Origin of the sequence: Streptomyces sp. NPDC056835, assembly GCF_042789485.1 — a bacterium.
GTDB lineage: Bacteria > Actinomycetota > Actinomycetes > Streptomycetales > Streptomycetaceae > Streptomyces.
Window position 1 is genome coordinate 1 of the sequence record NZ_JBHUBB010000017.1, and the last position, 57,671, is coordinate 57,671.

At 67.6% G+C, this 57,671-nt stretch carries 47 protein-coding genes and 1 riboswitch (1 of these 48 running past the window's edge); of the genes, 27 read left to right on the forward strand and 20 right to left on the reverse strand.

Annotated features, from left to right (window positions below):
* Window positions 1-1,524: 1,524 nt before the first annotated feature.
* From ACFRMN_RS20440 to ACFRMN_RS20450, 3 genes are all read right to left on the reverse strand, one after another.
* Window positions 1,525-2,286, reverse strand: coding sequence for a hypothetical protein (locus tag ACFRMN_RS20440; protein WP_382664793.1), 762 nt, complete (start codon window positions 2,284-2,286; stop codon window positions 1,525-1,527).
* Window positions 2,287-2,383: 97 nt separating this feature from the next.
* Window positions 2,384-2,947: a hypothetical protein gene (locus tag ACFRMN_RS20445; protein ID WP_383021443.1), complete on the reverse strand. Its 564-nt coding sequence runs from the start codon at window positions 2,945-2,947 to the stop codon at window positions 2,384-2,386.
* 130 nt (window positions 2,948-3,077) lie between these two features.
* Entirely contained in the window at window positions 3,078-3,773 is a 696-nt protein-coding gene (locus ACFRMN_RS20450) for a hypothetical protein (RefSeq protein WP_383021445.1), read from the reverse strand.
* Window positions 3,774-3,976: 203 nt separating this feature from the next.
* Here ACFRMN_RS20450 and ACFRMN_RS20455 point away from each other — a divergent pair, with 203 nt between their 5' ends.
* The 3 genes from ACFRMN_RS20455 to ACFRMN_RS20465 are packed head-to-tail and all read left to right on the forward strand — an operon-like array spanning window position 3,977 to window position 7,099.
* On the forward strand, window positions 3,977-5,053 hold the full coding sequence (locus ACFRMN_RS20455; RefSeq protein WP_383021447.1) for a tyrosine-type recombinase/integrase: 1,077 nt from the start codon (window positions 3,977-3,979) through the stop codon (window positions 5,051-5,053).
* A gap of 4 nt (window positions 5,054-5,057) precedes the next feature.
* A complete protein-coding gene (locus tag ACFRMN_RS20460) occupies window positions 5,058-5,384 on the forward strand; it encodes a helix-turn-helix domain-containing protein (protein ID WP_383021449.1) in 327 nt (108 codons plus the stop codon).
* Window positions 5,381-7,099: a hypothetical protein gene (locus ACFRMN_RS20465; RefSeq protein ID WP_383021451.1), complete on the forward strand. Its 1,719-nt coding sequence runs from the start codon at window positions 5,381-5,383 to the stop codon at window positions 7,097-7,099. Before ACFRMN_RS20460 ends, ACFRMN_RS20465 begins: the two co-directional genes overlap by 4 nt.
* A gap of 32 nt (window positions 7,100-7,131) precedes the next feature.
* Here ACFRMN_RS20465 and ACFRMN_RS20470 read toward each other — a convergent pair whose 3' ends face one another.
* The 7 genes from ACFRMN_RS20470 to ACFRMN_RS20500 all read right to left on the reverse strand — a co-directional run bounded on the left by ACFRMN_RS20470 (window position 7,132) and on the right by ACFRMN_RS20500 (window position 14,460).
* Complete coding sequence (locus ACFRMN_RS20470) at window positions 7,132-8,700, reverse strand: ATP-binding protein (protein WP_383021453.1); 1,569 nt, start codon at window positions 8,698-8,700, stop codon at window positions 7,132-7,134.
* Window positions 8,701-8,726: 26 nt separating this feature from the next.
* Window positions 8,727-9,179, reverse strand: coding sequence for a DUF6238 family protein (locus tag ACFRMN_RS20475; protein WP_383021455.1), 453 nt, complete (start codon window positions 9,177-9,179; stop codon window positions 8,727-8,729).
* A 25-nt stretch (window positions 9,180-9,204) separates the two neighbouring features.
* Window positions 9,205-10,671: an SCO6880 family protein gene (locus ACFRMN_RS20480; protein WP_096624772.1), complete on the reverse strand. Its 1,467-nt coding sequence runs from the start codon at window positions 10,669-10,671 to the stop codon at window positions 9,205-9,207.
* Between the two features lie 130 nt (window positions 10,672-10,801).
* Window positions 10,802-12,211, reverse strand: a complete 1,410-nt coding sequence (locus ACFRMN_RS20485) for an ATP-binding protein (RefSeq protein WP_383021457.1) — start codon at window positions 12,209-12,211, stop codon at window positions 10,802-10,804.
* Between the two features lie 28 nt (window positions 12,212-12,239).
* Window positions 12,240-12,920: a hypothetical protein gene (locus ACFRMN_RS20490; protein WP_383021459.1), complete on the reverse strand. Its 681-nt coding sequence runs from the start codon at window positions 12,918-12,920 to the stop codon at window positions 12,240-12,242.
* Window positions 12,920-13,228 (reverse strand): DUF6112 family protein, encoded by a 309-nt coding sequence (locus tag ACFRMN_RS20495; RefSeq protein WP_011029048.1) that lies wholly within the window; start codon window positions 13,226-13,228, stop codon window positions 12,920-12,922. Before ACFRMN_RS20495 ends, ACFRMN_RS20490 begins: the two co-directional genes overlap by 1 nt.
* Before the next feature lie 86 nt (window positions 13,229-13,314).
* A complete protein-coding gene (locus ACFRMN_RS20500) occupies window positions 13,315-14,460 on the reverse strand; it encodes a C40 family peptidase (protein WP_383021461.1) in 1,146 nt (381 codons plus the stop codon).
* A gap of 579 nt (window positions 14,461-15,039) precedes the next feature.
* Between ACFRMN_RS20500 and ACFRMN_RS20505 the strand changes: the two genes are divergently transcribed.
* On the forward strand, window positions 15,040-15,786 hold the full coding sequence (locus ACFRMN_RS20505; protein ID WP_383021463.1) for a DNA-methyltransferase: 747 nt from the start codon (window positions 15,040-15,042) through the stop codon (window positions 15,784-15,786).
* A 97-nt stretch (window positions 15,787-15,883) separates the two neighbouring features.
* Here the strand turns inward: ACFRMN_RS20505 and ACFRMN_RS20510 are convergent, their stop codons facing one another.
* Window positions 15,884-16,819: a DUF5655 domain-containing protein gene (locus ACFRMN_RS20510; protein WP_383021729.1), complete on the reverse strand. Its 936-nt coding sequence runs from the start codon at window positions 16,817-16,819 to the stop codon at window positions 15,884-15,886.
* A 533-nt stretch (window positions 16,820-17,352) separates the two neighbouring features.
* Window positions 17,353-17,676 carry a hotdog domain-containing protein gene (locus ACFRMN_RS20515; protein ID WP_383021465.1) on the reverse strand — a complete coding sequence of 108 codons (324 nt, stop codon included), beginning with the start codon at window positions 17,674-17,676 and terminating at the stop codon, window positions 17,353-17,355.
* 34 nt (window positions 17,677-17,710) lie between these two features.
* On the opposite strand from ACFRMN_RS20515, the gene ACFRMN_RS20520 reads away from it, so the two are divergent.
* The 10 genes from ACFRMN_RS20520 (at window position 17,711) to ACFRMN_RS20565 (ending at window position 33,560) form a co-directional block, all read left to right on the forward strand.
* Window positions 17,711-18,709, forward strand: a complete 999-nt coding sequence (locus ACFRMN_RS20520; RefSeq protein ID WP_383021467.1) for a hypothetical protein — start codon at window positions 17,711-17,713, stop codon at window positions 18,707-18,709.
* 129 nt (window positions 18,710-18,838) lie between these two features.
* Entirely contained in the window at window positions 18,839-22,435 is a 3,597-nt protein-coding gene (locus ACFRMN_RS20525) for a DEAD/DEAH box helicase family protein (RefSeq protein WP_383021469.1), read from the forward strand.
* Complete coding sequence (locus ACFRMN_RS20530) at window positions 22,432-23,877, forward strand: restriction endonuclease subunit S (protein WP_383021471.1); 1,446 nt, start codon at window positions 22,432-22,434, stop codon at window positions 23,875-23,877. The genes ACFRMN_RS20525 and ACFRMN_RS20530 overlap by 4 nt, the downstream gene beginning before the upstream one ends.
* On the forward strand, window positions 23,874-25,406 hold the full coding sequence (locus ACFRMN_RS20535; RefSeq protein ID WP_383021473.1) for an N-6 DNA methylase: 1,533 nt from the start codon (window positions 23,874-23,876) through the stop codon (window positions 25,404-25,406). Before ACFRMN_RS20530 ends, ACFRMN_RS20535 begins: the two co-directional genes overlap by 4 nt.
* Before the next feature lie 312 nt (window positions 25,407-25,718).
* The gene (locus ACFRMN_RS20540) at window positions 25,719-27,008 is read left to right on the forward strand and encodes an AAA family ATPase (protein WP_383021475.1); all 1,290 of its coding nucleotides are present in this window, start codon (window positions 25,719-25,721) and stop codon (window positions 27,006-27,008) included.
* Window positions 27,009-27,012: 4 nt separating this feature from the next.
* Window positions 27,013-28,146 carry a hypothetical protein gene (locus ACFRMN_RS20545; RefSeq protein WP_383021477.1) on the forward strand — a complete coding sequence of 378 codons (1,134 nt, stop codon included), beginning with the start codon at window positions 27,013-27,015 and terminating at the stop codon, window positions 28,144-28,146.
* 627 nt (window positions 28,147-28,773) lie between these two features.
* Window positions 28,774-30,777: a P-loop NTPase fold protein gene (locus ACFRMN_RS20550; protein WP_383021479.1), complete on the forward strand. Its 2,004-nt coding sequence runs from the start codon at window positions 28,774-28,776 to the stop codon at window positions 30,775-30,777.
* Between the two features lies 1 nt (window position 30,778).
* On the forward strand, window positions 30,779-31,492 hold the full coding sequence (locus ACFRMN_RS20555) for a hypothetical protein (protein WP_329325257.1): 714 nt from the start codon (window positions 30,779-30,781) through the stop codon (window positions 31,490-31,492).
* Between the two features lie 2 nt (window positions 31,493-31,494).
* Window positions 31,495-32,826: a Qat anti-phage system QueC-like protein QatC gene (gene qatC, locus ACFRMN_RS20560; protein WP_383021482.1), complete on the forward strand. Its 1,332-nt coding sequence runs from the start codon at window positions 31,495-31,497 to the stop codon at window positions 32,824-32,826.
* Window positions 32,823-33,560: a TatD family hydrolase gene (locus ACFRMN_RS20565; protein ID WP_383021484.1), complete on the forward strand. Its 738-nt coding sequence runs from the start codon at window positions 32,823-32,825 to the stop codon at window positions 33,558-33,560. Before qatC ends, ACFRMN_RS20565 begins: the two co-directional genes overlap by 4 nt.
* 332 nt (window positions 33,561-33,892) lie before the next feature.
* On the opposite strand, the gene ACFRMN_RS20570 is transcribed toward ACFRMN_RS20565, so the two are convergent.
* From ACFRMN_RS20570 to gcvT, 4 genes are all read right to left on the reverse strand, one after another.
* Window positions 33,893-35,275: an L-serine ammonia-lyase gene (locus tag ACFRMN_RS20570; protein ID WP_383021486.1), complete on the reverse strand. Its 1,383-nt coding sequence runs from the start codon at window positions 35,273-35,275 to the stop codon at window positions 33,893-33,895.
* A gap of 144 nt (window positions 35,276-35,419) precedes the next feature.
* Window positions 35,420-36,688, reverse strand: coding sequence for a serine hydroxymethyltransferase (glyA, locus tag ACFRMN_RS20575; RefSeq protein WP_383021488.1), 1,269 nt, complete (start codon window positions 36,686-36,688; stop codon window positions 35,420-35,422).
* A gap of 16 nt (window positions 36,689-36,704) precedes the next feature.
* Complete coding sequence (gene gcvH / locus ACFRMN_RS20580; RefSeq protein ID WP_383021490.1) at window positions 36,705-37,082, reverse strand: glycine cleavage system protein GcvH; 378 nt, start codon at window positions 37,080-37,082, stop codon at window positions 36,705-36,707.
* A 106-nt stretch (window positions 37,083-37,188) separates the two neighbouring features.
* Window positions 37,189-38,367, reverse strand: coding sequence for a glycine cleavage system aminomethyltransferase GcvT (gene gcvT / locus ACFRMN_RS20585; RefSeq protein WP_383021492.1), 1,179 nt, complete (start codon window positions 38,365-38,367; stop codon window positions 37,189-37,191).
* Between the two features lie 149 nt (window positions 38,368-38,516).
* Window positions 38,517-38,614: riboswitch (glycine riboswitch) on the reverse strand.
* 171 nt (window positions 38,615-38,785) lie between these two features.
* Here gcvT and ACFRMN_RS20590 point away from each other — a divergent pair.
* The 11 genes from ACFRMN_RS20590 (at window position 38,786) to ACFRMN_RS20640 (ending at window position 50,948) form a co-directional block, all read left to right on the forward strand.
* Window positions 38,786-39,532 carry an AAA family ATPase gene (locus ACFRMN_RS20590; protein ID WP_383021494.1) on the forward strand — a complete coding sequence of 249 codons (747 nt, stop codon included), beginning with the start codon at window positions 38,786-38,788 and terminating at the stop codon, window positions 39,530-39,532.
* Between the two features lie 79 nt (window positions 39,533-39,611).
* Window positions 39,612-40,352, forward strand: a complete 741-nt coding sequence (locus tag ACFRMN_RS20595; RefSeq protein WP_383021496.1) for an enhanced serine sensitivity protein SseB — start codon at window positions 39,612-39,614, stop codon at window positions 40,350-40,352.
* A 264-nt stretch (window positions 40,353-40,616) separates the two neighbouring features.
* A complete protein-coding gene (locus ACFRMN_RS20600; RefSeq protein WP_383021498.1) occupies window positions 40,617-41,402 on the forward strand; it encodes an enhanced serine sensitivity protein SseB C-terminal domain-containing protein in 786 nt (261 codons plus the stop codon).
* Window positions 41,403-41,793: 391 nt separating this feature from the next.
* Complete coding sequence (locus ACFRMN_RS20605) at window positions 41,794-42,792, forward strand: ABC transporter permease (protein WP_383021500.1); 999 nt, start codon at window positions 41,794-41,796, stop codon at window positions 42,790-42,792.
* A gap of 42 nt (window positions 42,793-42,834) precedes the next feature.
* Window positions 42,835-44,595, forward strand: a complete 1,761-nt coding sequence (locus ACFRMN_RS20610) for an ABC transporter substrate-binding protein (RefSeq protein ID WP_383021502.1) — start codon at window positions 42,835-42,837, stop codon at window positions 44,593-44,595.
* Between the two features lie 153 nt (window positions 44,596-44,748).
* A complete protein-coding gene (locus ACFRMN_RS20615; RefSeq protein WP_383021504.1) occupies window positions 44,749-45,759 on the forward strand; it encodes an ABC transporter permease in 1,011 nt (336 codons plus the stop codon).
* A complete protein-coding gene (locus tag ACFRMN_RS20620) occupies window positions 45,756-46,841 on the forward strand; it encodes an ABC transporter ATP-binding protein (protein WP_383021505.1) in 1,086 nt (361 codons plus the stop codon). The genes ACFRMN_RS20615 and ACFRMN_RS20620 overlap by 4 nt, the downstream gene beginning before the upstream one ends.
* Window positions 46,838-48,055, forward strand: coding sequence for an ABC transporter ATP-binding protein (locus ACFRMN_RS20625; protein ID WP_383021507.1), 1,218 nt, complete (start codon window positions 46,838-46,840; stop codon window positions 48,053-48,055). Before ACFRMN_RS20620 ends, ACFRMN_RS20625 begins: the two co-directional genes overlap by 4 nt.
* Before the next feature lie 76 nt (window positions 48,056-48,131).
* On the forward strand, window positions 48,132-48,800 hold the full coding sequence (locus ACFRMN_RS20630) for a trimeric intracellular cation channel family protein (protein WP_383021509.1): 669 nt from the start codon (window positions 48,132-48,134) through the stop codon (window positions 48,798-48,800).
* A 39-nt stretch (window positions 48,801-48,839) separates the two neighbouring features.
* Window positions 48,840-49,673, forward strand: a complete 834-nt coding sequence (locus ACFRMN_RS20635) for a thioesterase family protein (protein WP_383021511.1) — start codon at window positions 48,840-48,842, stop codon at window positions 49,671-49,673.
* 111 nt (window positions 49,674-49,784) lie between these two features.
* A complete protein-coding gene (locus ACFRMN_RS20640) occupies window positions 49,785-50,948 on the forward strand; it encodes a cysteine desulfurase family protein (protein WP_383021513.1) in 1,164 nt (387 codons plus the stop codon).
* 17 nt (window positions 50,949-50,965) lie between these two features.
* Here ACFRMN_RS20640 and ACFRMN_RS20645 read toward each other — a convergent pair whose 3' ends face one another.
* The 3 genes from ACFRMN_RS20645 to ACFRMN_RS20655 all read right to left on the reverse strand — a co-directional run bounded on the left by ACFRMN_RS20645 (window position 50,966) and on the right by ACFRMN_RS20655 (window position 54,039).
* Entirely contained in the window at window positions 50,966-52,303 is a 1,338-nt protein-coding gene (locus ACFRMN_RS20645; RefSeq protein WP_383021515.1) for an FtsX-like permease family protein, read from the reverse strand.
* Window positions 52,304-52,306: 3 nt separating this feature from the next.
* Window positions 52,307-53,140 (reverse strand): ABC transporter ATP-binding protein, encoded by an 834-nt coding sequence (locus tag ACFRMN_RS20650; protein WP_383021517.1) that lies wholly within the window; start codon window positions 53,138-53,140, stop codon window positions 52,307-52,309.
* Between the two features lie 194 nt (window positions 53,141-53,334).
* Window positions 53,335-54,039, reverse strand: coding sequence for an N-acetylmuramoyl-L-alanine amidase (locus tag ACFRMN_RS20655; protein WP_383021519.1), 705 nt, complete (start codon window positions 54,037-54,039; stop codon window positions 53,335-53,337).
* A 60-nt stretch (window positions 54,040-54,099) separates the two neighbouring features.
* Between ACFRMN_RS20655 and mnmA the strand changes: the two genes are divergently transcribed.
* Window positions 54,100-55,233 carry a tRNA 2-thiouridine(34) synthase MnmA gene (gene mnmA / locus ACFRMN_RS20660; protein WP_383021521.1) on the forward strand — a complete coding sequence of 378 codons (1,134 nt, stop codon included), beginning with the start codon at window positions 54,100-54,102 and terminating at the stop codon, window positions 55,231-55,233.
* A gap of 21 nt (window positions 55,234-55,254) precedes the next feature.
* Here the strand turns inward: mnmA and ACFRMN_RS20665 are convergent, their stop codons facing one another.
* Entirely contained in the window at window positions 55,255-56,910 is a 1,656-nt protein-coding gene (locus ACFRMN_RS20665; protein ID WP_383021523.1) for an alpha-amylase family glycosyl hydrolase, read from the reverse strand.
* A gap of 228 nt (window positions 56,911-57,138) precedes the next feature.
* Here ACFRMN_RS20665 and ACFRMN_RS20670 point away from each other — a divergent pair, with 228 nt between their 5' ends.
* Window positions 57,139-57,671: the 5' end (the start) of a beta-galactosidase gene (locus tag ACFRMN_RS20670; RefSeq protein ID WP_383021525.1), read on the forward strand. Its footprint extends 2,065 nt past the window's final position; 533 of the gene's 2,598 nt are visible here — the first part of the coding sequence; the start codon lies at window positions 57,139-57,141; its stop codon lies off the right edge, out of view.

Sequence of the window (57,671 nt, forward strand, 5' to 3'; positions counted from 1 at the left end):
GAGATCCTCACCAAGGTCCGACTCGTCCAGACCAGCGTGAAGAAACTCGTCAATAACAACTCGAAGTAACACGATCAGAATCACAAGACACTAGGCAGTCGTTCTCCAGCTCGCGCACCTTAGGATTTCCTTCGATCAAACGAACAATCTGGCCAAGTCCGTGACGCTTATGGTGAGACAGGCGTAGACGTGGATCTCCGGAAGTGATGCCGAACTTGACGATCTCGCTTACGTCATCCGTGACGACGTAGAAGACGTCCCATAGCTTCCCTGAGCAGATGCGGCATATGCCACATCCTGCTCGCACGTTGGACGGGGTAGGCGTTCCCAAATGCCCATTGATGCACCGCACGCGATGCGGCGCATGATTGCCGAGCCACTTCGGCTCAAGGACCGCGCCTCCAAGCTTGGCAACCCTTGTATGGAAGGCCATCTCGGCGGTCTTTGGGTCCTTTCCGGCGCAGACTCGGCAGATTCCCTGGCCCCGCTGGACAGCCGACGGGTACGGAAAGCTCACATGGCCCTGGACGCATCGGATTCGATGCGGCTTGCCTGCTCCTAGCCACCGTGGCTCGAGAACGACGCCTCCCAACTCCATGATGCGTGCCCTAAACCTCGCTTCGACAACCTTTGGGTCCCTGCCAGTGCAGGTTTGGCAGATTTCTGCGCCAAGTCGCAACAGGCCCGGTCTGGGGCGGCATTCGTGTCCGTTGGAGCAGCGAACTCGGTGCGGCTCGCCTGATCCTAGGTAAATCGACTCAAGGAGGGTTGCGCCTAACCGTGCAAGAGCGTCCCGGAATGTTTCTTCGGCCACTTGTTTATTGTTTCTGGCGCATATAGAGCAGATGCCGTCACCTTGCTGTACATGGGACGGTCGCGGTGCGCATTCGTGCCCCTCGACACAACGAGCTCGGTGAGCCTCGTGGTTGCCAAGCCAACTCTCCTCAAGCACGATCCCGCCAAGTTCAGCCACCCTTGCCCGAAAGGCTTTCTCGGCCGCCTGGGAACGCGCCTGGTTGCCGCAAGTGCGACAGATGCCCTTGCCGGCCAGGACATTGGTCGGATAGGTCGAGCTCTCGTGTCCCGCCCTGCATCTCACTCGGTGAGGTTTCCGAGTTCCGAGCCACTCGGTTTCAATAACCTCGCCCCCCAGGTCGGCCACGCGCGCTCGGAAGAGGGCATTGGCTCGCATGGAGCTCGCCCTCGACGCGCTCATGATCCAATTTCCCGGTGAGAAGCCAGGATGCAGCCCGCCGAGGAGGAGGGGCCTGTCGTCTGATGTTCGGCAAGGTGATGCTGGCCCGCTGGAAGGGCAGCTGGTGTCACGTGGCCGGTCGCATCTATACACCTACATTGCTCCATGACGGGCGATGGTTCCAGATGCCACTGACATCCGAGAGTCAGCCTGAACCCTCGTCAACCCTGTAGCGCCGGACAGCAACTGCGTAGGCAGGGGCATTCCGCAGGTTGGAACAGCCCGCTGTACCAGCAACGGCCATGGAAGGGCCTCCTTGAGGAGTTGGATCAGCGGTCGCGGGAGTACGCGACGCGGGGGTCAACCGGCCGGACCGCCGGTGTGGTGACGGCGGCGGGGACCGGCGCCCTGCCCGGGATACCGGCACGGGCCGGGCTGGCGGCGAGCGCGGCGGCGCTCAACGGAGACGCGCGAGCGGGACCACGGCCGCGCTCACGGCCGACGGCCGGCGCGGCAGCAGGGCGGGGCCGAGCCGTCACCTCTTGAGCGAGGCGGGGCTGCACTGCGACCTGGAGCCCCGAACGCTGCAGGGCCACCGTGGCGTCGGCGACTTTCCCCAGCGCCTCGACACGATCGGTGGTCGCGGGGAGCGTGTAGATGTCCAGGCTCGAGTTGTGCCGCCAGCCGTCCTCCACCAGCGCGAGCCCGCTGAGGCCGGAGACACGGTCGTCGAGGGCTGCGACGATGCCGAGCTGCGGGTGATCGGCGAAGGCGACGTCCGGTTCACCGAGCGGACCGCGGTCGCGTACCTGTACCGTCTCGGGCGCCAGTGCAGGGTCAAGTGCGACGTCCACATCGACCTGGTAGCCGGCCTTGCGCAGCAGCTCGATGGCCCGGCTCGTACGGCCGTGTCCGTCACGGTTCTGGTCGGCCAGCGCGTACAACGTCGGCTGGTCTGGGACGGGATGGAAGTCGAATCCCTTGAGCATCCAGGTGCTGGCCGCGAGGTTCTTCGGGTTCGCGGCGACGATGCCGTGGACGGGGTGGTGGCCGAAGGCCAGGTCGGGCAGCACGTCGTAGTGGCTGGGCATGGCAGATCCATCCGAGGCGGGTGCGGTTACAGGTGCGGGCGACGGGCGGATCAGTTCTGAAGGTGCCGTGCACGGAGGACTCCTGGATCGCGGTCGGTCAGAGCCGGGGAGCGGATGAGGAACTGGCCGACGGCGGCGCGGCCCGCGCGGAAGACTCCGGCGGCGGACCGGTCGGGAGCACGCGCTGGCCGACCGACGGCGAAGAGGCGAGAGCGACACTCGCCCGGGATGGAGCGGAGTCGGGCGGGAGCACGGGGGCGGCGCGCGCCTTGCCGGAACGTTCCTGCTCCTGGCGTGTCGGTACGCCAAGCTGGTCCAGGCGGGCGTCGACAGCGGAGAGGAGATCCGGCACGCTGCCGCCGTGGCGCGCATGCGGACCGTCCGGCTCGGAGTCGTAGATCACCTCGTAGACGGCAGGTTCGACGGACCGGTGGCGGGTGACCATCCAGCTTTCCGGGGACTCGGGGTGCTCGGAGGGCGGCTCCTGCGGCGGCGAGATGATCAGCGAACTGCCGTCGGGAAGCTCGGCGTGGACGATGTAGTCGCTCAGGCCGTACTCGACGGTGCCCTCCAGGCCGCGCTGCCCGAGCGCGGAACAGAGGGCAGCCTGAAGGCGACGCGGATCGGACCTGGCGGCCGGGGGCGAGGTTTTGTGGTGCATGGAGTTCTCCGTTGCGAACGCCCCGCCGCACGGCGGGAGCCGACGGGGGCGTGGAGCTTGAAGGAGTGCGGTGGTCCATGAGGATCCGGTGATCGGGCAGTTTGGCGCTGCCGTGACTGCGTGCTAGGGATCACCGCGAGCGACCGGGAGCCGGCGGATGCGATGCCGGCGGGACCTGGGGCAAAGCAGGTGATACCCCAGGGGTGTTGTGCATCGAGCGGGTCAGGGCGACGCGAGCCCGCTCAGTCTGCGCCGGCCGTTCGGTGTCCGCCCGGTGAGCTAGGTATTCACCGACACGCACCAACGCCGTTCCCTTGGAACCGAGTTCATGTGAGTAGTGCCAGCCCTCGGTGTTGCGGTGCTCCTCGGCACGCTCCTTGTAGAGGTGGAGCACGCTCGGCTGCGAACCGTCCATAAGCGCCATGACGCCGTCCCATTCGTGCCGCAGCTCCTCCGCCCGGAACAGGATGGTGTCGATCCCGCGTATCCGACGGAGGTCGTCACTGATCGGCCCCTCGACGTAGTCGGGGCCGGCGGCGGCGGCGCGGACCCCGGCCAGCACCTCGGGTCCGTGGTCGAGGAACACCTCGGCGTGCTTCCACGCTTCGGCGTCCCGCTTGACCTTCCCGTCCCCGTAGACCTTGTCGTCCAGCGGCCAGCCGTCCGCGTCGCAGAGCGAGTCCGAAACCGCGTCCCAGGCGTCGCACGCCTCGTTGATCCCGGCGGCGGCCGAGGCCAGTGCCGGGAGGTGCTGTCGCCACGCCAAAGGGTCGGTGGCCTGCGACGGCTGGTTGTCACCGGAGGAAGGAGTGGAAGAAGCAGACATGATCGATTCCCGTTGCTGTGCCGGTCGTTGGGCTATGTCTGTAGGCCGCTGAGTTCGTTCAGGGCTGGGGCAGTGGGACTGGGCTGCAGGCCAGGTGGCATGGGATGCACGGCCTGGATGGGCAAGTTTGAAGATTCGTCGGAAATCCTGAAGCTCTGCCAGTAATCTCGACTCAGTCGTTGTCTCGCTGAACTGAGTGGCCCATGGCACTGGCAGTCATCCGGAACATCTCCTCGGCTCGCGCGTTGCGGACGCAGCGCGACATCGAGGACTTCGAGCAAGAGATCGTTGATCAGTTCGCGCTGTCCATGGCCGCGGCCAACCTGACCGACAGCCACATCAGCAACGCACGGGCGGCCATCTTCGAGTTCGCACGCGATCTCGGCGGCCCGCTGTGGACTGCGTCGTGCGACGACGCCGACCGCTTCCTGACCGGTCAGCGGCTGGAGGGCCGGGCCCACAGCACGCGGGCAGGCAAGGCCGGAATGCTCGCCCACTTCTACGACTTCGTGATCAGCCGCTATCAGGGCGACATCTACGCCTTGACCGGCTGCGTGGTCCAGCAGCCGATCGACGAGTACAACCGCCCCAGCAGCCCGGTCTTCGCCAACCTGCGGATCCCGCCCTCTGACGCGGAGGTTGACCAGCTCTTCGGGCAGTGGCGGACGTCGGTCGCCGAGGCCCGCAAGTACCTGCCGGCCGCAAGGAACTACTTCGCTGCCTCGCTGTGGCGTCGCCTGGGGCTGCGAATCAACGAGGCGCGCATGCTCGACATCCGCGACTGGCGCCCTGACCTGGGAACCTTCGGCAAGCTCCACGTCCGTCACGGCAAGGGCAGCCGTGGCCGTGGGCCCAAGCCCCGGCTGGTCCCGGCGATCAACGGAGCTGACCGCCTGATCGACTGGTGGCTCACCGACGTCCGCCACCAGTTCGGAACCGACTGGGCCCATCCCGACGCCCCGCTGCTGCCCAGCGAACGCCGCGACGAGCTCACCGGCAACTGCACGCGAATCCAACACAGTTCCCTGCGGGCCGGCCTGGCTGGCGCGACCGAGCTGTGGCTGCCGGCCTGGGCGGGAAGGCTCACGCCCCATGTCCTGCGGCACTACTGTGCGTCCTCTCTGTACGGGGAAGGGATGGATCTGAAGGCTCTGCAAGAACTCCTCGGCCACGAGTGGTTGTCGACGACGACGCGCTACATCCACGTCCACAGCGAGCACGTCGAGAGAGCGTGGAAGAGTGCGAACGAGCGGCTCGAAGCGCGTCTGGGAGAGGTGTGAACCCGTGCAGTGGAACCTGCGGCTGAAGGCCGCCGAGCGTGGCATCTGGAAGTCCACCGAGATGCGCCGGCTCCTGGCGGAGGCCGGGCTCGAGATCAGCGCGGGCAAGATGTCGGCGCTCTGGACCGGAACACCGACCTCGATCCGCCTGGACGACCTGGACGTGATCTGCACCGTCCTGGACTGCGAGCCGACCGCGCTGCTGATCCGCGAACCGGAGAAGGTAGCGGCCCGCCGCCGGCCGCCGCAACAGGACACCGCCGCCCCTTCCGACTCGGGCCCGGTCGTCGCCCCGCGGTTCGGCTGTCCGCGCTCGCAGCCACCGCTATGAGCACCCCACCGCCCCCGAAGTGCGCGGTGTGCCAGGTCAACCGCGTCGCCTGGACCAAGCCGCGGATGGACTTCTGCTATGAGTGCTTGCCCGGCGGACCGATCACACCGCCGCCGTGCCGGGCCTGCAGCAGCTCGGACTACTTCAGCCAGGGACTGTGCACTCGCTGCCACCCTGGAGCCCCGCTCCACGTCGGCGCCTGCCGGGGATGTCTGGCCTGGGGCGTCTACCGCTCCCACAGCTGGCAGTGCTGGAGCTGCCGCTGGTGGTTCACCCACTACCCCGTCGACATCTGCGAGTTCTGCGGCCGCGAGAGCCGGATCAACGGTCAGGGTGCCTGCCGACTGTGCTGGGAGAACGCCCGCCTGCACCAGCAACCCGGCCGGGCCCCCAACTTGGAGACCTCCAACCAGCACGGGCAGCAGCTCTTCTTCGCCAACCTCCAGTACGACAAGACAGGAGCCGCCCGGCGGCGGGCCGCCCGAGCTCGCCAACTGCACCAGCAGCGACCACCGGCACCTCCCCGGACCATCACCGACGTCCGCCAACTGCTGCTGTTCCGCATGCCTCCCGGCCACGGCGCCATCAAGGACCGTGCGCTGACCGGCGACTCGCAGCTGCTGCGTTACTGCGAGTCTGTCCTGCGCGAGCATGCCGAGCGGCACTCGTGGACGCGCCGCCAGACCAACAGCGTCGTTCACACGCTCAAACTGCTGGATGCCCTGCAAGACTGGCCAGGCGCGAAGATCCTCGCCAGCGACGTCGCCGCCAGCCTCCGATACGGCGGCACCCAGACCTCGACACTCGAGATCCTCGCCGCAGCCGGCCTCCTTGTTGACGACCGCACCACCGCCGTCGAGCGGTACTTCGCGAAGAAGACCACCGGCCTGCCCGACGAGATGACGGGGCAACTGCGGCTGTGGTTCGACGTCATGCTCACCGGCAGCGCCACCGCCCCACGACGGCGTCCCCGCCATGAGCAGACCATCCACCTTCACATCCAGGGCATGGCCCCGATCTGGCGTCGATGGGCCGATCAGGGACACACCTCCCTCGCCGAGATCAGCAGGCAGGACTTCGTCGAGGCACTCCCGGCCGAAGGGGCCAGTCGGCTCTTCGCTGACCAGGGCCTGCGCTCGGTCTTCACCGTCCTCAAGTCGCGCAAGAAGGTCTTCACCAACCCCACCAGAGGCGTCCCCGTCGCCCGGAGCAACACCACCGTCCCCGTGCCTCTCGACACGGCGAAGATCCGCAAGGCGCTCAACTCGCCGGATCCCGCTGTGGCCTTGGCTGTCGCGTTGGTCGCCTTCCACGGGCTTACCGGCCCGCAGCTTGCAGCGGTCCAGCTCACGGACATCAGCGACGGCAAGCTCACCCTCGATGAGAAGACCATTCCGCTCGCGGGGCCGGTCCGCAGCCGCCTGACCGCCTACCTCGACCACCGGGCACGGAACTGGCCCAGCACCCTCAACCCCCACCTCTTCGTCAACCGCAAGACCGCCCCACGCACGACACCGACCAGCAAGCTCTACGCGTGGCGGAACCTCGGCGTGACGCCCCAGGCACTGAGAGAAGACCGCATCCTCCAGGAGATCTTCGAGACCGGCGGCGACGTACGCCGCATCTGCGACTTCTTCGGCATCGGAATCGACGCGGCCATGCGCTACACCCTGGCTCTTGCGAAGACCGATCCCGAAACCGACTCCGAGCGGTAGCCGACGAGAACCCAGGACCTCACCTACACTCATCACTGCACCTCACGGAGCCGGAGAGGCAGCAAAGGCGCTTCAGTTTTCGTGAACTCAGCGCTTTTGGCGGCCATGCGGGCGTCTGTGTCGAACAGCTCCCGCTCGGCCGGGTGGAGGATGTGCTGGGTGATGAACGAGCGGCCGGCGACCTTCCACAGACCTCGGCCCTTGGTCAGAGCGGACACCGCCTGGGTCTCGACGCCGGTCAGGCCGAGCAGAGATGCAGCGGCGGCGAGCTGGTCGGGCTCCTGGCGGTAGATGATGCGCGTGCTGCAGTCCGCGAGGAGCCCCTCGGCAAGGACCCGGCCGCGTGAACCGGCGTCGCCCGCCGAGAGCAAGTCGCTGAGCCGGTGGATCACCATGAGGTTCGCGATGCCCAACCCCCGGGAGAGCTTCCACTGGCTCTGCATCCGCTCCAGCAGCCCCACGTGCCGCATCAGCCGCCACGCCTCGTCGTAGATCACCCAGCGCCGACCGCCATCGGGATCACTGAGGGCTGACTCCATCCACGCGCTCGCGCACGTCATCGCGAGCACCAGTGCCGTGTCGTCACCGGAGCCGCCGAGACGGGAGAGGTCGATGGACAGCATCGGTGTGGTCGGGTCGAACGACACGGTGCTCGGCGCGTCGAACATGCCGCTCAAGTCGCCGTGCACAAGACGCCGCAGGGCGTGGGCGAGGTCCTGGGCGGCTGAACCGAGGTGCCCCGCCTGGTGGCCGAGGGCGTGGTCGAGGCGTTCGGGGGAGCCGAGTACGTGCGCGATCTCGCCGAGCAGCGGCACCGTGCCCCGGGCGGCGGCGTCAGCGACGACCAGATCCAGGGCCAGGTCGAGGGCGGTGTGCTCCATCGGCAGCAGGTCGCGCTTCAGCACGGTGCGGGCGAGGCTGGCCAGCAGCAGCAGACGGCGCTTGCGAACCTCCGTGAACCAGTCCTCCTCGCTCACGGAGGCGGGGCGGGCCGGGGCGTCCAGCGGGTTCAACCGTCCAGGGAGCCCCGGGCCCAGGGCGATGCTGTAGCCGCCGAGGGCCTGCGAGACACCGGTCCACTCTCCCTTGGGATCGCAGGGGATGTAGATCCGGTAGCCGTGGGCGATCGACCGGGTGGCGATCGACTTCGCCAGCGCCGACTTGCCCATGCCGATGATCCCGGCCAGGACCGCGTTGGGGTTGGTGAAGCCCTCCACCCTGCCGCTGTTGTAGAGCGAGAACGGGTCGAAGCAGAAGGCCGCCTCCGCGTGCACATCGCGGCCGATGAACACCCCTTCGGCGCCCAGGCCGCCCTCGGCCACGAACGGGTAGGCGCCGCTGGCTGTGGCGGTGGTCATCCGGTGGGCGGGCAGGGCGAGCTTGCCGCCGCGGGCGGAGGCCGGACCGGGGCGACCGGCGGGCGGGTAGGTGGGCCGCAGATCCGGGTCGAGGGTCTGCTCGGCGCGGTGCTTGGGCGGGTTTCCGGCGAGGCGTGCCTGGCGGCGGGCTTCGGTGAAACCGGCTCGGGCGGCCCGCTGCTCGGCGCGTGTCGTCTTACGGGGCACGAACAGAGGGGAGGCGCTGGCGCGGGTACGAGGCATGAGCGTTTCTCCAGGTGAGGGGTGGGTCAGCGGCGGACGAGGCCGGTGAACGGAGCGTGCAGGTCGGCCGGGGTGGTGCGCCGCCGCACGAGATAAGCGGTGCGCTGGTGGCGCTGGCAGATGGTCAGTTCCGGTGCTCCCTCCGGAAGGCCGGCCTGGCACGCCTCCGGTGCGGGGATCTCGCCGGACTCCGGCCGGGGCGCCGCGTGGTAGGCGGCGTGGAGGTGCTCGGCGGCCTGCCAGATGCGGGTGCGGGCGGTACGGAGCTGGTCGCCCTCGACCGCGACGAGCTGCCCGGTGCGACCGGCGTGGGCGTCGAGCAGCCCGTACAGCGAGACGAGGTGGGCGTGCAGGGTGTCCAGCTCGGCCGGGGTGGTGACCAGCGGGCCGCCCGGGATGTTGAGTGCCCGATGGAAGTCGAGCGCGGCGGTGGCGAAGGGCACGAAGTCCTGCGCGGTCGGGCTGGCGGTGCGGGACATGAGGGTGCTCTTTCGAAGGGAAGGGTCAGGCAGCGAGCGCGAGCGGCAGGGCGGCGGCGGTGAACGCCTCGGCCTGCTGCCAGGTCAGCGGCCGGAGATCGAGCTGGGCGCCGACAGCGGCGGTCTCCACGACGGCGCAGGCGGTGCGCAGCTCGTCCTCGGTGTCGGCCGAGACGGTCAGCAGACCGGTCAGGGCGACGTCGGCGTGCCCGGCGATGAGCTGGCGTTCGCGGGACTTGATGTCCTGGTACTCGATCGAGTCCGCCTCGGAGTCGACCTGGCCGCGCCGGGCCCGTTCGGCGGCGTCGGCGATCACGCTGGACTTCTTGCGCTGCACGTCGCGCAGGGCCGCGTCGAGGTTCTTCGGCTCGTAGGAGAGCGACAGCGTGCGCCGGACGCCGCCGGTGAACAGGAGCTGGTGCAGGAAGCCGGCGCTGGTCTCGGTGCGCGGCCAGTTCTCCACCCAGTAGGTGGCGTGCACGGCGGAGTCGGTTGCGATGTGGTCCGCCTTCTCGACGACCACGACAGGGCCGGCGGCGGCGGGCTCGGCCTCGGGGCGACCGGCCGTGGACCAGCGGTCGAGTGTCGCCAGCGCCTTCGGGTCGTAGGAGGTGCGCACCACGGCGGCGATCTCGCGGGCGGTGAGCCAGCCCGTCGGGGTGAGACCGGCGGTCCGCGCCGCCTGGTCGAACGTGGAGGTGAGCTGGGCGAGGACGCTGAAGGCACCGGTGAGACCGCCGCCAGCCTGGTTGATCAGCCGGCGGGCCGCCTTGGTGTCCAGGGACACCGCGACGTACGCCTCGTGCGGGGCGGCTGCGGGGCCGGCGCTCTGGATCAGCTCGTTGTAGATCGCGCCGGCCATCGGGGTATCGGGGCGGCCGTGCTCTTCCCAGTAGCGGCGCAGCGCGTCACCGGAGTCGGGGATGGTGCGCTCGATCACCTGGATGCGGGCGATCTGCCCGGTACGGGCGAGGGCCGCCAGCGCGCGTCCCCAGCCGCCGACGTTGGCCTGCTGGGTGCCGGGGTCGAGCAGGGCGTAGGCGCGGGAGGAGACCTTGACCACCGCGGTCAGCGTCCCGGTGTGCGGGTTGTGGACGGCGCCGTATTTGCCATCGGGAGCAGTGGTCACGCGCAGGCTGGCAGCGGTGCCGGGAAGGTGGAGCAGTCCCTCGCGGGTCGGCCGGCGGGAGGGCCGGGTGAGCCAGACGAGCTGGCCTCGCATCCGGCGCAGCGCGTACCGGACGACGATCGGGGCCCAGTCCGCCAGAGCACGGCCTCGGTGGCGGACGAAGACGAGCAGGGCGATCACGGCCCACAGCGGGATGAGCTGGAGGGCGCCGACCACACCGCGGGCGAGGATCACGGCGAGAAGGAGAAGGCCGGTGAGTCCGGCGACGACCAACTGCGGGACGGACAGGCCGAGCAGGACGCCGCGCCTGCTGCGGTGCGGGAACTTCACGGTGGGAGTGGAGGACTGGTGCTTGCCGGACATGGTGGTTCCAGACGGTGGGAGCGGGCGGAGGACGGGGCGCGCGGCGCTCTTCTGGACGTCATGGCGGAACCTTCCTGCTGGTGGGGGCGGGGGCGGGCCGTGGAGTGCGACCCGCCCCCGGGGATGTGGGTCAGGAACCCGACGGCGGCTGGGTGGGATACACCCAGTTCGTCGGCGTCGCGGAGCCGGTGGCCGACGGCCCGGACGCGGACGCCGGAGTGCCCGAGGCCGAAGGTCCGGGGTCGGCTGGCGGCATGGAGGTCATGTCGCCGCCCGGAGCCGATGCGGCTGCGAGGTGACCGGAGCCGCCCGCAACGCCTTGGGCAGTCGATTCGGACCCGTCCGGTTCGTCCTCGCCAGGACGTGTGATCAGCGGCGGGATCCCGGGGCGCTGGATCAGAGCCCGGCCCTTGTCGCCGCTCGCGTCCGGGTCTTCGCCGTACCGGAAGCGGGTCTGCTGCTTGGGCGGCCCGGCGTCGATGCCCTCCTTGCTGAGGTTGCCGCCGGAGGGGTTGATGCCGGAGGCGACGCCATCGGTGCCCGCGCCCGGGACCTGGTTCGGACCCTGCGGAGCGGGGGCGCCGGTACCGGCCCGCACCGCGAGGCTGCCTGCGGTCTTCGCGGCTCCTGCGGCGACCGCCATGCCGGCGACACCGGTGCGGTGCATGTCGTCGTGGCCGCCGCCGTCGCTGGCCCAGTGGACGAACTTGTACGTCGCGTAGGGGCAGAGCAACACCAGGACCATCACGACGATGCCGGCCATCGCGTCGGACAGGGCCGCCATTCCGTCGCTGGCGTCGGTCTTGCCCATGGCGGAGACGCCGATCAAGAAGACCACGGTCATCAACAGCTTGGAGACGATCAGGGTGCCAGTGGCCTCGATCCAGCCGCGCCGCCACCGTTTGGCGACTTCCCAGCCGCCGCCCGCCCCGGCGAACACCGCGAGCGCGACCATGATCAGGACGCCGACCTTGCGGGCCACCATCACGCCCCAGTAGAGGAAGGCACCGATCGCGCACCCGAAGGCCACCAGCGCGGGCACACCCCAGCCGAGGCCGTACATGGCCCCCATCTGATCAACCTTGATCACACGACGGATCGCGTCGTCGATCGAGGTGTTGGCGGCTTTGAAGAGGCCGTCGGACAGCGCGTCCACCACGGTGATGGCGACGGTCGTGAAAGCGATGGCGGAGAAGCTGAACAGGACTCCGGTCATGGTGCCGAACGCCGCCTTGGCGAGGGCACGTTCGTCTCGGCGCCAGGCCGCGGTCATGAGCTGGATGCAGAAGATGCCGACGGTCAGGGCGAGGCCGATGGGCAGCAGCAGCTCGTAGTTGTCGCGGAACCACCCGGCGTTGAGGTCGATGGCCGTCGTCTTGTTGACGGCCTTGGCGGCCAGGTCGGCCGCGCTGGACGCCAGCTCGCCCGCCGACTTCGCGATCCACGCGCCGAGACCGTCGGTGACGGTGCCGGCGGGGTTGGTGGCGAAGTCGACAGCGCCGCACACCTTGTCCATCAGCGGGAAGTCGCAGACTCCCATGGGTCGTACCTCCGTTCTGGGGCGAGGGTCAGGGCGCAACGGACGGCATGACGCAGACCAGGGCGCAGGAGTGGTTGGGCCGGCACTGGACCGCGAGGGTGGTGGACCGGCTCTCCGCGCCGCCGGCAGCCGAGCCCTTCCAGCGAATCGACTGCTTGCCGGAGACCGTGACGGCGTAGACGTACGCCTGGGTGATCGCCCCGGGGTCGTCCTGAAGCGCCTGGGTAAAGGCATGCGGGAAGTGCCCCTCGTTGATCTTGGCGGTGGCGACCTGCTTGTTGGCCGCCATCTCCTTCCACAGCAAGGCCGAGGGGACCGCCTGGTCGACGGAGGCCGCATCGGCGTACTTCGATTCCGTGGTCAGCCATCCGCGCAGCGCCTTGCGCAGCTCGGGCTGCGAGTACGCGCGGGTGTCGTACGACCACAGCGCTGCGGCGGCGGCCTTCCCGTACGTGATCGGGTCGTGGGTTTTCGGCGGAACGGGCAGAGCGCTGGGCCGGGTGTGCGGCCCGGACGGTGCCGCGGGCGACGAGGACGCCGTGGGCGAACTCGGCGGTGGGGAAGGAGTATCGGATGGGCTTCGGCTCTCGCGGGTGAGGTAGGCGGCCAGGCCGGCGAGGGCGACGAGCACCGCCAGGACGGCAGTGCCGAGCAGCGCCCGGCGGCGCACGCGAGATGCGCCGCCGGGGTGGGTGGAGTGCTGAGCCATCAGTGGACCTGCGTCCCGAGCGTCGAGAAGAACGCCACTACACCGTTGGCCGCACCGAGAAGAAGGGCCGCGCCCGCGCTGACCAGCACGCCCTTCTTCCCGTTCGCCTCGGCCTGGTGACCGCCCGAGTGGTGACCCCAGGCCCACACGCCCGCACTGACGGCGAGGGCTCCGACCACGGCGATGAGTCCGAACAAGTTGATCGAGCCCATCACCTGCTTGAGGACGTTGAGGCCAGGGAGCCCGCCCTCGTTGGGCTTGATTCCGGGGTCGTAGGCGAGCTGTATGACCTGTTCAGCGAGATACACGGGAACTCCAGTTCGAATGCGCGCGCCAGGGCCCGGTGGGGCGAACCAGCGGTGCGAGGGGAGGTGAGGAGGGGGAGGAGCGCCGGTCAGACGACTCGGCGGGCCGCGAGAATCCGCGATTTCCAGGACGCGACGGTGGTGATCCGTACGACGTCACCGGTGTGCGGGGCGTGGACGATCAGGCCCTGCCCGATCGCCATCCCGACGTGTTCCGGTACGGCGGCCGTCCCCTCGGTGAAGAGGAGGTCGCCCGGCTTGAGGGCATCGACCGAGACGGCCTTGCCGTCCTTGACCTGCGTGTACGTGGTCCGCGTCAGGGTGACCCCGGCGGCCTTGTACGCGCCCTGCATCAGGGAGGAGCAGTCGCAGCGGCCCATCGGGTTTTTGCCGTGGGAGTCGGTGCACGTGCCGCCCCACTGATACGGGGTGCCGAGCTGGCCGAGCGCCCACCGGATCGCCGTCTGTACCTTCGGCGGCGCGGAGGCGGGAATCTTGTACTCGTCCGGCAGTGCGCCCGCCGGGATGGTGCCGAAGTCCGTCCCGTCGCCGTCCGCCGAACAACCTCCCGCGGAATCGGGAGAGGGGCTGCCGGTGTCGGCAGAGCCGGACGGCGACGGGCTCGGCGCCGCGCCGCCGGCCTTCTGCAGCAGGGGCTCGATGGCCTTCTGCAGGGCGGTGGCCAGCGGCTCCCATTTGGCGTACGCCTCCGGGAAGCCCGACTTCTGTACCGCCTGGGCGGCCTGGGTGACAGAGAGGGACTGCCAGCCGGAGACCTTCTTGAGCCCCTCGTAGAACTTCGTCGAGGCGTGCACCGGGTCGAGGATCTGGCTGGCCGTGCCCCAGCCCATAGACGGCCGCTGCTGGAAGAGACCCAGCGAATCGCGGTCGCCGTAGGTCAGGTTCCGCAGGCCGCTCTCCTGCAGCGCGGTCGCCAGGGCGACGACCTGCCCTCGGGCAGGGATGTTCATCGCGACGCCCGTGGCCTGGATCGTCTTGGCGTTGGGCACTTGGTCGGCAGGCGCGTCCAGACCCGGCACGGAGACCGAGCCCTTGTCGCCGCCGTTCAGGATGGCCTTCACCTGCTTGGCGACGGCGGAGGCGTCCACACCCTGTGCACCGTCGGTCGAGCACGAAGCCGAGGCGGTCCCGGCACCGATGCCAAGGATCGGCAGTGCCAGCAGGAGTGGTCCGGTGGCGCACAGACCGACGAGGGTTCCCGTCGTCTTCTTCACGGCCGCCGCCGTTCAGCGCGACGGCGGTGCGGACCGGACGACGGAGGTGGGTCGGGGCGGGGGTGTGTCAGGGCATGCTGCATCGCAGCGGCTCCTCGGTGTTCGAAGGAGGCGCGGTGCCGACTTCTCGTGCAAAGCCGTCGGCACCGCGCCGATGTGCTCCGCCTCTCGGCGGGCCCGGGTCAGAGGAGTTGGTAGCTCCAGGACGCCGGTTTCAGGTCACGCGCGGCAGCCAGCCGCGCTCGTAATCTCAGGCGGTGCACAGGGGCCTCCTCACGGCGCTCGCGGGCAGATGGTCAACATGCCTCCGACGCTGCTCGATTGGACGAGACGGCACGGATCAGCACAGCTCAACGGGGGTGGAGCAACGCTCCTTCCCGGTGGCACGGCGAGACAGTAGACCGGGATTCCGGCCGCGCCAAACGACTGCCATCCAGGGGCCCGAAGCAGGGAGCCACCTCGTTAGGCGCGGCCGGAATTCGCCGTTAACCTCCGCTGCAACCTCGCACCGGATGCACGCCGTTGAGCGCTGTCCGGAGCAGGTCCAGACTCCGCCACGCCCGAAATGAGGCCCTCTCCATGAGCTACACGCTGCACCGAGGCGACGCCCTGACCGTCCTGAAGTCCCTCCCGGACGAGAGCGTCCAGGCGGTGATCACCGATCCGCCGTACAACTCCGGGGGCCGCACCAGCTCCGACCGAACCGGCCGTACCGCACGTGCCAAGTACGTCACGAGCAACTCGGCGCACGACCTCGCCAACTTCCCGGGCGAGAACCGCGACCAGCGCTCCTACCGCTCCTGGCTCACCGAACTTCTCACCGAGGCGTACCGGGCCTCCACCGAGCACGCGGTCGCCATGGTCTTCACCGACTGGCGACAGGAGCCGACCACCTCCGACGCCCTGCAGATGGCGGGATGGACCTGGAGCGGCACGATTCCGTGGATCAAGCCGTCCAGCCGGCCCCGCAAGGGCGGGCCGAAGCAGGACTCGGAGTTCATCATCTGGGGCGTCAAGCGCTCCCTCGACAACACCCGCGACCTCTACCTGCCGGGGCACTACATCGCCTCCCAGCCCCGCAAGGGCCGGGTTCACATCACCCAGAAGCCGGTCGAGGTCATGCAGCAGCTCGTTCAGGTCTGCCCCGAGGGTGGCACCGTCCTTGACCCGTTCACCGGCAGCGGCTCCACCGGGGTCGCGGCCCTGCGCGAGGGACGCCACTTCGTGGGCGTCGAGCTGTCCGCGCACTACGCCGACGTCGCCGAGGAGCGGCTGCGGGCCGAACTGACGAAGGACGACTTCGAGCTGGCCGGACCGGAGGCATGAGCGTGAGAGCGGAGAGGCCAGGGCCGACGGCCCACAGACGCCAAAGGGGCGGCTGGTGCATCGGCTAACCGTTGCACCAGCCGCCCCTCCTGTTACGTCAGGCCGCCTCGAACGCCCGCCGGATCAGCGGCGCCGCCTTCTCCAAGTCGGCTGCCGAGACGACGCGGACCTCCAGGTCGCCGGTCCCGAGGTGTCCGATACCGCGCATGTCCCGGGTGAAGCCCTCCTCCAACTCGACCGTGTCCGGGTCGAGTCTGAGGTACACCAGGATCGCCTCGTGCTTCGGACGGAAGATCACCGACGCCACGTTCACCAACCGCCGGTAGGCGATGTAGTGCCGCAGCGACGCCACCTCCACCTCGCCCCACGCCGTGAGCGCCTCGTCCAGTTCCGCGTACAGGTCCCGCAGGCACTCCGGCACCGCTCCTCCACCCGCAGGCGGAGAGACCGCCGAAGCCGTCGGCACGCTGTCCGCCACGGGCGCCCGCTCCCGACCCCGGCGAGACGAGGCAGCGCTCGGGAAGCCGGTCGCGGAGTCCACGAGCAGCAGCCCCAGCAGGCCACCGTCGAAGATCCGGTAGCGCACCAGGTCGATCCGCTCGGGCAACCTCTGCACCGCCACCCGGTCGTGGTGCGAGAAGCCCGCCGCGATGCAGATCATCCGCGGACGACGCCAGTCGACGGACTCGGCGGCCTCCGCCCCCAGCACCTTCCGCACGAGCGCCTCGAACTCGTGGTGCGCCGACTCCAGCCAGGACAGGTAGGAGACCGCCTGGGACATCACCCCGCTGTCCGAGCCCTTCTTGAACTCGATCACCACCGGGCTGCCGTTCTCATCGAGCCCCAGGGTGTCGATCCGCCCCCGGTGCCAGGGGCCGGTCTGGTACTCCGATGCCAGGAAACGGACGCCCAGCATCTGCTCCAGGCCGGCCTCGACCCGCCGCTGCAGCTCCACCTCTAGCGCCACCGTCGAGCCGGCCAGCTCGACGTCCCGTCCGTTCGCGTCCTGCCGGAACATCATCAGCTCGGCCACCAGCGCCCCCTCCCGCGATATCTGCAAGGAGGCCAATCGAACGAACGCCCTGGTTATTCCACTTCCAGCCCGCCGGACCGTCTGGTGGGCAGGTTCACGCCGAGGAGAAGCGGAAGGCGCTTAACCTACGGACGTGTCCTTCGACAGCGAAGATAGTCGTGCGCAGGATGCTGACCTGTGGCGACTAAGTTGAGTGTCAACGAGTCAGCTTGTGGCTACTGCTGCGACGGCGAAGGTTCGGCTCTTCAGGCGGTGTGGGCCGCTGCCAGGCCGGGTGCGTCGGGTTGGTGCCGGCCGGGGTGTGAAGGTGGGCGACGACCCAGTGCAGGCCACCACCGAGTTCTCCCGGAAGGATCCGTGATAGGCCCGGCGCGACACCGGGATCCGCCGGCGGGGCATCGACGCGCCGCTGCACGCCACGGAAGTGGGGTGGCCTTGCCTCGTCCCGCCCAGCGTCCCGGGCGGAACGAACAGAGCATCACGGGTGCAAGACCGACCGGTGGCTGCGGTGAAGGGTCAAGAGCGGTGCCGGGTCAAGCAGCTGAAAGAGGCACCAGGACCGTGTTGCCCGTGGCGACGACCGCCGAACTGTCGGCGGGTTCGGCCATTAGTTGGGCGTCGACGAAGACTTGCCTTCGGCCGGCTTTCACCACGCGAGCCCGGGCGACGAAGAGATTCCCCTGTGCTGGAGCCAGGAAGTTCACCGCGCAGTGTGAGGCGGTGACGTTGCCGCCGGTGGCGGTGGCAGCGAAACCCCAGGACTCACTCGCCGTGACCTGGGGTTTTGTATTTTTCAAGATCAATCCGTAGCGGTAAGGCAACCTTTCCGAGGCGCCATGATTGCCTCCGGTGGACAACCGGTGGACAGGCGGTCGGCGAGCGTGCAGACCGGTGGACAAGCGGGTGGCGGCCGAGAGGGAAGGAAGGGCGATTCCGGGAACGCATCCGCAGCCGCCGGGCAACCCTCGGTTGCGAGCGGTACTGGGGGGTTCCTGTAAAACAGGCGGTGTCACGCCGCCGCTTGTTGGAGAATCGGTCGGTCAGAAGATCACGGTGGAGGATCCGGTTGTGAACGTGATGCGCTTCGACGCGGAGGCCGGCGAGTTCGTCCTTGGCGTCAGGGAGGAGAGCGTGCAGCTCCTGCGGGGCATGGGTACGATCTGTCTCCAGATGGGGCTTGAGGTGAAGGCGCCTACCGCGACGAAGGCCGGCAGGGTCCTGGCGCTGCAGACCGACCTGTACGGGATTGGAAACTCCTACCAGCGGATGCTCGTCGGACGGGGCACTGAATTGCTCTCGTTTACGACCGAGACGGGAGTCGAGCGCCCGGTCCTCAAGTTCCTCCTCACCTCGGCCCAGCTCCACGCCATCAACGAGGCCCGCGACGGTGACCTTCGAATGGAACTGGAGATCACCGGCACGCTCCCGCAAGCCCCCGGCTTCCCCGGCAGCACGAAGGAGGTTCTGCACTTCAGCGTGGCCAAGAGCCGCTGGATCGATCAGATCACCGCCCTCGGTCCTGCGGTCGCGTTCGAGATGCAGGTCCCGTTCCCGCTGGAGGACGACCCCCGCGCGGAGCCCGCCCGGCACCTGCGTGGTGCCCAGCGCCGACTTCTGGAGGGTGACATCGACGGCGCGATCCTGGAGGCCCGTCGCGCGCTGGAATGGATCAAGGATCACAGCGGCTGGATGTGGCCCGGCGGCAAGGACAGATTGCAGCGCACGCAGGAGGAACGCTGGGCCTGGATCCGCTTCGCCGTTGAGGATCAGACGAGCGCAGCGGTGCACAAGGACGCGGTGACATCGGCGTTCTCGTACAGTCGGGACGAGGCGAGAGCGTTGATCGCCATCGCTGCAGCGTTGTTGACGGTCGTGGACGAACCCGTCTGAGCGTTCCGAGCGGGTTCGTGGACCGGCCGAGAAAGGCTGCCTACCGACATGCTGTCCGGCGTTCGGTACCGTGGTGACCGCGAAGGTGATAGCGATACGCTGGATGGTTGAGCGGATGTGGAGGGCTTCGTGAGCCAGGGGCGTGGACCGATCGACACGCGAGTCCGGGAGTTGGCCGCCCGATCCGCAAACTTCGGCTTTCTGCTGCCTCACGAGCCTCTCTTGGTGCTGTACGGGGCGAGCGCGGAAGTAAACCTCTTCACCGACCCGAGCGTCACGCTGCTCAAGGGCCGCCAGTTTGGGGACACACTCGCGACTGCTCTTACGCGACGATCTGGCATTTCGGTCGGCAAGGACGATCATGCAAGCAGATTGCACGCGCTAGCTCGGGCCGGCTTCCTCGACGAGCCAGCACGGCAGACGTTCGATGCCCTTCGGCGACCCGTACCCGAAGTCGTGGACACGGACTTCGCACTAGAGCGAGAAGCCCTGCGCGCAGTCAGGCAATGCTTCCAGCTGGGAGTCTGGTTCCACCGTGTTCTGACTGGGGATCGGGAACAGATTCCCTTCATTCCGCCAGAAGCACCCGACTGGATCCGAACTGCGGACCCGGGATCCGCTGACGCCCGTACCGAGGTGCAGGCGCTGCGGAGTGAACTGGCGGCTGCGCGCGTCCGCCTGGAGCTTTCCCGGGTGAGCTATTCGGACCGGGACCGCAGCCATGAGGAGGCGCTGGAGAAGGCTCGTGCGAGCGCTTCTGTCGAGTTGGCGCGCGCCAGGACCGCCCTTCCCGAAGTGTCGACGCTGGTCACCTCGCTAGCTACGGAGGCATCACACCTCCAGCGTGGATTCGACGAAGCTCTGCCACCACGAAAGCCGACTGCCAGACAGAGGGACCTGCTGGTCTCCAACGCTCGCCGAGCAGCTCAGGAGCCGCTTAGCGAAGCGCGGGTTCGCGATCGAATCGACGAGATGCTGCGCGAAGCAGGCTGGTCGGTTCAAGACGGGAAGGGGAGCCAGGACCTCTACTCGGCACGAGGCGTTGCTGTCCGCGAGGTGACCACGGCAGCTGGTCGTGCGGACTACTTGCTCTATGTCGATACCAAACTCGTCGGTGTGATTGAGGCCAAACACGAGGGCGCTGATCTCGCGACCGCTGAGAGGCAAGCGGATCGCTATGCGGAGGGGCTGACAGCTCGACAAGATTTGCAGGCTTGGCGGACGCCACTCCCATATCGTTACGTGAGTGATGGCGGGCTGGTTAGGTTCCGCAACGACCTAGACCCGGATTCACGTACCCGGGACGTCTACTCTTTCCACCAGTCCGAGACCATCGCTCGGTGGATTCGTGAGGCTGAGGCCGATGCGGCAGCGCCCACCTATCGAGCCCGGATCAGGGAACGTCTGCCGAAGCTCGACCCTGCTGAAGTGGCTGCTGGGCGACTCAGGCCAGCCCAATTTGACGCTGTTCAGGGGCTGGAGGACTCGCTGCGTCGTGGAGACCGGCGGTCCCTAATCCAGATGGCAACAGGCGCTGGAAAGACCTTTGCAGCGGTCACTTCCACCTATCGCCTTTTGAAGTACGCAAAAGCGCAACGGATTCTATTCCTGGTCGATCGCAATAACCTTGGTACTCAGGCCCTCGCGGAGTTCACCAATTATACAACTCCGGATGATGGACGGAAGTTCACTGAGCTCTACAACGTAGACCAGCTCACCGGCTCCACGGTTTTGGACTCGTCCAAAGTCGTAATCTCTACTATCCAGCGACTTTCCAGGCTCGTCGCCGGACAAGAGCCTGGCGACCTCGACGACTACAGTGAACTTTCGGCATTTGAGGAAGAAGAACGAGGTATAACGGCGTCTGCCGCTGATGCCGTCTACAATGAGAGTCTTCCGCCGGAGTCATTTGACCTAGTGATCATCGACGAATGCCATAGGTCCATTTATGGCCGATGGCGATCGGTCCTTGAATATTTCGATGCACATCTTGTCGGGCTCACCGCGACGCCTCTTGCCCAAACATTTGGCTTTTTTCACCAGAACTTGATCAGTGAGTACACTTATGAACAAGCGGTAGCTGATGGGGTGGCGGTCGACTACACGACCTATCGCATCAGGACAGAAATTACCGAACAAGGGTCGGTAATTCCCGTCGAGACTCACGTCCCGATTAAGAATCGTAGGACTCGACGCCGTCAGTACGAAGAGCTGGATGACGACTTCTCGTATGGCGCGAACCAAGTTGGCGGCAAGGTCATCAGCAAAGGGCAGCTGAGGACAGTTCTTGCCGCATTTCGTGACAACCTAACCGTGTTCTTCCCTGAGCGTTGCGACGTGCCCGAAGACATGCGTATGGTGCCGAAAACGCTCATATTCGCCCGTGATGATAACCATGCCGACGAAATCGTCGAAATGGTGCGTGACGTATTCGGCCGAGGAAACAGTTTTTGCAAAAAGATCACGGGGAAGGCGTCGCAGCCGGATCAGTTGCTCTCCGAGTTCCGTAACGCTCCCGAGTTGCGAATTGCCGTCACCGTAGACATGATTGCCACCGGTACTGACGTTCGGGCCATCGAGTGCGTATTCTTTCTGCGAGATGTCAAGAGCTGGGCTTACTTCGAGCAGATGCGCGGTCGTGGTGCGCGAGTGATCGACTCAACCGAATTGCGAACAGTAACGCCGGACATTCGCGAGAAGACCAGGTTCGTTGTCATTGATGCCATCGGCGTCACCGAGAGCCACAAGCGCGAAACACCCGTGGTCGAGAAGGACGACGCCAAGCGCACATCACTTCGCAAACTGCTCGGCAAGACCGCAGGCGGCACGATCGACGAGGACGAAGCGGAAGAACTGGGGCTGAGACTGTCGCGACTGTCGCGCACGCTCACCGCTGACGATCACGAGGAGATCGCACGCCTAGCCGGCGAGTCGCTGGATGCGGTCGTTGGTAGAATCGCGAAAGCAGTCGATGTAGATCACGTGGACAAAGTCCGGCAGGCGGACGGTGCCAAGGGCGTGCACTGGATGGTCCAGAAGGCTGTGCGGCCTTTGGCGTCCAACAAAGACCTGCGTGATCTGCTGGTCTACATCCGCACCGATCAGCGAATCGTCTACGACGAGGTAAACCCAGATGCCCTCTTGTCCGTCGGGCCGGTGGAGATGGCGCGCCGCACCGTGACGAGTTGGCGTGAGTACCTTGCCGAGCACCACGACGAGATCACTTCCCTCCAAGTCGCGCTGACTGGCCGGGGAGGGCGTGAGGTTCGCCCCCGGGAGGCTTACCAGCGGCTCAAGGACTTGGCCTCGCGGATTGCACGGCCGCCTCACCAGTGGACCGTGGCACGTCTGTGGCAGGCGTACGAACAACTGGGGGCCGCCTCAAGTGCGCCAGGCGTCAAACATGGGCCACCGGACCTTGTTTCCCTGATCCGCTATGAGCTTGGGCTCGATTCCGAGGTTCGGCCCTACCGATCGACAGTGGAGAGCCGGTTCGCCAACTGGGTGGCTCGCCAGAAGCAGGCGGGGGTGATCTTCAGTGAGGACGAGCTGTGGTGGCTGGAGCGGATCGTCGACACGATGGCCACTAGCGTCAGGTTCGATGTGGCCGACCTGGACCACGTACCCTTCACGGAGCGTGGTGGAACCGATGGTTTCCTCCGCGTCTTCGGCGACAACCGTGCCGAGGCTGTCCTCGACGAACTAGATCAGGAACTCACCGCATGAGCGAACTGCCGTCCGGATGGGCGCGGTCCACGCTGCAGGACTTCTCGGAAGTACGGCTCGGCCGCCAGCGCTCACCCAAGAACCACAATGGCAGCAATATGCGGCCCTACCTGCGCGCAGCCAATGTGGGATGGCAAGGTCTGCTTCTCAACGACGTGAAGTTCATGAACTTCACCGAGAACGAAGTAGATACCTACAGGCTCCAGCGAGGCGATATCGTCCTGAGCGAGGCATCCGGTAGTGCTGGCGAGGTTGGGAAGCCAGCACTGTGGAACGACGAGATCGATGACTGCTGTTTCCAGAACACGCTGATTAGAGTCAGAACTCACTACGCCAATCCGCGCTTCCTTCTGCATTACTTGCGATATGAGGCACTCAGAGGCGCCTTCGCGCAAGATTCGCGCGGCGTAGGAATCCACCATATTGGCTCTGCGCGGCTGGCCCAGTGGAAGATTGACCTTCCTCCGCTGGCTGAGCAACAGCGCATTGTGGAAGCGCTCGAAGATCACCTCTCGCGCCTGGACTTCGTTGAATCATCCTTGCGGAATGTCACCGCCCGCCTGTCAACTCTGCGGGACAAGATCACCGGTATTGCCACGACTGGAGGAGTGGTCGCGGAGAACAGGGCCGCAGCCAAGATCCATGAAGTAGGGATCGACGACGGCCCGTTGCCGCTGCTCCCGGTTGGCTGGCGCTGGTCGCGGCTGGGTGATATTGCGCATGTCGTCGGTGGTGTAACCAAGGACAGTAAAAAGCAGAATGACCCTGAATTCATCAGCGTCCCCTACTTGCGCGTCGCTAACGTGCAGCGCGGTCGTCTCAACTTGGCTGACGTGTCGATGATTCGGGTTGCGCCAAAGAAGGCCGAGCAGCTTCTCCTGAAGCATGGCGATGTTCTTCTTAATGAAGGCGGAGACCGGGATAAGCTCGGCAGGGGATGGATCTGGGAAGAGCAGATTCCCGATTGCATTCACCAGAACCACGTTTTCCGGGCCAGAGTTGACCAAAGTGTTCTCCACCCGAAGCTCTTGGCGTGGCACGCGAATGGGTTCGGGAAGCGCTGGTGTGAACTTAACGGAAAACAGAGCGTAAACCTGGCGTCGATCAGTCTCAGCAAGATCAAGTTGCTCCCAGTTGCAATTCCCCCGCCAGACATTCAGCAGAACCTCGTCAGCCACATTGAGTCGCGGCTGAGCGTGGCCGACGCCGCCCTTGAGACGGTGGAGGCTGGCCTGCTTCGAGCAGCAGCCCTCCGCAGAGCTGTATTGCGTAGGGCCTTCTCTGGAAAGTTGGTCGAGCAAGACCCCTCGGACGAGCCCGCGACGGTACTGCTGGACCGTATCCGCTCAACTCGGCCGGCAAGAGGGCCCCGATTGCAGACGCGCAGGCCCAGCACAGCAACTAAGCGTGAGAGCCAGGCAGTACAGGAGACTCTGTTGTGACCCCCCAAACCGCCTCGTCTCGCGTCAGCGTCGATGCCCAAGCCCTCGTCAACAAGCTTTGGAGCTACTGCAACGTCCTGAGGGATGACGGTGTTTCTGTGCTCGACTATGTCGAGCAGCTGACCTACCTTCTATTCCTCAAGATGGCCCATGAACAGAAGAATCGGCGCTTCAATCAGGTCGACATCCTTGATGGTCTCGATGCCTGGCAGATCTTGCTTGATGCCGAGGGGCGAGAGCTCGAAGAGCAGTACAGCGAGATCCTCGGCACGCTCGGACGTAGCGGGGGCACACTGGGCCGAATCTTCCAGAAGGCACAGAACCGAATTCAGGATCCTGCCAAGCTGAAGCGTTTGATCCGAGAGCTGATCGGCAAGGAAAACTGGTCCGGAACGGGCGTCGACATCAAGGGCGATGCGTACGAAGAGCTGCTTGCGAAGAGCTCGGAGGACGTCAAGTCCGGCGCAGGGCAGTACTTCACCCCGCGGGAACTCATCCGCACCATGGTCGACTGTGTTCAGCCGACTCCAGACGACACGATCATGGATCCAGCCTGCGGCACTGGAGGCTTCCTGCTGAATGCGTTCGAGTACATTCAGCATCATCACGAGATGGGCCTCACGCTTGAGCAGCGGGAACGGCTTAGCACGGGTGCATTTCGGGGGAACGAGCTGGTCGATGGTACGGCACGCCTCGCTGCCATGAACTTGCTACTACACGGCATCGGACAGCCGAATGGCGAGTCATTGATCGATGTGGGTGACGCTTTGGCAAAGCCACCTACCCGTCACGCGTCACTCGTCCTCGCCAACCCTCCATTTGGCAAGAAGTCATCTATCACGATTATTGGCGAGGACGACGAGTTTGAGCGTAAGGATCTCGCGTACCATCGTCGGGACTTCTGGGTAACCACTACAAATAAGCAGCTCAACTTCATGCAGCACATTTATACCTTGCTGCAGACTGGTGGCCGAGCGGCCGTGGTAATCCCGGACAACGTGCTGTTTGAGGGAGGCGTCGGGGAGACCATTCGCAGGCGCCTCCTGCAGCAATGTGACGTACACACTCTACTGAGGCTTCCTGCGGGAATCTTCTACGCCGGCGGCGTGAAGGCGAATGTCCTGTTCTTTGAAAAGCTACCGCCTCGTGCTGATGGAAAGCCGCACACGCAGAAGCTCTGGGTCTATGACTTTCGAACCAATCAGCACTTCACGCTCAAACAGAATCGGCTATCCAGGGAACACCTGGAGGATTTTGTCACCTGCTACGCTCCGGGTAAAGACCGCAGCGAGCGGACTGAAACGGATGCTTTCAAGGCGTACGACGTTGATTATCTCTTGAATCGCGAGAGGGTCAACCTTCTTCTTCTTGCGGATCTCAAGGACAAGTCAATTGACGACGCCGACGATCTGATCGAGCCTCATGTCTTGGCCGAAGAGATTGCAGGAGAGCTGGAAGCTGCTTTGTCCGAGCTGATTAATCTTACCGAAGCGCTGCGGCCTGTGAAGATTTCGCAGGATGGGCAGTAGTCGCAGCGCTGTGACTACATTAGTGTGTAAGAGGCCTGAATTCACGGGGGAGGGGACGTGCAGCTGCTAGAAATCTATCTGCCTAGTTATCGAGGCCTGCAGGATTTCAAGCTCGATCTATCCGAAGGTCATGACACGTACGTCCTGGTTGGGCGAAACGGCCGTGGGAAGTCGCGAGTACTCCAGGCTCTTGCTGAGGTGTTCGGAAGCCTTTGGCGTGGTCAGCGCGCCCCGTTTGCGTACCGGGTCAAGTACAGACGAGGCGGACGGCTCGTGGAAGTGGACCAACGAGCAGTCAAATCCCTTCCTAAGATGACGGTAGCCAATGGAGATTCGACCAGTGCAGTTGTTCATAAAGCTGACTGGAGAATCCATCTCCCAGACCACCTCTTCGGCTATCAAGCCGCCAGGGAATCTCGGTGGCGTGAGGAATTTGATAGACATAGAGACGCAGATATGGCGTCTGCGCGAGGTGACAGTGCTGCCAGTTTGGGCCAAGCACCTGGCCGCGGCGTAAGACCTCTTTTCCTTTGTGATGTCACCCATCTTCCCTTGATTCTGCTGTCACTCCTCTCGAACTGGTCGGAAAAATTCGCACATCATGCGGAGAGGGATGTGCGAGTCTCCGGGTTTGCTTCCGCTGATATCTCCATTCGGAGACCTTCCTGGTATAAGCGCACTCGGGATGTTGATCGCCCTTACTGGGGGCTGGAAGGTGACGCCCCAGATCTTTTCGATGCGATCGCAACACAGGGAAGATTCGGGGCCATCCCTGATGCGACTGCCCGCAGCACATACACGGATTTCCGAATCACCATAGCCACGTCTGACGATCTCAAGAGCTTTCGTCGACTTTTTGCCTCAGATGTTGCGATGTTTGCAATGTTCGAGAGACTCCAAGCTGCAGAATTGCTGACAGCTAGTGTGCGTTTGACGATGGCCGACGGGCATCAGATCACGTCAGAGGAACTGAGCGCTGGTGAGCAGCAGAGTCTCACAATCATGGGAATGCTGAGACTGCAGCGTGGCGAAGAGTCTCTCTTTCTTCTCGATGAACCGGCTTCGCACTTTCATCCAGGCTGGAGCCAGCGCTGGTACTCGATCGTCCAGGCGATGTTGGAGGACCGGCAGAATTCACAATTCATCGCGGCTACGCATGATCCTGCACTAGTCTCAAACATCCCTCGTGAACAGATTCGCATGCTCCGCGGTTCCGCAGCCGGCGTCATCAGGGCCGAGATGCCAACCGTCGACCCTCGGGGACGTGGCATCGGCGGCTTGCTGACCACGGAACTGTATGGCCTGGATACCCAATTGGACGATCACACTCAGCGGCTCATCGATGACCAATATGAGCTCGCGCGATCGCCCGTTTTGAACGAAGAGGACAACCGTCGGCTCCGGAGTATCAACAACGAGCTTGAGTCCCTCGGCTTCGATACGATTCGCCGCGACTCCGTGGTGTCCCTATTCCTTGCAGAGCTCGACCTGCGGCGCAAGGAGCTTCTAGATAGGGCTGGGAGCGCAGATCCTCCTTCGGAAGAAGAGTTTAATCTCATGGTGAGAAGGCTCTTTGACGAGAAATTCAGCCGAGGTCTGTGACGACGTGCGCTATGTAGAGATGAGCCGTTTGGCCGTACCTGCTGCCTGGTCTCGCCACGCGTCTGTTGTCAAGAAGCACGTTGCGGGTTGCGGGACGAACAAGGCCGAGCTCACAAAACTGTTCAAGAAGTCCCCGTATTGGACGAAGCTGCGCCCTCAGCTCATCGACCTGGTTGGGCGAAAATGCTGGTATTGCGAAGGTGAAGTCTCTAATAGCCGACTCGCGGTTGATCATTTCAGGCCCAAAGGTGGGGTCGTGGGAGAAACGCATCTTGGCTACTACTGGCTAGCGTACGAAGTTAGCAACTTTCGGCTCGTATGCGAATTTTGCAACTCGTCAACCGATGATGATCCAACGGGAAAACGAGTCACCAAGATTCACCACTTCCCCCTGCTCAACCCTGCCTCCAGACTACGGGCACCAGGCGTCAGTATTGAAAGCATTGAGCGAGAGATTCCTGTACTTCTTGATCCAGCACTTCGGGGAGACTGTGACCTGCTGGATTTTGACAGGTCGGGGGCTGTACGCCGAAATGATTACCGCCCGCGCTCTCCTCTTGAGAGGGCAGTGGGCGTGTGTAGGGTCGAAGAATCAGTTCGCATCTACGGCCTGGACCGTGCGGGATTGAATGAGCGCCGGTCCCGAGTGATGAGAGACGTTGTATTTAAAGCAGGTGTTCTTGATGCACCCGTTGAATTTGAAGGTGCGCTAGAGATGCTCCGTGAGCTCATAGAGCCCGAGGCCCGTCATAGCAGTGCCGCGCTTGCGGCCCTGCGTGGCTGCCGAGATCTCGATTCTGTGGTGGAAAATTTCTCCGATGAGCTAGGAATTGAATCGGGTGTTGGCGGCATTGGTCGGCCGGAAGCCAATACCGTTTCCGACCTGATCAGTGCGGGGTTCCTGAAATCCGGTGTCGAGCTGGTGGGGGCTGCGGATCTTGGCCAGGTGGTCGCTTTCCTACTGCCTGACGGCGGGCTCGAACTAGGTGCACGGTCTTATGCCACCCCAACCTCCGCTGCCCTTGCGGCCACAGGCAGCGCTGACGTTGATGGATGGGACTTCTGGCATGTCGCCGTCGCCAGCGGTCCAATCTCGCTATCGCAGATTCGGCGTGAATTTAATGGGGACGTTGACTGAGCTGTTTTTAGAGCTGTGATGGAAAAGCAGCGCCTCATGTATTTCGTTTTCGGAAACTCCTGACGAATGTCACATGGGTCAGGGCGGCGGGGGCTACGTGTGTCGGGGATCGGCAGGGGCTCACGGCAACGGCCTTGGCAACGCGGTGCTGAACCGGGTCGCCTTGTAGTCCGGCACCATCTCCAAGTCCCTGGTCGACCAGGCTTTAAGCACGCGGTAGTCGTCTACGGCGCCATGCTCGGCATCGACGTGAAGATCGTCGAGCGGGCCGGCAGGAGGTTGGTGGCCCCAGGTGGTGGTGCAGCAGACTACGGCACCCTGTCCTGGTACCGCCGCCTTGTCCGCGACTACGAGCACCCACCGCCTCCGCCGAGTCACGCGTTTGCTTGGCGATGTCACAACCCGCCGGATGACCGATACTGACACCCCCCACATGGCGCGACGCTTGATCGGCCACGCAACGGACGGGTGGTTCCTGGACCAGATCGACATCCGCGGGCGGGATACGGCGTCGGCCGTCTCTCACCTATCAACTGATCTATCTTTGTGGTGACTTCACATGCCTCTATCCCCAGATAGGATCATCGGCACACAAAGGTGTGTGATGTAGGGAGCCGTGAGCGCAACGTGTGGTCAGACAACGAAACCGATCTCGATCTGCTCGGATTCGACTTTCTGGTCGATGAGCTTGTGGTGGCTTTGACCCAGCCTCAGCTGCTTCCGCTGACCGTGGGTGTTCTGGGCGGCTGGGGGTCGGGTAAGAGCAGCCTGCTGAAGATCGTTGCGGCGGAGCTCAGTCAGATGGATGGCCCAGAGTCCGGCCGTTACGTGGTGGTGTCCTTCAGCCCGTGGCAGTACGAGGGCTATGAGGACATCAAAACAGCGCTCATGGAGTCGGTATTGACGCGTCTCGGCGAGCTCGTGGAAGAAGAAACAGCCGAGGCCGCGGAGGTTGGCCGACTGCACCAGATGGTGGACCGGCTGAGGCGCCCAGCGCGCCGGTTGGGGCACGCTGCTCTGTCTGTCGCACCCACTGGTGTGGCGCTGGCTGCCTCCCTGGCAGACCCGGCCCTGGGTGACATGGCGTCTACCCTCACCCAGCAAGCCCTCGCCGGAGTAGCGCCCGCATCCTCCGAGGGGACGGACGAGGCGTTCCCGCCAGCGGGTGAGGCAGAGCAGCTGTATGTGGATGTGGGTACTTTCCGGCAGCGGTTCTCCGAGCTTCTGGCATCGCTGCCCCAGGTCAGTGCGGTGATCGTGATGATTGATGATCTGGACCGTTGCCTGCCCCCGACCGTCGTCGGCACGTTCGAGGCGATTCGGCTCTTTTTGAACGTGGAAAAGAGCGCGTTCGTCATCGCCGCGCACGCCGAGGTCGTACAGGCCGCCATCGACATGCGCTACCCGGGGCTGGGACGCCCTGGCGCCACGGGCCTGGGCGCCGAGTATCTGGAGAAGATGCTGCAGGTCAAGGTCAACATCCCCGCTCTCTCGGCCCCCGAAGCCGAAACGTATATGCACCTCCTGCTCGCTCAGTCCCACCTCGACGAAGCATCCTTCACGCAGGTCAAGGACGCGGTTGCACAGCGCAGACGGCAAAGTGCCCTCGCAGTCGCTCTCAACGCAGGGCTGGCGGCCCAGACACTGGGCCAGCAGATGCCTGAGCGCCTCCGCTCGGACATGTCGTGGGCCGCTCAGACCGCCCCGGTCCTGGGAAGCGGGCTGCGCGGTAACCCGCGGCAGATCAAACGTTTCATGAATACGCTGACCCTTCGGCTGGCCAGCGCCGAGCGCCGGGGGACCGCGCTCAGTCCGAAGGTTTTGGCGAAGCTGATGGTGCTGGAGGAGCAGCATCTGTCAGATTTCCAGAAACTCTTCGACTGGCAGGTCCAGGGGCCCGGGGCGGTGAGCCGGTTGGCTGCTGCCGAGCGACACGTGCAGCCCTCGCCTCCTGCTCCGGCCGACGACGCCGCGCAGCCGGGTGGCCAGCCGCCGGGGGCAGCACAGAGCGGGGACGGCCGGCGCGACTCTTTGCGACGGCGGGCGGGCACGGTACCGGGCACGCCTGCCCCCGACGCGTCCGGTGGGGAACTCGACGAGGAAGTAGGAGCCTGGGCGGATAAACCGCACATTGCAGCGTGGCTGCTGCTGGATCCCCCGCTGGCGGAAGTGGACTTGGGACCCTATTTCACCTTCGCCCGAGCCCGTCTTACTCTCGCCGCGAGCACCGCGCGGCTTCCCGCCCAGGTGCAGGAGCTGCTGGGCAAGCTCCAGTCTGACGTACGCGGACAGCGCCGGGCCGCGGTGGGATCGGTGGCTGGATCGGTGTCGGGGCAGGACCTTCCTGTGCTCGTCGAGCATTTGCTGCAGATCGTCCTTAGGGACCCGACCGGTCCCGCGATGGACGGCGCGCTGGAACTCGCGCAGGCCGTTCCGTCCGTGGTCTCGGCGTTGTGCGAGGTCCTGCGGATGATTCCGCTGGACACCCTGCGCCCGAAGCTGACCACCATCGTGCGTCGGCTGCCCGCAGAGGACGCGTCGGTGGCGGCGCTCCTGGACGGCTGGCAGAACAGCCAGCACCCGATCAGCCGGTTGGTTGGCGATCTCCGCCAGAGCGGGATAGGAGGCTGAGGTGGGCACCTCCACCGACCGGACCAGCGGCTCCGGCGGAGCCTGGACAGGGCTGAAGCACGCCGCGACGGCCTACACCCGCGACATCAGCAGTGGCAGCGCGCCGCGCCAGCGTGCAGCGATGGTCCTGGCACGGCACGTACCGGTGCTGGGCGGAGCAGGGGGTGCGGCTTCCGGCGCTGGGGCGGGCCGCACGGCTGCACAGCGGCTGGGCGGCCTGCTGGCCGGGGTGGCCTCAGGCGGCCTCGGGCAGGCCCTGCACCAGGCCGGGCTGGGTGACCTGGTGGGGCGCGACCGGTACGAGGTCGTGGACGAACTAGTCACGTCTCTGGCCGGAGCGGGTGGCGACCTGGACGCCCAGGCGGCCCGCGACGCGGTGTGCGACGTGCTTGAGGAATTCTTTGCCGAGGCCGACTCCTGGGAGGAGTTGGAAGCAGCCGCAGCCAGCCGTAACGACGTGGAGCGACTGCTGGAGCTGTTCTTGACGCACTACATCTACAACCGTGTGCCCGTCGTGGCGGAGCGACTGGGCAGCATCAACGATCCCGAGGCCGCCCGGCGGGCCGACCGCCAGATGCGGCAGATCATCGAAGACTGTGTGGCCATCAAGGTGCAGGGCGACCCGTGGCGTGTGGACTGGTCTGGTCCCCCAGGACGACAGATCGTCGACAGCGCGCTGCAGCTTGCCTACACCGCCCTGGAGGAACTGGCGTGAGCGTGTTCGTGGTGCGCACCGAGCCCCTTCGCGCAGTGGAGGGGGGCGACGATGTCCTGCTGGACTTCATTCCGGGCTCCGCCCACGCCACCGTCCAGACGGGGCAAGGGTTCTTCCGTAGCTTCAGGCCGACACGCGCTGCGGCCGATCTGATGGTGTTGTCTTTCGGCGCCTACGTGACGGATCGGATCAGCGCGCGCAACGGCACAGCGGATGCCTGGACCCGCGACCTGCATCTGCAGTTCCCCGTGGAAACAGCCGCAGGATGGCCGGTCGCCGCCGCACAGGAAGCGTTGCGTTTCCTGACCGGAGACCGCTGGACACTCACGGCCCGCCAGCAGTCCGCCCCCGTACTGGAAGCGGTAGCGGAAGAGGACCGTGGGCACGTGGTCGCAGACGGGGTCTGTCTCTTCTCCGGGGGCCTGGACTCACTATGCGGCGTCATCAACCTGCTGGAGACGGACCCCGGCCTACGGCTGTGCCTGCTGTCGCACTACGAGGGAGGACAGACCCCCGCCGCACAGACACGGCTGTTGAGACGCCTCACGGACCGGTATGGACGCCGGGTGACCTCGCTGCGTCTCTTCTTGCGCCCTGCTCCCGCGCACCCTGCCCACGCCCGGGCGCTGCCCGAGAGCCGGGAGACCACCACCCGCTCCCGCTCGGCCATGTTCTTGAGCACCGCGCTGGCGATCGCCTCATCCCTCGGGCCCGATGTTCCGGTGTATCTGCCCGAAAACGGCTACATCGGACTCAACGCGCCACTGACCCGTGCACGGGCCGGAAGCCTGAGCACCCGTACGACCCACCCGCATTTCCTCACCCTATTCACCGAACTCAAGAACGAAGCAGGGGTAGCCAATCCGCTCATCAACCCCTACCGCCTGATGACCAAGGGCGAGATGCTCACCACCAATCCCAACCAGGCCCTGCTACGGGAGCTCGCCCCGGCCAGCATCTCCTGCTCCCATCCCGAAGCCGCCCGCTACGACGGCCGCGCCCAGGGCAACTGCGGCTACTGCTTCCCCTGCCTGATCCGGCGCGCCTCGATGGCTAAAGCCGGATGGGACCAGGCCGCCGACTACGCCTGGGATGCCCTCACCGACCCCCACCTCCTTGATGCGGCCAGCCACCGTAGCGCCGACCTACGCGCCGTCCTCGTCGGCACCCGCCCCGGCCGGCCCGCCATCGACGTACTGCGCAACGGACCTCTTCCCCGCGGCGAACGGCGCCACTTCATCGACGTGTGGCGCCGCGGCAGCGACGAGGTACGCAGCTGGCTCACCGCAGGAGCCCAGGGCGACCTGGCCAGTCTTCTGGACACAGACACGTGAACACGCTGTGGGACACCCACTGTCACCTGACCGGCTACCGTGACCCCATCGCCATCCTCGACGAAGCCACACAGGCCGATGTCGACGTCGTGGCCGTCACCGAAGACCCCGGCGAATACCGCCTGTTGCGAGCCCGCCTCGGCCGACGAAGCGGGGTCACCCCGGCCCTGGGCATGCACCCCCTGCGTGCCCACTCCTTCACTCCGGCCGATCTCGCCCGTTTCCTGCGCATGCTCTCTCAAGCCACCTGGATCGGGGAGGTCGGACTGGACTTCTCTCCCACCGGGCGTGGCACCCGCAACGCCCAGACCCGCATCTTCGAAGCCATCCTCGGCGACCCTCGTGCCTGCAGCCTGCCCATCACCATCCACAGCCGCGGCGCCGAAAAGGAAACCATCAACCGCCTGCTGCAGACCGACGTCCGCTCCGCGATCCTGCACTGGTATACCGGCCCAGCGACGCTCATCGACAACGCCCTGGCGGCTGGCGCCTACTTCTCGTTCAACCCTGCCATGACGGCAACCGCGAAAGGTCGGAAGCTGCTTGAGGCTGTTCCCGTGGACCGGGTGCTGCTGGAGACCGATGGCCCCTTCACCCGAGTCGGGCCCCGCCCCTCCCGCCCAAGCGACCTGCCGCGCATGCTCGACCATCTCGCTACCCGATGGGCTCTCCCCCCTGACCACGTCATCCGACAGGTCCGCGACAACCAGCAACGGCTTCACAGATCGGCGTAACAGGCTGCCGTTTGCAGTCCGGTAGGGGCCTTCTCTCTGACCAGGGCTCCTGCTCCGTTCGCCGTTAGGCGGGCTCTCGGTCTCGTAATGCGTAGGTCTCGCTACCCGACGCGTGTACCGGTTGCACTCCGTACTCGACAACGGTTAGGGCGCATGGTCGTCCTGGAGGCACCGCGCATTCCTCAAGAACGCGGCAAAGCAGGGACATCCCAGGGACTTTTCAGGGACTTTCACGTCTGTCCCAGGGAGGTTCCAGGGACTTTCCGCCGCGTAAGCAGGGAAGGCCCTGACAGCGCTGAAAGACGCGAACGCACTGGTCAGGGCCCGTCTGCCTAGCACTCGATGATGTTCACCGCGAGCCCGCCGCGCGCGGTCTCCTTGTACTTGACGGACATGTCCGCGCCCGTCTCCTTCATGGTCTTGATGACCTTGTCCAGGGAGACCTTGTGGCTGCCGTCGCCGCGCAGCGCCATCTTCGCCGCCGTGACCGCCTTCACCGCCGCCATGCCGTTGCGTTCGATGCACGGGATCTGGACCAGGCCGCCGACCGGGTCGCAGGTGAGGCCCAGGTTGTGTTCCATGCCGATCTCGGCCGCGTTCTCGACCTGTTCGGCGCTGCCGCCCAGGACCTCCGCGAGGGCGCCCGCGGCCATGGAGCAGGCCGAGCCGACCTCGCCCTGGCAGCCGACCTCGGCGCCGGAGATGGAGGCGTTCTCCTTGAAGAGCATGCCGATGGCGCCCGCGGCGAGCAGGAAGCGGACGACGTTCTCGTCCTTCTCCTCCGCCGTGGCGCCCCCGGCCGCGAAGTTCATGTAGTAGTGCAGTACGGCCGGGATGATGCCCGCGGCGCCGTTGGTGGGGGCGGTGACGACACGGCCGCCCGCGGCGTTCTCCTCGTTCACGGCCATCGCGTAGAGCGTGATCCACTCCATGGCGTGCGCATGCGGATCGCCCTCGGCGCGCAGCTGGCGTGCCGAATGGGCCGCGCGGCGGCGGACCTTGAGGCCGCCGGGCAGGATGCCCTCGCGGGCCATCCCGCGTGAGACGCACGCCTGCATGACCCGCCAGATCTCCAGCAGCCCGGTGCGGATCTCGTCCTCCGTGCGCCAGGCCTTCTCGTTCTCCAGCATCAGCGCGGAGATCGACAGACCGGTGTCGGCCGACAGCCGCAGCAGTTCGTCGCCGGTGCGGAAGGGGTACTTCAGCACGGTGTCGTCGAGCTTGATCCGGTCCTCGCCGACGGCGTCCTCGTCCACGACGAAGCCGCCGCCCACCGAGTAGTACGTCTTCTCCAGGAGCACGGCGCCGGCCGCGTCGTACGCGAAGACGGTCATGCCGTTCGCGTGGTACGGCAGGGTCTTGCGGCGGTGCAGGACCAGGTCCTTGTCCGCGTCGAAGGCGATCTCGTGCATGCCGAGCACATTGAGCCGGCCGATGGCGCGGATACGTTCCGCCTGATCGTCGGCGCTCTCCACGTCGACGGTGCGCGGTGAGTTGCCCTCCAGGCCGAGGAGAACGGCCTTGGGCGTGCCGTGGCCGTGGCCGGTCGCGCCGAGCGATCCGTACAGCTCGGCCCGGATCGAGACGGTGTGGGCGATCAGGCCCTCGTTCTTGAGCCGGCGCGCGAACATCCGCGCCGCGCGCATCGGACCGACCGTATGGGAGCTGGACGGGCCGATTCCGATCGAGAACAGGTCGAAGACCGAGATGGCCACGGGGGACTCCTTGCTGGTTGGTAGACGCCGTTGTCTGCCGGGGTGGTGCAGAGATGACGGTGACACGCGGGGGAACGTGGTGCGGGGCACCGCGCCGCACGGTCCAGTGTGCGCGGTGCCCCGTAACTCAGGCCGTACGGATGACTACAGGCCCGGGTACAGCGGGTGCTTCTCGGCCAGCGCGGTGACCCGGCCGGCCAGCGCCTCGCGGTCGAAGGAGGGCTTCAGGGCCGCCGCGATGATCTCGGAGACCTCGGTGAAGTCCTCGACGGTGAAGCCGCGGGTGGCCAGCGCGGGCGTACCGATCCGCAGACCCGAGGTGACCATCGGGGGGCGCGGGTCGTTCGGGACGGCGTTCCGGTTGACCGTGATGCCGATCTCGTGGAGCCGGTCCTCGGCCTGCTGGCCGTCCAGCTCGGAGTCGCGCAGATCGACGAGTACGAGGTGGACGTCCGTACCGCCGGAGAGTACGGAGACGCCCGCCTCGGCGACGTCCGGCTGAACCAGCCGCTCGGCGAGGATCCGGGCGCCGTCCAGGGTGCGCTGCTGGCGCTCCTTGAACTCGTCCGTGGCCGCCACCTTGAAGGAGACCGCCTTGCCCGCGATGACATGCTCCAGCGGGCCGCCCTGCTGGCCGGGGAAGACCGCGGAGTTGATCTTCTTCGCCAGTTCCTTGGTGGAGAGGATCACACCGCCGCGCGGACCGCCGAGGGTCTTGTGCGTGGTGGTCGTGACGACATGCGCGTGCGGCACCGGGTTGGGGTGCAGGCCCGCGGCGACCAGACCGGCGAAGTGCGCCATGTCGACCATCAGATACGCGCCGACCTCGTCCGCGATCCGGCGGAAGGCGGCGAAGTCCAGCCGGCGGGGGTACGCCGACCAGCCGGCCACGATCAGCTTCGGACGGGACTCCTTGGCCAGCCGCTCGACCTCGGCCATGTCGACCTGGCCGGTCTTGTCGTCGACGTGGTACGCGACGACGTTGTAGAGCTTGCCGGAGAAGTTGATCTTCATGCCATGGGTCAGGTGCCCGCCGTGGGCGAGGTTCAGACCCATGATCGTGTCGCCGGGGGAGAGCAGCGCGAACATCGCCGCCGCGTTCGCCTGGGCGCCGGAGTGCGGCTGTACGTTCGCGTGCTCGGCGCCGAAGAGCGCCTTCACCCGGTCGATGGCGATCTGCTCGATCACATCGACGTGCTCGCAGCCGCCGTAGTAGCGGCGGCCGGGGTAGCCCTCGGCGTACTTGTTGGTCAGCACGGAGCCCTGCGCCTCCATGACCGCGACCGGAGCGAAGTTCTCCGAGGCGATCATTTCGAGCGTGGACTGCTGACGGTGGAGTTCGGCGTCGACGGCGGCGGCGACGTCGGGGTCGAGCTCATGGAGCGAGGCGTTCAGAAGCGACTTCGAAGACATCACGGTCCCTGGGGTCTCAGTTGCCGGAAAACTCTGTGTACTCATCGGCGCTGAGCAGGTCATCGGGCTCCTGCGCGACGCGTACCTTGAACAGCCAACCGCCCTCGAACGGGGCGGAGTTCACCAGTGAGGGGTCGTCCACGACATCCTGGTTCGTCTCGGTGACCTCACCGGTCACCGGGGCGTACAGATCGCTGACGGACTTGGTGGACTCCAGCTCTCCGCAGGTCTCGCCCGCGGTCACCGTGTCACCGACCTCGGGAAGCTGGGCGAACACGACATCGCCGAGGGCGTTCGCCGCGTACTCCGTGATACCGACCGTCGACACGCCGTCCTCGGCGGCCGTCAGCCACTCGTGCTCCTTGCTGTAGCGCAGCTGCTGGGGGTTGCTCATGACCTGAATTCTCCTGTACGCGGGGGTGTGGTGCGGAACAGCTGTCTTACGGACCGAGACGGCGCCCGGGTCAGGGACCCGACCGAGGGGCGTGCTGAAGTCCGTATCACTTCTGACGCTTGTAGAACGGCAGCGCCACGACGTCGTACGGCTCGTGGGAGCCGCGGATGTCGACCCCGACGCCCGCCGTGCCGGGCGCCGCGTGCGAGGCGTCGACGTATGCCATGGCGATCGGCCTGCCCAGGGTCGGGGAGGGGGCGCCCGAGGTGACCTCGCCCACGACGGCGCCGCCCGCGACCACCTGGTACCCGGCGCGCGGGACCCGGCGGCCCTCGGCGATCAGGCCGACGAGCTTGCGGGGCGGGGCGGACGCGGCGCGCTCGGCGGCGGCCCGAAGGGCCTCACGGCCGACGAAGGCGCCGCCGTTCGAGGTCTTCTCGAACTTCACGACCCGGCCGAGGCCGGCGTCGAACGGGGTCAGGGCGGTGGACAGCTCGTTCCCGTACAGCGGCATTCCGGCCTCAAGACGGAGCGTGTCGCGGCAGGACAGCCCGCAGGGCACCAGACCGACGCCCGCGCCGGCCTCGGTCAGCGCCTGCCACAGCCGCTCGGCGTACCGGGGCTCGACGAACAGCTCGAAGCCGTCCTCGCCGGTGTAGCCGGTACGCGCGATCAGCGCGGGAACACCGGCGACGGTGCCCGGCAGGCCCGCGTAGTACTTGAGCCCGTCCAGATCGGCGTCGGTCAGCGACTTCAGGATGCCCGGGGACTCGGGACCCTGGACCGCCAGCAGCGCGTACGCGTCGCGGTCGTCGCGTACCGCCGCGTCGAACCCCTCGGCGCGGGCGGTCAGCGCGTCCAGCACGGTCTGGGCGTTGGAGGCGTTGGCGACGACCATGAAGGTGTCCTCGCCGAGGCGGTAGACGATCAGGTCGTCCAGGATCCCGCCGTCCTCCCGGCAGATCATGGTGTAGCGGGCGCGGCCCACGGCGACGGCGCCGATATTGCCGACCAGCGCGTAGTCGAGGAGGTCGCCGGCCGCCGGTCCCGAGACGGTGATCTCACCCATGTGGGAGAGGTCGAACAGACCGGCACGGGTGCGGACGGCGTGGTGCTCGTCGCGCTCGCTCCCGTACCGCAGCGGCATGTCCCAGCCCGCGAAGTCGGTCATGGTCGCGCCCAGCGCGCGGTGCGTGGCGTCGAGGGCGGTGAGACGCGGGGTGCCGGGGGCGGCGGGGGTGCTGGGGCCGGGCGTGCTGGTGCTGCTCGGGGGGACATGGCTCATCGGTGTGACTCCCAGGGCATGACGGCGAGGACGATCCTCCCCATCTGTCATCGGAACCTGAGAGGTTCATCACGGCCACCCGTAGGAGGGCGGTCATGACTTGCACCTTGGGTGGAGCCGCGGAAGCGCGGCCCGCTTTTCAGATCTGCCTCATCCACGCGGTACGGGGCCTGAGAGATTCAAGGGAGGAACTTGCTCCTTCGGCGCCCGGCGCACACGGTGACCGGGACTCTCCCGCGCGGATTCAAACGGCCGGTATGCAGTTGGCGGGCACATCATCGCACGCATCACCGCCGAGCGGGACGCCCGGTCCGCAACTCGCCGTCCCCAGCAAAAAGCTTGTGACGCATTACCATTTCTTTACACTTCTTGGGCAAGGGTCATGGGCCAGGCCGACTGAGCTGACAGGGGGACGGCGATGATGTCGAAGGGGTCCGGAACGTACGCGACGACCACGGGGGTGCCGGCACAGACGGGCACAGCCGCAGGGCCCGGCGCACCCGCCCGGGACGGCGCGGCCCGGGACGGCGCGGCTCGCGTCGCGCGGATCGTCCGCGATCTGCGGGGGCGGGGCCCCACCGCGGCGGGGGGTGCGCGAGGGCGCGGTACGAGCGGTACGAAGAGCCTTGTCTTCGCCGAAGGCGATCTGGTGGTCGTCTCCGGGCTGCCGGGCAGCGGCAAGTCGACCTTGATCCGGCGGGCCGCCGAGGCGACAGGGATCGACTCCCAGGACGCCAGAGACCGCTGGGCCCGCCGGCTGCCGGGCGCCCTGCCCTACGCCGTCTACCGCCCGCTCGTCCGGATAGCGCACTACGCGGGCCTGTGGCGCGCGCTGGGCTCCGGCGAGAGCGTCGTCGTCCACGACTGCGGTACGCAGACGTGGGTACGGCGCCGGCTGGCCCGTGAGGCCCGCAGACGTGGCCGCCGGCTCCATCTCGTCCTTCTGGACGTCTCGCCCGAGGTGGCGCGCGAGGGTCAGCGGGAGCGCGGCCGGGGGGTGTCCGGCTACGCCTTCGCCCGGCACCGCCGCGCGGTCCGCCGCCTGCTCGCCGACGCCGAGACCGGGCGGCTCCCCCGGGGCTGCGCCTCGGCGGTCCTCCTGGACCGGGACGCGGCGGCGGCGCTGGAGCGGATCGCGTTCCCGGCCGCGCGGGCGGCGGATTGAGCGCCCCCGGGCAGGCGGGACTTCGGACTCACTCGTCTAAGGTGCTGCCGCGGGGGCGAGGGTGGCGAAGGAGAGCACGGTGAACACAGCATGGCCGGGCAACGAGCTGGAAGAGGTGCTTGGAGCCTCGCTCGGCGCCGACGCGGCGGGAGCACGGCTGGTCGAGGTCCTGGGGCGCAGTGAGGTCTGGGTACCGCTGCCCCAGGGCGGCGGTCCCGACAGCCCCGACCTCGATCTGCCGACCCTGGAGATAGAGGGCGTCCCGTATGTCCCGGTCTTCAGCTCCGAGCAGCAGTTCCTCCAGTGCGTCGGCGCCCACATGGCCTTCACCGTCGCCCCCGCCCGTGACTTCGCCCGGGGGCTGCCCCCGCAACTCGGTATCGCGGTGAACCCGGGCGGCGCCGTCGGGATGCCACTGCCGCCGCCGGCCGTCGCCGAGCTGTGCCGGGTGGGGCGTACGCCGCTCGACGGCCCGGCGAGCGGCGGCCGGGTGCGGCTCTTCCAGCCGGACTGGAAGGAGGATCCGGTCGAGTTCCTTTCCGCCGCCGCGGCCGAGTTCGAGGCGTCCGGCGTGGTGCTCTCCGCCCGCCGCGCGCTCGCCAGCGTCGAGGGCGAGCCCCCCGCGCTCTTCATCGGAGTCCAGCTCTCCTCCTGGGAGGCCCCGGACCGTAACGCCCCCATGGACGCGCTCGGCCGGGCGCTCGGCCGGGTGGCGGTGGACTGGCCCGTCAATCTCGTCCTGCTGGACGTGGCCCAGGACCCGGTCGGCGACTGGCTGCTGGAGCGGGTGCGGCCGTTCTATCAGCGCGCACACGCATAGCGGCGCGAGGAACGGGCAGTCGGTACGGGCCGGGAACCACGGGCAGGACAGGGAAAGAGACCGGCCACGCCCGCGCCCTCACGGCGGGCGCGCCGGTCGTCAAGTCTGTGTCAGGAAGCCCCTCTAAGCTGGTTTGATGGCTGGGCCGCCGCACTGTGTGCCCGGTGGGTCGCCCTTCCCGCGGCGGACCGCGCCGGGCGTGCGGGGACGCGCGGACTTCGGGGGGCTGGACGAGTGGTGGATCGAAGAGGGGCGGGACCCAGAGTGAGCGCGTCAGGCACCGCGGCGGCCGGGCAGGTCGAGCACATGCTGCGCCAGGTGACGCCAGGACGTTACGACGCGTACGAGGCGCTGCTCCAGGCGCTCGCCGACGACAGTGTCTGGATGCTGCTCTGGCACGGCCGCGCCGGATCGCCCGAGGCCCAGTACGGCAACATGGAGATCGACGGCCTGGGGTACGCCCCGTGCGTCACCTCCGCCCAGGAACTGGCGGTCAGCGGCTGGACGCGGGCCCACGAAGTGGTCTCGGGGCGCGACATCGCCCGCGCCCTCTACCCCGACCGCTGGGGGATCTGGCTCAATCCGCACGCTCCCGGCGGCGGTGTCGGTATCCCCTGGCTCGATCTGCGCCGGATCGCCACCGGTCTCGACCGGATGCCCGCGGGACCGCTCAGGCTCTCCGAGCCCGCCATCGAACTCCCGCAGTTCTACGCCCAGCTCACCCAGAACGCGCACCGCACGCCCGCCGTGCGCTCCCTGCGCCGTGCCTGGGTGCAGCCGGCCCTCGGCGCCCCGTATCTCGCGATCGGCCTCGACCTGTACGACACGAGCCCGGCCTCCGTCGACTCCGTACGCACGATGATGCGGCAGTCGATCGCCGCGGTCCCGGACGGACTGCCGGTCTCGACGGTCGCGATGTCCGACGAGTCCGACCCGGTCACGATGTGGCTGCGCGCCAACACCAGGCCCTTCTACGACCGCGAGGCGCATGCCGCGCCCGCGCCGTCTTCGGGATACGGCTACCCGCCGCCGGCCACCCGCGCATACTGAGCGGAACCGCGCGGCGGTACCGCGCGGGTGCGACGCCGCGTCACGGCGCGCGTGCACCAGTTCCATGCCCCATGGGGGCAGTTGGGCGTCATGTCCGATCTGGGGGAATAGTGGCCGAGATGGTCCGCTGAGAAGATCGCAACGTCCGGATAACGGTAACCCTCGGATCGCATCACGGTTGAGCAAACATTCCCCAGGGGGGCTGGCGGGTGATCGCGAAAGGACTGAAGACTCCCTGCAGCAGGTGGACTCGGCCTAGTGTGCGATGCGCTGACTGAAGCGGCTCCCCCCACATTTTCCGGGGGACCACCATGCGACATACGAAGTGAAAGAGCCGCTACAGCGGCGGTCATGGGCCGGCCACCGTCGGCCGAGAGGGGTCTCCAGCGCAATGACGGCACCTATCGAGACCACCGGGTCGGCGGCGCAGGCGCAGCCGGAAGCGGTGCTGGAAGGCGCCGGGGGCAAGCAGATCGAGGGCCGTTCGCTCGGCCGGATCGCGTGGACGCGTTTCAAGCGGGACAAGGTCGCCATGGTGGGCGGCGTCGTCGTGATCCTGCTGGTCCTTGTCGCCGTACTCTCCAAACCGATCCAGTCGGTCTTCGGTCTTGACCCCAACGCCTTCAACCAGGACCTCGTCGACCCCGTGCTGCTCGCGCCCAAGGGCAGCTTCGGCGGGATCAGCTGGGATCACCCCCTGGGTGTCGAACCGCAGACGGGCCGGGACATCCTGGCCCGCATCATCGAGGGCTCCTGGGTCTCCCTGGTCGTCGCGGCCGGGTCCACGCTGCTCTCCGTCGTCATCGGCGTCGTGATGGGTGTCGTGGCGGGCTTCTACGGCGGCTGGGTCGACAGCGCGATCAGCCGCATGATGGACACCTTCCTCGCCTTCCCGCTGCTCCTCTTCGCGATCTCGATCTCCGCGTCGCTCCAGGGCAGCGTGTTCGGGCTCGAAGGGCTCTCGCTGCGCATCGCCGTACTGATCTTCGTCATCGGCTTCTTCAGCTGGCCCTACATCGGCCGGATCGTGCGCGCGCAGACACTCAGCCTGCGGGAGCGGGAGTTCGTGGAGGCGGCGCGGTCGCTCGGCGCGCGCGGCCCGTTCATCCTCTTCCGGGAGCTGCTGCCCAACCTGATCGCGCCGATCCTCGTCTACTCGACGCTGCTGATTCCCACCAACATCCTCTTCGAGGCTTCCCTGAGCTTCCTCGGCGTCGGTATCGCCCCGCCGCAGTCCTCGTGGGGCGGCATGCTGTCCACCGCGGTCGACCTGTACCAGGTCGACCCGATGTTCATGATCATTCCTGGCATGGCGATCTTCGTCACCGTGCTGGCCTTCAATCTGCTGGGGGACGGGCTGCGTGACGCACTCGACCCCCGTGGCAAGTAATCGCGGCCTCGCCGCACCATCGATCGAGGGGGCTTTCCTCAGGTGAACAGCAGAAAGACAGCATCGGCCATAGCCGTCACGCTGGCGTTGGCACTCGGTGCGACCGCCTGCGGCAGTGGTGACAGCAAGGACAACGACGGCAGTGGGGGCGGCAGCGCGAAGGCCGATGCCGGACTGAGCAGCATCGTCAACGCCAGCACCAAGAAGGGGGGAACGGTCACGTACGAGCACTCCAGTGGCCCGGACTCCCTGGACCCGGGCAACACGTACTACGGCTGGGTGCAGAACTTCTCCCGCCTGTACGGCCGTTCCCTGGTGACGTTCAAGCCGGCCGCCGGCAAGGAGGGCCTGCAGGTCGTTCCCGACCTGGCCACCTCGCTCGGCAAGGGCAGCGCGGACGCCAAGACCTGGACCTACACGCTCCGCAAGGGCGTCAAGTTCCAGGACGGCACCGAAGTCACCTCCGCGGACGTCAAGTACGCCATCGAGCGCTCGAACTTCGCGCCCGAGGCCCTGTCCAACGGCCCGACGTACTTCAAGGCGTACCTGGAGGGTGGCGAGAAGTACAAGGGTCCGTACAAGGACAAGTCGCCCGGGGGCCTCAAGTCCATCGAGACCCCGGACAAGTACACGATCACCTTCAAGCTGAACAAGCCGTTCGCGGACATGGACTACCTGGCCGCGTTCTCGCAGACGGCCCCGGTCCCGCAGAAGGCCGACAAGGGCGCCGAGTACGTCCAGAACATCGTGTCCTCGGGCCCGTACAAGTTCGACTCGTACAGCGAGAGCCGCGGCGCGACGCTCTCCCGCAACCCCGAGTGGGACCCGGCGAGCGACCCGATCCGTAAGGCGCTGCCCGACAAGATCGAGCTGAAGTTCAACGTCAACGCCTCGACGATCGACGAGCACCTGCTCAGCGACTCGATCACCGCGGACATCGGCGGCACCGGGCTCCAGTCCAAGACGCAGCCGAAGGTGCTCGTCAAGGCCGCCGAGAAGGCCAAGACGGACAACCCGTACGCGGGCGCGCTCCAGTACCTGGCGATGAACGTCAAGGTGAAGCCGTTCGACAACATCGACTGCCGCAAGGCCGTGCAGTACGCCGTGAACAAGGCCGGTGTGGTCGACGCCATCGGCGGTTCGGTCAAGGGCGAGCCCGCCTCCACGATGATCCCGCCGTCGGTCGCCGGGTACAAGAAGTTCGACCTGTACCCGACCGCGGGCAACAAGGGCGACGCCGCCAAGGCCAAGGAAGCGCTCACCAAGTGCGGCCAGCCGAAGGGCTTCAAGACCTCGCTGACGGCGCGTTCCGACCGTCCCGACGAGGTCCTGGCCGCGACGCAGATCCAGCAGAGCCTGCAGGCGATCGGCATCACCGCCGACATCAAGCAGTTCCCGGCGGACAAGTACTTCACCGACTTCGCGGGCTCGCCCAAGTGGGTCCACGACAACAACGCCGGTCTGATGATGATGGCCTGGGGTGCCGACTGGCCCACCGGGTACGGCTTCCTCGACCAGATCGTGAACGGCTCGGCCATCAAGCCGTCCGGTGGCACGAACCTGATGGAGCTGAACGACCCGGCGATCAACAAGGCGCTGACCGACGGTATCGGCACCCTCGACGCCACCGCCCGCGGTGACAAGTGGGGCGAGGTCGACAAGCTGGTCATGGAGAACGCCTCGGCGGTTCCGCTCTTCTACCGCAAGAACCTGCTCTACCGCCCGGAGTCGGCGACCAACGTCACCGTCGCCGAGTCGTACCTCGGTATGTACGACTACGTGCTGATGGGCTCGTCCAAGTAAGTCCGCGGGACAGTAGGTCCGCAGGACCCTCAGAGCACGTTCGGTAACACATTCAGTAACACCTGTTACATCAAACAGCACCCCCCGAAAGGCAGGTGAAGGTGTCGGGTCGTACGGGCGCACCCCGCCCGTACGACCCGACACCGCACGGCTGTGGCTGCGTACATCATCCGACGCGTATTCGCCGCGGTGTTGCTGCTGCTGGTGGTCAGCGCAGTCACGTTCGCGATCTTCTTCCTGGTGCCCCGGCTGGGCGGCCAGACGACCGACTCACTGGCCGCCCAGTACGTCGGTAAGGGCGCCGATCCCGCCGCCATCGCCGCCATCAAGGCGAACCTGGGGCTGGACGATCCGCTCTACCTTCAGTACTGGCACTTCATCAAGGCCATCGTGGTCGGCGCCGAGTACAACCTCGGCCCCAACCCCTCGGTGTGCCACGCGCCGTGCTTCGGCTACTCCTTCAAGACACATGTCGAGGTCTGGCCCGAGATCCTTCAGCGCATCCCGGTCACCTTCTCGCTGGCCATCGGCGCGGCGGTCATCTGGGTCGTCTCCGGTGTCGCGATCGGCGTCCTCTCCGCGCTCAAGCGGGGCTCGATCTTCGACCGGCTGACCATGGGCATCGCCCTGGCCGGCGTCTCGCTGCCGATGTTCTTCACCGGCCTGGTCTCCCTCGCCCTGTTCAGCTTCCACTGGACGATCTGGGAGAACCTTGAGTTCGTGCCCTTCTCCGAGAACCCCGGCGAATGGGCGTGGAACCTCATCCTTCCCTGGTGCACCCTCGCCTTCCTGTACTCCGCCCTCTACGCGCGGCTCACCCGCGCCGGGATGCTGGAGACCATGGGCGAGGACTACATCAGAACCGCGCGGGCGAAGGGTCTGCGAGAGCGTCAGGTGGTCGTCAAGCACGGCCTGCGCGCCGCACTGACCCCGCTCGTCACCATCTTCGGCATGGACTTCGCGCTGCTCCTGGGCGGCGCGGTCATCACCGAGCGCGTCTTCTCCTTCCAGGGGATGGGCGCGTACGCCATCCAGGGCGTGACCAAGAGCGACCTGCCCATCGTGATGGGTGTGACGCTGGTCGCCGCCTTCTTCATCGTTTTCTGCAATCTGCTGGTGGACCTCGTGTACGCCGCGATCGACCCCCGGGTGAGGCTCTCATGAGCGACGTGCGCAAGACGGACACGGACGCGGGCCCGGCCGGCGGCGAGAGCTCCGGCGCCGACCGGAAGTTCCTGTCCGTACGGGACCTCCGTATCCACTTCGACACCGACGACGGCCTCGTGAAGTCCGTCGACGGCGTCAGCTTCGACCTCGAAGCCGGCAAGACCCTCGGCATCGTCGGTGAGTCCGGCTCCGGGAAGTCCGTGACATCACTGGGCATCATGGGGCTGCACAACTCCGAGCGCGCCCGCATCTCCGGCGAGATCTGGCTGGACGGCGAGGAGCTGATCGGCGCGGGCCCCGAGCGGGTGCGCGAACTGCGCGGCCACAAGATGTCGATGATCTTCCAGGACCCGCTGTCCGCGCTGCACCCGTACTACAGCATCGGCGCGCAGATCGTGGAGGCGCACCGCGTCCACAACAAGGTCGACAAGAAGACCGCCAAGAAGCGGGCCATCGAGATGCTCGACCGGGTCGGGATCCCCGAGCCGGCCCGGCGCTACAACGACTATCCGCACCAGTTCTCCGGCGGTATGCGCCAGCGCGCGATGATCGCCATGTCGCTGGTGAACAACCCCGAGCTGCTGATCGCCGACGAGCCGACGACCGCCCTGGACGTGACCGTCCAGGCGCAGATCCTCGACCTCATCCGGGACCTCCAGAAGGAGTTCCACTCGGCGGTCGTCATCATCACCCACGACCTCGGCGTCGTCGCCGAGATCGCGGACGACCTGCTGGTGATGTACGCGGGGCGCTGTATCGAGCGCGGCTCCGCCGAGAAGGTCTTCTACCAGCCGCAGCACCCCTACACCTGGGGCCTGCTCGGTTCGATGCCGCGCATCGACCGGGAGCAGACCGACCGGCTGGTGCCGGTCAAGGGAACCCCGCCCAGTCTGATCAACGTCCCGTCGGGCTGCGCCTTCCATCCGCGCTGCCCGTACGCGGACGTCCCCAAGGACAACCTCACCCGCACCGAGCGTCCGGACCTGAGGGAGATCACCGACGGGCACTTCTCCGCCTGCCACATGTCAGCGGCGGAGCGGGAACAGATCTGGACCGAAGAGATTGCGCCGAAGCTGTGACTGAGCTGAAGAAGAAGATTCCGGAGCAGGAGTCGGGGGCCGGGTCCGCGTCCGGGGCCGACGGTTCGGGACCCGAGCCGATCCTCAAGGTCACCGGCCTGGTCAAGCACTTCCCGATCACCAAGGGTCTGCTGAAGCGCAAGGTCGGAGCGGTCCAGGCGGTCGACGGACTCTCCTTCGACGTGCGCCCCGGTGAGACCCTGGGCGTGGTCGGCGAGTCGGGCTGCGGCAAGTCGACCATGGGCCGGCTGATCACGCGACTGCTCGAACCGACCGGCGGAAAGGTCGAGTTCGAGGGCCGGGACATCACGCATCTGTCCGCCGGAGCGCTGCGGCCGATGCGCCGCGACGTACAGATGATCTTCCAGGACCCGTACGGTTCGCTGAACCCGCGCCACACCATCGGCGGGATCGTCAGCACCCCCTTCAAGCTCCAGGGCATCGAGCCCGAGGGCGGCGTGAAGAAGGAGGTGCAGCGGCTGCTGGAGCTGGTGGGCCTCAGCCCCGAGCACTACAACCGCTACCCGCACGAGTTCTCCGGCGGCCAGCGCCAGCGCATCGGCATCGCCCGCGCCCTGGCGCTCAACCCGAAGCTGGTCGTCGCGGACGAGCCGGTCTCGGCGCTGGACGTGTCGATCCAGGCGCAGGTGGTGAACCTGCTGGACGACCTCCAGGACGAGCTGGGTCTGACGTACGTGATCATCGCGCATGACCTCTCGGTCATCCGCCATGTCTCGGACCGGATCGCGGTGATGTACCTCGGCAAGATCGTCGAGCTGGCCGACCGTACGTCGCTGTACGAGTCGCCGAAGCACCCGTACACGAAGGCGCTGCTCTCGGCCGTGCCGGTGCCCGATCCGAGCAGGCGCGGTGGGAAGAGCGACCGGATCCTGCTCAAGGGCGATGTGCCGTCGCCGATCTCGCCGCCGGCCGGGTGCCGGTTCCACACCCGGTGCTGGAAGGCGACGGAGATCTGCAAGACGACCGAGCCGCCGCTGATCCAGCTGGCGCCCGGCCACCAGGCGGCCTGCCACCACCCGGAGAACGCCCCCGACCAGCGTCCGCAGGACACGGTGTCGGTGGCGGCGCGGGAGACGGTGGAGCTGGCGGCAAAGACACCGGCCGCCGACGCGGCCTCCGCCGACGCCGCCGCCGAGGCGCCGGTCACAGGTGACGCGACCTCCAAGGACGCGGAAGGCCCGGCCAAGGAGTAGGGGATCCCCGGCCCTGAGCGCTCGGGGCCGGGACCGTCCTTCGGGACGTGTCCCGGCGATCCCGCACAATGTTCGAGTGTTCCACGACCTCTTCACGCCCTCCGTCCAGCACGCGCTCGACCTCGCCGGGATATTCGTCTTCGCGATATCCGGCGCACTGCTCGCCGTACGCAAGAACTTCGACGTCTTCGGCATGGCGGTACTGGCCGAGATCACCGCGCTGGGCGGAGGACTGCTCCGTGACCTGATCATCGGGGCCGTCCCGCCCGCCGCCTTCACGGATCTCGGCTATTTCTCCATGCCACTGGTGGCCACCGCGCTGGTGTTCTTCCTCCATCCCCAGGTGGAACGCATCCAGGGCGCGGTCAATGTCTTCGACGCGGCGGGGCTCGGTCTCTTCTGTGTCACCGGCACCACCAAGGCGTACGAGTACGGTCTCGGCCTCACCGCCTCGGCGGCGCTCGGGCTGGCCACGGCGGTCGGCGGTGGTGTGCTCCGTGACGTCCTCGCCAATGAGGTGCCCTCGCTGCTGCGCTGGGACCGCGATCTGTACGCCGTCCCGGCCATCGTCGGTGCCGCTATGGTGGCGCTCTGTATCCGCTTCGACGCGCTCAACGGTCTGACCAGCACCTTCGCCGTACTGACCGCGTTCGTCCTGCGACTGCTCGCGATGCGGTTCCACTGGCGGGCGCCGCGTGCCTGGAACCGGCGCTCGGCCGCGGCCGAGGAGCCCACGCCTTCGTAAGCTACCGCTTAGTACAATCCTGTTGTACGGTTACTTGCCATGGCACAGGCATCCATCGGTGACAGCGAGTTCGACCGCGGTACCGCCGTCACCGTCCGCGAACCGGGCGTCTACGACGCACAGCTCTCCCCGGGCTGGACGATCATGAACGTCGCCAACGGCGGCTATCTGCTGGCGCTGATAGGCCGCGCCCTCGGTGACGCGCTGCCGCACTCCGACCCCTTCGCCGTCTCGGCCCACTACCTCACGCCGTCGACGCCCGGCCCCGCCGTGGTGCGTACCGTCACCGTACGGACCGGCCGTACGCTCTCCACCGGACAGGCGTCCCTCTTCCAGACCGGCGAGGACGGCCGCGAGGTCGAACGGCTCCGGGTCATCGGCTCCTACGGGGATCTGGACGCGCTGCCCGACGACGTACGGACGGCCGCGAAGCCGCCCGCCATCCCGCCGCTGGAGCGGTGCGTCGGCACGGACGTCGGCCCGCCGCCGCCCGGCGACTTCTCGATGCTGGACCGCCTCGCCATGCGGATCGACCCGGCCACGGTCGGCTGGGCGGTGGGCACACCCTCCGGACAGGGCGACATGCGCGCGTGGTTCGAGTTTGCGGACGGCCGCGACGCCGATCCGTACTCGCTGCTCCTCACCGTGGACGCCCTGCCGCCGACCTCCTTCGATCTGGGGCTGAAGGGCTGGACCCCGACCGTCGAACTGACCACGCACATCCGCTCCCGTCCCGCGCCGGGCCCCCTCCGGGTGGCGATCAGTACCCGCAATCTGGCCGGTGGTTTCCTGGAGGAGGACGCGGAGGTCTGGGACAGCGCGGACCGGCTGGTGGCCCAGTCGCGTCAACTGGCCCGCGCGCCCCGGGAGTGACGCGCCCGGCGCCGGTCCGCGCGGTGGCCGCCGTCATGGAGCCGTCCGCCGGGCGTTGCGGCGGACCGGCTGCGTGCCCGGCGGGGCCCGGCTCGTAGAATCGGGACCACCATGGCTTACCTCGACCACGCCGCGACCACTCCGATGCTGCCGGAGGCGATCGAGGCGATGACCGCCCAGTTCGGCCTCGCCGGCAACGCCTCCTCGCTCCACGCCGCCGGGCGCCGGGCCCGCCGTACCGTCGAGGAGGCCCGCGAAGCGCTCGCGGAGGCCCTTGGCGCACGGCCCAGCGAGGTGGTGTTCACCTCGGGCGGTACGGAGGCGGACAACCTCGCCGTGAAGGGCCTGTACTGGTCCCGGCGCGCCGCCGACCCGGCCAGGACCAGGGTGCTCGCCAGCCCCGTGGAGCACCACGCCGTCCTCGACGCGGTGGAGTGGCTGGGGGAGCACGAGGGCGCGACCGTCGAGTATCTGCCGGTCGACGCCTACGGCCGGGTGCTTCCCGAGGTGCTGCGCGAGGCCATCGCGAGTAACCCGCTGGATGTCGCCCTCGTCACCGTCATGTGGGCCAACAACGAGATCGGCACCATCCTGCCGGTCCGTGAACTGGCCGAGGTGGCCGCCGAGTTCGGCATTCCCCTGCACTCCGACGCCGTCCAGGCCCTCGGCCAGACGGAGCTGGACTTCGGTGCCTCCGGGCTCGCCGCGATGACCGTCTCCGGCCACAAGGTCGGCGGCCCGTACGGTATCGGCGCCCTTCTGCTGGGCCGTCAGCACACCCCCGTACCCGTGCTGCACGGCGGCGGCCAGGAGCGGCATGTGCGCTCCGGAACCCTCGACGTCCCGGCGATCGCGTCCTTCGCCGTCGCGGGGAGGCTCGCCGCGGAACGGCGCGAGGACTTCGCCCGCGACATCGGCGCCCTGCGGAACGATCTGATCGAGGCGGTACGTACAGCCGTCCCCGACGCGGTCCTCGGCGGCGACCCGCGCCACCGCCTGCCCGCCAACGCGCACTTCAGCTTCCCCGGCTGCGAGGGCGATTCGCTGCTCCTGCTGCTGGACGCCCAGGGCATCGAGTGCTCAACGGGCTCCGCCTGTACGGCGGGTGTGGCCCAGCCCAGTCATGTGCTGCTGGCCACCGGCAGCGACCCCGACCTGGCCAGGGGCACCCTGCGCTTCTCCCTCGGCCACACCTCCACGGCGGCGGACGTGGAGGCGGTGGCGAAGGCCATCGGCCCGGCCGTGGACCGCGCCAGGAGCGCGGGCCTCAGCTGAGGGCGGGGCGGTGGGCTTCAGGCCGGCGCCGCCACCGCTTCCACCGCCGGGGTACGCAGTGTCCTGCGGGCCGTACCGACACTGGTGACCAGCGTCGCCGCGGCGGCGACCGCCGTGACACCGAGCCAGATCTCCGGCCCCTGGCCCGGCAGGACCTCGTCGGTACGTACCAGACTGAACGGCACGCTCCCCGCGAGCCCCGCCACCGTGCCGAAGAACACCCCGGTCAGTGTCAGCGCCAGCCCCTCGACGCCGACCATCCCCAGCACCTGGCCCGGGGTGGCCCCCGCGAGCCGCTGCTGACCGAACTCACGGCGGCGGTACGAGGTCGCCGCGTACAGGCTGTTGATCAGCGTGACGCAGGAGAAGACCACGATGATGCCGACGACCACCAGGTTCACGGTCTCCAGGTTCTTGTCCTCGACCGATCTGGTGAGACCGGACGCCGCGATCGCCTCGTTCTCCAGCGACTGCATGGTGAGCGTGGCCGTGGCGATACCGGTGAAGAGGGTCAGCGGCACCAGCACGCCGGACAGCCGCGTGGCGCGGTGGCGCATGGTGTGGACGGTCAGATAGCCGCTCGCACCGGTGAGCGCGGTGAGGGGCCGCTCCAGCGCGCCCAGCAGGGCCCGCAGCAGCGCCGGTGCGAAGTACGCGAGGCCGACGGCGAGCAGGATGGCGCCGCAGGCCGGTGCCGCCATCAGCGCGGGCGCCGTCGGCTCCACCGTGAACGTGACGCACACCCCCGCCGCCCCGGCGACGAGCGCGGCGGCGCCCGCGGCGTTCCTGCCCCGGCCCCGGGGCTCGGCCGCGCCCGCCAGGGCCTTCGTCGCCCGGCGCACCGCGAGGAACGCGGCGCCCGTCGCCGCCAGCAGCGTGATGCCGAGACCGGAACCGAGCGCTATGGGCCCGAAGGCGTACGCGACGCCGTCCGCGACCTGACCGGTGTCCTGGAACACCGACAGCAGCGCCCGTCCGCCGAGCATCGCCGGACCGATGGCGAGCACCGCCCCGGCCAGGGCGACCGCGGCCGATTCGCCCACGATCATCCGCGTGATCTGCGCCGGGGTGGCGCCGGTGCTGCGGAGCAGGGCGATCTCCGTACCGCGCTGCCGTACGTTCACGGTCAGGGTGGACGCCACGGCGAAGAAGACCAGCAGGGCGCCGTAACCGCCGACGACGTTCGCCACCAGCGCGAGCGTCTCCGCGCTGGCGGAGTCGACGTCCTGGGCGCCCGCCGTGTCATGCAGCGAGTGGAACGCCATGATGATCGCCGCGCCCAGGAAGGCGGACAGCAGGGTGGCGAGGAAACGCCCGGGACGCGTCGCGATGGACCGCATGGCCAGCGAGAACATGACTCACACCCCGGCCGTCAGGTCGTGGTGCGCCGGGTTCTGGCCGTGGTGCGCCCGGTTCGTGCCCTGGTGCACCACGTCCCCCAGATGTGCCAGCCGCTCGGCGACCGCGTCCACGGTGGGCGCGGTCAGCCGCCCGGCCAGCCGGCCGTCCGCGAGGAACAGCACGGAGTCGGCGTACGAGGCGGCGACCGGGTCGTGCGTCACCATCACGACCGTCCTGCCGTGGGCCCGTACGGTCCGCTGGAGCAGCAGCAGGACGTCCCGCGCGCTGCGGGTGTCCAGCGCGCCGGTCGGCTCGTCCGCGAAGATCACGGCGGGCTCGGTGACCAGCGCGCGGGCGATGGCGACGCGCTGGCGCTGACCGCCGGAGAGCTGGTCGGGCCGGTGGGCCAGCCGGTCGCCGAGACCGACCTGGGCGAGGATTTCCGCGGCCCGTGCCCGGTCGATGTGGCGCCCGGCCAGCTTCAGCGGCAGGGTGGTGTTCCGCTCCACGGTGAGCGTGGGCAGCAGGTTGTACTGCTGGAAGACGAAGCCGATCCGGCGGCGGCGGAACTTCGTCAGCGCGGCCTCGCTGCCACCGGTCATCTCCGCGCCGTCCACCATGACCAGCCCGCTGTCCGGCCGGTCGAGCCCGGCCGCGCACTGCAACAGGGTCGACTTGCCGGAGCCGGAGGGCCCCATGACGGCGGTGAAGCTCCCGGCGGGGAGGCTCAGCGACACATCGTCCAGCGCGGTCACGGCGTTCCCGGCGGACCCGTAGACCTTGCGGACCTTGACCAGGCGCAGCGCCTCGGCGCTGCCGGCGCGCTCTGTCGTCCTCGTACGACGAAACATGGTGTTCCCTCCCCGTTCGGACGCTCTCTGCGCCCAGGTGTGACGCTACGGACGGGGGAGGGCGGGCACATTGGGCATAGGGCCCGAGTGCGGGGGTGGTGCTGGGTACACCGTGCGGTACCGGTTCCGGGCGGCCGGGGCCTGCGGGGCCGGGGCCGCGAGGCCGGGGCCTGCGAGGGCTGTCGGCCCGGGGCTCAGGCGTCCCCCACGAACTTCATGTAGCGGTCCCAGTCCCACTTCGTCCCCGGGTCCGTGTGGTCCGTGCCCGGGACCTCCACATGCCCGATGATGTGCTCGCGGTCGACGGGTATCGCGTACCGCCTGCATATGTCGGCGGTCAGCCGCGCCGAGGAGCGGTACATCGCGTCCGTGAAGGACGCGGCGTTGTCCACCCAGCCCTCGTGCTCGATACCGATGGAGCGCTCGTTGTACTCACGGTTACCCGCGTGGTACGCCACGTCCAGCTCACGGATCATCTGCGCCACATGGCCGTCCTTGCGGACCACATAGTGCGAGGCGGCGCCATGGCCGGGGTCGCGGAAGACCTTCAGCGCGACCTGATAGCTGCCCTGGACGACATGGATCACCACCCGGTCGATCGTGTAGTCGTCCGGCCTGTCCGCCCGTCGCCAGTTCGCCGAGGACGCCGCCACCCACTCGGAGCCCGCGTAGTCCAGCTCACCCTCCTTGCGCGGCTTCCCGACGCCGGGAACGCGGTACCACAGGTGCCCCAGCTCCTCCCGCGCGAGCACGCCTCCGCCGAGCACGGCCGCCGCGCCGCCGATCAGCACCGCCCGGCGGCGGACCTTCGTACTGTCCGTAGGCGCGCGACGGCTCCCGCCCGCGCGATGGCTCCCGCCCGCGCCGCTGCCCGTCGTGCCCTGTGTGTTCTCGCCCATGTGATCGTCAACGCATACTCGCGCGACTGTGGTTCCCCCGGGCCGTACCCTGGTTGGGCTATGACTCAGAATTCCCAGCGCCCTCGCCCTCTTCGCGTGCTCGCCGCCATGTCGGGCGGCGTGGACTCAGCCGTCGCCGCCGCCCGTGCCGCCGAGGCGGGCCACGACGTGACCGGAGTGCATCTCGCGCTCTCCGCGAATCCGCAGTCCTTCCGTACCGGCGCGCGCGGCTGCTGCACCATCGAGGACTCCCGCGACGCGCGCCGCGCCGCCGATGTCATCGGGATCCCGTTCTATGTGTGGGATCTCGCCGAGCGCTTCCGCGAGGACGTCGTCGAGGACTTCGTCGCGGAGTACGAGGCCGGCCGCACCCCCAACCCGTGTCTGCGCTGCAACGAGAAGATCAAGTTCGCGGCGCTGCTCGACAAGGCGCTCGCCCTCGGCTTCGACGCCGTGTGCACCGGCCACTACGCGACGGTCGTCATGGGCCCCGACGGCGCACGTGAGCTGCACCGCGCGAGCGACATGGCCAAGGACCAGTCGTACGTACTGGGAGTTCTCGACGAGCGTCAGCTCGCCCACGCGATGTTCCCGCTCGGCGACACCCTCACCACCAAGGACGAGATCCGCGCGGAGGCCGAGCGCCGGGGCCTGGCGGTGGCGAAGAAGCCCGACAGCCATGACATCTGCTTCATCGCGGACGGCGACACCCAGGGCTTCCTCGCGGACCGGCTCGGCCGGGCGGAGGGCGACATCGTCGACGAGTCCGGTACGAAGGTGGGCAGCCACGACGGCGCGTTCGGCTTCACCATCGGCCAGCGCAAGGGCCTGCGCATCGGCCACCCGGCCCCCGACGGCAAGCCGCGCTACGTACTGGACATCTCCCCGGTCGACAACACCGTGACGGTCGGCCCGGCCGCCGCGCTGGACGTCATGGCGCTGACCGCCCGCAAGCCCCGCTGGTGCGGCACGGCCCCCACCGGCCCCGGCGCCTACACCGCCCAGCTGCGCGCCCACGGCGGCGAGACGGCGGTGACGGCGGAGCTGACCGACGGCACGCTCCACGTCCGCTTCGAGGAGCCCGTACGCGGCGTGGCGCCCGGCCAGGCGATCGTGCTGTACGACGGCACGCGCGTGGTCGGGTCGGCGACGATCGCGACGACGGAGCGGCGGACGGGAGCCCTGGCGGGCTGACTGGCCGGCCGGGGCCGCGGCTCAGCCGGCCTGCTCCCCGGGTGTGAGGTCGAACACCCCGTACGCGAAGCCCTGGGCCGTGATCGCGCGGCCGTCCACCGCCACGCCGGAGACTTCGAGTGCGCGTGCGTACGTGGTGTCGAGGGCGTCCGCCGTGAAGCCGGCCGGGGTCGCGCGCGGGTTGACGACGACGAGATGGCGCCCGCCCCGGACGTAGACGAACGGGTAGCCGGAGTGGAGCACCTCGACACCGCCCGCCGGGCCGAGTTCCGGCGTCGCCCGGCGCAGGGCGATCAGCCGGCGTACGAGATGGAGCAGCGAGCCCTCGTCGGCCCGTTGGGCGGCGACCGTAGGGCGGTCGGGGCTCGGGTCGAGGGGGAGGTAGAGGCTGTCCGGGGCGGAGACGGCCGAGAAGCCCGCGTTCGGGCTGTCGTCCCACTGCATGGGGGTGCGGGAGCCCGCCCGGTTGTAGCGCGGGCCCAGCACGCTGCCCTCGGTGTCGGGCAGGCCGGGGATGAAGCGCATGCCGATCTCGTCGCCGTAGTAGATCGCCGGCAGCGTCGGCCAGGTGAGCTGGAAGGCGAAGGCGGCGGGGAGCTGTTCTGCCGTACGCGGGCCGCAGTTGAGGCGCGCGAAGTCGTGGTTCGCGGTGGGCAGGGCGACATGGCCGCCGTCGCCGATGACGGAGACGGCCTCACGCCAGGCGTCCACGAAGACGCTCGGTGAGCCCTTGCCGCCGGGGTCGAAGAAGCAGTCGACCGGGTCCCAGCCGTCGTTGTCGGTGCCCTGACGGTTGTTCCACAGGGAGCGCAGCGGACGCCCCTCGGCCGGGCCGCCGAACTGGAGGAAGAAGTCCGTGTGGAACCCGGCGGGGACCGAGACGGCAGGGTCGCCCCACTCGGCGAGCAGGACCGCCTCGGGATGGGCGGCGTCGAGCCAGTGGCGCAGCTCCGTCCAGAGCGCGCGGGTCTCGGTCTGTCCGGGGTCGTCCTTGACGAGCGAGGCGGCCATGTCGACGCGGAATCCGGCCAGTCCGAGACCGAGCCAGTGGCCCATGACCTCGCGCAGGGCGGCGCGGTTGGCCCGAGGCCCGGGGGCGTCGGGGGCCTGGCGCCAGGGCTCGGCCGGATCGCTGCGCGCGTACCCGAAGTTGAGCGCGGGCTGCGAGTCGAAGAAGTTCGGCAGATAGGCGCCGGGGCGGGTGCCGGGCGAGGCCACGAACCCGGCGGGCGGGGGCGCGTCCGTCCCGGATCCGGTGTGCGTGGTGTGGGGATCGGCCCAATCGGCCCAGATGTAGCGGTGGTCCCGTGGGTCGTCGGCGGAGGCGGTGAACCAGGGGTGCTGGTCGGAGGTGTGTCCGGCGACGAGGTCGAGCAGGACGCGTATGCCGCGCCTGCGGGCCTCGGCCACCAGCCGGGCGAGGTCGTCGTCGGTGCCGTAGCGGGGCGCGACGGAGAGGTAGTCGCTGACGTCGTATCCGGCGTCGCGGAAGGGTGAGGCGAAACAGGGGTTGAGCCAGACCGTGTTCACGCCCAGCCAGGCGAGATGGTCGAGGCGTCCGGTGATGCCGGCGAAGTCACCGATGCCGTCGCCGTCGGAGTCGGCGAACGACTGTGGATAGATCTGGTAGAAGACGGCGTCGGCCAGCCAGGCGGGGGCGGGGCGGAACGGAGTCATGGGGGCGGTACGGCCTTTCCCTTGCGGTGGAGGGCTCTTCCCGTTACGGAAGCGTAACCAGGCGGACTCTTGTGGGTGTTGAGAAGCCTGCCCCAGGGTTCTGTATGCGCATACAGGCAGCGCATACATGCTGCCATCCGCTCCGAGGAGCCGCCACCCGTTCCCCACAGGAGAGCCGCCTTCCGAAGAGCCGCCACCCGTTCTCTTCCACTGAGGAAGTACGACGCCATGACGCATGTCCCCGCACCACGCCGCCGCACGGTCCTGGGCGGCGCCGCCCTCGGCACACTCGCCACCGCGGGCCTGTCCGCACCGGCCGCCCCGGCCGCGTACGCGGCGCAGGCGGCGCGGGGCGCGCCCGCCGGGCCGGCCCCGGCCGGCTCCGTCTCGTACCGGGACAAACAGCTCCTCATCGACGGCGACCCCGCGCTCGTCCTCGCCGGTGAGATCCACTATTTCCGGCTGAAGCGGGCGGACTGGCAGTCACGGCTCGACCGGGCGAAGGCCGCCGGCCTCAACACCATCGCCTCGTACATCCCCTGGATGTGGCACGAACTCCCGGACGGCACCATCGATGTCACCGGCCGCACCCGCCCCGAGCGCGACCTCGGCGCCTTCATCGATCTCTGCCACCGCAACGGTTTCCTCTTCATCGCCCGCCCCGGCCCCTTCACCATGGCCGAACTCAAGGGCGAGGGCGTCCCCGACCGGGTGCGCGAGGACCACCCGGAGATCGTCTCCACCGGCTGGTACGACGCCCC

What these genes read in the sequence shown, in the direction of transcription:
- ACFRMN_RS20635 (WP_383021511.1), top strand. Translation starts at nt 48,840, where the DNA reads ATGGCACAGGCATCCATCGGTGACAGCGAGTTCGACCGCGGTACCGCC.
- ACFRMN_RS20480 (WP_096624772.1), bottom strand. Translation starts at nt 10,671, where the DNA reads ATGTCCGGCAAGCACCAGTCCTCCACTCCCACCGTGAAGTTCCCGCAC.
- ACFRMN_RS20645 (WP_383021515.1), bottom strand. Translation starts at nt 52,303, where the DNA reads ATGTTCTCGCTGGCCATGCGGTCCATCGCGACGCGTCCCGGGCGTTTC.
- gcvT (WP_383021492.1), bottom strand. Translation starts at nt 38,367, where the DNA reads ATGAGCCATGTCCCCCCGAGCAGCACCAGCACGCCCGGCCCCAGCACC.
- ACFRMN_RS20530 (WP_383021471.1), top strand. Translation starts at nt 22,432, where the DNA reads ATGAGCGAACTGCCGTCCGGATGGGCGCGGTCCACGCTGCAGGACTTC.
- ACFRMN_RS20465 (WP_383021451.1), top strand. Translation starts at nt 5,381, where the DNA reads ATGAGCACCCCACCGCCCCCGAAGTGCGCGGTGTGCCAGGTCAACCGC.
- ACFRMN_RS20445 (WP_383021443.1), bottom strand. Translation starts at nt 2,947, where the DNA reads ATGCACCACAAAACCTCGCCCCCGGCCGCCAGGTCCGATCCGCGTCGC.
- ACFRMN_RS20620 (WP_383021505.1), top strand. Translation starts at nt 45,756, where the DNA reads ATGAGCGACGTGCGCAAGACGGACACGGACGCGGGCCCGGCCGGCGGC.
- ACFRMN_RS20470 (WP_383021453.1), bottom strand. Translation starts at nt 8,700, where the DNA reads ATGCCTCGTACCCGCGCCAGCGCCTCCCCTCTGTTCGTGCCCCGTAAG.
- mnmA (WP_383021521.1), top strand. Translation starts at nt 54,100, where the DNA reads ATGACTCAGAATTCCCAGCGCCCTCGCCCTCTTCGCGTGCTCGCCGCC.
- ACFRMN_RS20540 (WP_383021475.1), top strand. Translation starts at nt 25,719, where the DNA reads ATGACGGTAGCCAATGGAGATTCGACCAGTGCAGTTGTTCATAAAGCT.
- ACFRMN_RS20650 (WP_383021517.1), bottom strand. Translation starts at nt 53,140, where the DNA reads ATGTTTCGTCGTACGAGGACGACAGAGCGCGCCGGCAGCGCCGAGGCG.
- glyA (WP_383021488.1), bottom strand. Translation starts at nt 36,688, where the DNA reads ATGTCTTCGAAGTCGCTTCTGAACGCCTCGCTCCATGAGCTCGACCCC.
- ACFRMN_RS20505 (WP_383021463.1), top strand. Translation starts at nt 15,040, where the DNA reads ATGAGCTACACGCTGCACCGAGGCGACGCCCTGACCGTCCTGAAGTCC.
- ACFRMN_RS20490 (WP_383021459.1), bottom strand. Translation starts at nt 12,920, where the DNA reads ATGGCTCAGCACTCCACCCACCCCGGCGGCGCATCTCGCGTGCGCCGC.
- ACFRMN_RS20485 (WP_383021457.1), bottom strand. Translation starts at nt 12,211, where the DNA reads ATGGGAGTCTGCGACTTCCCGCTGATGGACAAGGTGTGCGGCGCTGTC.
- ACFRMN_RS20475 (WP_383021455.1), bottom strand. Translation starts at nt 9,179, where the DNA reads ATGTCCCGCACCGCCAGCCCGACCGCGCAGGACTTCGTGCCCTTCGCC.
- ACFRMN_RS20605 (WP_383021500.1), top strand. Translation starts at nt 41,794, where the DNA reads ATGACGGCACCTATCGAGACCACCGGGTCGGCGGCGCAGGCGCAGCCG.
- ACFRMN_RS20450 (WP_383021445.1), bottom strand. Translation starts at nt 3,773, where the DNA reads ATGTCTGCTTCTTCCACTCCTTCCTCCGGTGACAACCAGCCGTCGCAG.
- ACFRMN_RS20455 (WP_383021447.1), top strand. Translation starts at nt 3,977, where the DNA reads ATGGCACTGGCAGTCATCCGGAACATCTCCTCGGCTCGCGCGTTGCGG.
- ACFRMN_RS20640 (WP_383021513.1), top strand. Translation starts at nt 49,785, where the DNA reads ATGGCTTACCTCGACCACGCCGCGACCACTCCGATGCTGCCGGAGGCG.
- ACFRMN_RS20440 (WP_382664793.1), bottom strand. Translation starts at nt 2,286, where the DNA reads ATGCCCAGCCACTACGACGTGCTGCCCGACCTGGCCTTCGGCCACCAC.
- gcvH (WP_383021490.1), bottom strand. Translation starts at nt 37,082, where the DNA reads ATGAGCAACCCCCAGCAGCTGCGCTACAGCAAGGAGCACGAGTGGCTG.
- ACFRMN_RS20590 (WP_383021494.1), top strand. Translation starts at nt 38,786, where the DNA reads ATGATGTCGAAGGGGTCCGGAACGTACGCGACGACCACGGGGGTGCCG.
- ACFRMN_RS20655 (WP_383021519.1), bottom strand. Translation starts at nt 54,039, where the DNA reads ATGGGCGAGAACACACAGGGCACGACGGGCAGCGGCGCGGGCGGGAGC.
- ACFRMN_RS20665 (WP_383021523.1), bottom strand. Translation starts at nt 56,910, where the DNA reads ATGACTCCGTTCCGCCCCGCCCCCGCCTGGCTGGCCGACGCCGTCTTC.